Source organism: Diaphorobacter oryzae DSM 22780, assembly GCF_059568935.1.
In genome coordinates this window covers 164,719-220,555 of the sequence record NZ_JCANUL010000005.1, presented here as the reverse complement: position 1 = coordinate 220,555, position 55,837 = coordinate 164,719, and the positions used below count along the sequence as shown (strand labels likewise).

Annotated in this window: 49 protein-coding genes (1 of these 49 cut by a window edge); 19 read left to right on the top strand and 30 right to left on the bottom strand. The window is 69.6% G+C overall.

Annotation, left to right across the window (positions count from 1 at the left end):
- Positions 1–102: 102 nt before the first annotated feature.
- The gene (locus tag BP68_RS10695; RefSeq protein ID WP_496371487.1) at positions 103–465 is read right to left on the bottom strand and encodes an EF-hand domain-containing protein; all 363 of its coding nucleotides are present in this window, start codon (positions 463–465) and stop codon (positions 103–105) included.
- Between the two features lie 155 nt (positions 466–620).
- Here BP68_RS10695 and BP68_RS10690 point away from each other — a divergent pair, with 155 nt between their 5' ends.
- Positions 621–1,199, top strand: a complete 579-nt coding sequence (locus tag BP68_RS10690; protein ID WP_496371485.1) for a cob(I)yrinic acid a,c-diamide adenosyltransferase — start codon at positions 621–623, stop codon at positions 1,197–1,199.
- A 178-nt stretch (positions 1,200–1,377) separates the two neighbouring features.
- On the opposite strand, the gene BP68_RS10685 is transcribed toward BP68_RS10690, so the two are convergent.
- Complete coding sequence (locus BP68_RS10685; RefSeq protein ID WP_496371483.1) at positions 1,378–1,800, bottom strand: hotdog fold thioesterase; 423 nt, start codon at positions 1,798–1,800, stop codon at positions 1,378–1,380.
- Between the two features lie 223 nt (positions 1,801–2,023).
- On the opposite strand from BP68_RS10685, the gene BP68_RS10680 reads away from it, so the two are divergent.
- On the top strand, positions 2,024–3,181 hold the full coding sequence (locus tag BP68_RS10680; protein ID WP_496371481.1) for an ABC transporter substrate-binding protein: 1,158 nt from the start codon (positions 2,024–2,026) through the stop codon (positions 3,179–3,181).
- Positions 3,182–3,358: 177 nt separating this feature from the next.
- On the opposite strand, the gene scpC is transcribed toward BP68_RS10680, so the two are convergent.
- The gene (gene scpC, locus BP68_RS10675; protein ID WP_496371479.1) at positions 3,359–4,879 is read right to left on the bottom strand and encodes a succinyl-CoA:acetate CoA-transferase ScpC; all 1,521 of its coding nucleotides are present in this window, start codon (positions 4,877–4,879) and stop codon (positions 3,359–3,361) included.
- A 200-nt stretch (positions 4,880–5,079) separates the two neighbouring features.
- On the opposite strand from scpC, the gene BP68_RS10670 reads away from it, so the two are divergent.
- A complete protein-coding gene (locus BP68_RS10670) occupies positions 5,080–5,811 on the top strand; it encodes a zf-TFIIB domain-containing protein (RefSeq protein WP_496371477.1) in 732 nt (243 codons plus the stop codon).
- Between the two features lie 72 nt (positions 5,812–5,883).
- Here the strand turns inward: BP68_RS10670 and BP68_RS10665 are convergent, their stop codons facing one another.
- A complete protein-coding gene (locus BP68_RS10665) occupies positions 5,884–7,170 on the bottom strand; it encodes a solute carrier family 23 protein (RefSeq protein WP_496371475.1) in 1,287 nt (428 codons plus the stop codon).
- A gap of 126 nt (positions 7,171–7,296) precedes the next feature.
- Positions 7,297–9,219 (bottom strand): B12-binding domain-containing radical SAM protein, encoded by a 1,923-nt coding sequence (locus tag BP68_RS10660; RefSeq protein WP_496371473.1) that lies wholly within the window; start codon positions 9,217–9,219, stop codon positions 7,297–7,299.
- Between the two features lie 197 nt (positions 9,220–9,416).
- On the opposite strand from BP68_RS10660, the gene BP68_RS10655 reads away from it, so the two are divergent.
- On the top strand, positions 9,417–11,510 hold the full coding sequence (locus tag BP68_RS10655; protein WP_496371471.1) for a LamG-like jellyroll fold domain-containing protein: 2,094 nt from the start codon (positions 9,417–9,419) through the stop codon (positions 11,508–11,510).
- Positions 11,511–11,518: 8 nt separating this feature from the next.
- Here BP68_RS10655 and ubiM read toward each other — a convergent pair whose 3' ends face one another.
- Entirely contained in the window at positions 11,519–12,850 is a 1,332-nt protein-coding gene (gene ubiM, locus BP68_RS10650) for a 5-demethoxyubiquinol-8 5-hydroxylase UbiM (RefSeq protein ID WP_496371469.1), read from the bottom strand.
- Between the two features lie 119 nt (positions 12,851–12,969).
- Here ubiM and BP68_RS10645 point away from each other — a divergent pair, with 119 nt between their 5' ends.
- The 6 genes from BP68_RS10645 (at position 12,970) to BP68_RS10620 (ending at position 18,893) form a co-directional block, all read left to right on the top strand.
- Entirely contained in the window at positions 12,970–15,045 is a 2,076-nt protein-coding gene (locus BP68_RS10645; RefSeq protein WP_496371467.1) for an acetoacetate--CoA ligase, read from the top strand.
- 104 nt (positions 15,046–15,149) lie between these two features.
- Positions 15,150–15,773, top strand: coding sequence for a CDP-diacylglycerol--serine O-phosphatidyltransferase (gene pssA / locus BP68_RS10640; RefSeq protein WP_496371465.1), 624 nt, complete (start codon positions 15,150–15,152; stop codon positions 15,771–15,773).
- Positions 15,774–15,913: 140 nt separating this feature from the next.
- Positions 15,914–16,666: a septum site-determining protein MinC gene (gene minC / locus BP68_RS10635; protein WP_496371463.1), complete on the top strand. Its 753-nt coding sequence runs from the start codon at positions 15,914–15,916 to the stop codon at positions 16,664–16,666.
- Between the two features lie 47 nt (positions 16,667–16,713).
- Positions 16,714–17,529: a septum site-determining protein MinD gene (gene minD / locus BP68_RS10630; RefSeq protein ID WP_496371461.1), complete on the top strand. Its 816-nt coding sequence runs from the start codon at positions 16,714–16,716 to the stop codon at positions 17,527–17,529.
- Between the two features lie 4 nt (positions 17,530–17,533).
- Complete coding sequence (gene minE / locus BP68_RS10625; RefSeq protein WP_496371459.1) at positions 17,534–17,797, top strand: cell division topological specificity factor MinE; 264 nt, start codon at positions 17,534–17,536, stop codon at positions 17,795–17,797.
- A 58-nt stretch (positions 17,798–17,855) separates the two neighbouring features.
- The gene (locus tag BP68_RS10620) at positions 17,856–18,893 is read left to right on the top strand and encodes an acyltransferase family protein (RefSeq protein WP_496371457.1); all 1,038 of its coding nucleotides are present in this window, start codon (positions 17,856–17,858) and stop codon (positions 18,891–18,893) included.
- On the opposite strand, the gene BP68_RS10615 is transcribed toward BP68_RS10620, so the two are convergent.
- Complete coding sequence (locus BP68_RS10615; protein ID WP_496371455.1) at positions 18,853–19,395, bottom strand: flavin reductase family protein; 543 nt, start codon at positions 19,393–19,395, stop codon at positions 18,853–18,855. The two genes, BP68_RS10620 and BP68_RS10615, sit on opposite strands and share 41 nt — an antisense overlap.
- Before the next feature lie 101 nt (positions 19,396–19,496).
- On the opposite strand from BP68_RS10615, the gene BP68_RS10610 reads away from it, so the two are divergent.
- Entirely contained in the window at positions 19,497–20,279 is a 783-nt protein-coding gene (locus tag BP68_RS10610; RefSeq protein WP_496371453.1) for an alpha/beta fold hydrolase, read from the top strand.
- An 84-nt stretch (positions 20,280–20,363) separates the two neighbouring features.
- Here BP68_RS10610 and BP68_RS10605 read toward each other — a convergent pair whose 3' ends face one another.
- Positions 20,364–21,704: a D-amino acid dehydrogenase gene (locus tag BP68_RS10605; RefSeq protein WP_496371451.1), complete on the bottom strand. Its 1,341-nt coding sequence runs from the start codon at positions 21,702–21,704 to the stop codon at positions 20,364–20,366.
- 87 nt (positions 21,705–21,791) lie between these two features.
- Here BP68_RS10605 and BP68_RS10600 point away from each other — a divergent pair, with 87 nt between their 5' ends.
- Positions 21,792–22,703 carry a LysR family transcriptional regulator ArgP gene (locus BP68_RS10600; RefSeq protein ID WP_496371449.1) on the top strand — a complete coding sequence of 304 codons (912 nt, stop codon included), beginning with the start codon at positions 21,792–21,794 and terminating at the stop codon, positions 22,701–22,703.
- Positions 22,704–22,774: 71 nt separating this feature from the next.
- Positions 22,775–23,386 carry a TetR/AcrR family transcriptional regulator gene (locus tag BP68_RS10595; protein ID WP_496371646.1) on the top strand — a complete coding sequence of 204 codons (612 nt, stop codon included), beginning with the start codon at positions 22,775–22,777 and terminating at the stop codon, positions 23,384–23,386.
- Positions 23,387–23,469: 83 nt separating this feature from the next.
- Here BP68_RS10595 and BP68_RS10590 read toward each other — a convergent pair whose 3' ends face one another.
- The 6 genes from BP68_RS10590 to BP68_RS10565 all read right to left on the bottom strand — a co-directional run bounded on the left by BP68_RS10590 (position 23,470) and on the right by BP68_RS10565 (position 30,364).
- Positions 23,470–24,039, bottom strand: a complete 570-nt coding sequence (locus BP68_RS10590) for a midcut-by-XrtH protein (RefSeq protein WP_496371447.1) — start codon at positions 24,037–24,039, stop codon at positions 23,470–23,472.
- A gap of 62 nt (positions 24,040–24,101) precedes the next feature.
- Complete coding sequence (locus BP68_RS10585) at positions 24,102–26,582, bottom strand: IPT/TIG domain-containing protein (RefSeq protein WP_496371445.1); 2,481 nt, start codon at positions 26,580–26,582, stop codon at positions 24,102–24,104.
- Between the two features lie 224 nt (positions 26,583–26,806).
- Positions 26,807–27,844 (bottom strand): helix-turn-helix domain-containing protein, encoded by a 1,038-nt coding sequence (locus tag BP68_RS10580; protein ID WP_496371443.1) that lies wholly within the window; start codon positions 27,842–27,844, stop codon positions 26,807–26,809.
- A 125-nt stretch (positions 27,845–27,969) separates the two neighbouring features.
- Positions 27,970–28,392: a universal stress protein gene (locus BP68_RS10575; RefSeq protein ID WP_496371441.1), complete on the bottom strand. Its 423-nt coding sequence runs from the start codon at positions 28,390–28,392 to the stop codon at positions 27,970–27,972.
- Between the two features lie 113 nt (positions 28,393–28,505).
- Positions 28,506–29,351 (bottom strand): metallophosphoesterase, encoded by an 846-nt coding sequence (locus BP68_RS10570; RefSeq protein ID WP_496371439.1) that lies wholly within the window; start codon positions 29,349–29,351, stop codon positions 28,506–28,508.
- A 41-nt stretch (positions 29,352–29,392) separates the two neighbouring features.
- On the bottom strand, positions 29,393–30,364 hold the full coding sequence (locus BP68_RS10565; RefSeq protein WP_496371437.1) for a LysR family transcriptional regulator: 972 nt from the start codon (positions 30,362–30,364) through the stop codon (positions 29,393–29,395).
- A gap of 126 nt (positions 30,365–30,490) precedes the next feature.
- Here BP68_RS10565 and BP68_RS10560 point away from each other — a divergent pair, with 126 nt between their 5' ends.
- Positions 30,491–30,931, top strand: a complete 441-nt coding sequence (locus BP68_RS10560; RefSeq protein ID WP_496371435.1) for a hypothetical protein — start codon at positions 30,491–30,493, stop codon at positions 30,929–30,931.
- 169 nt (positions 30,932–31,100) lie between these two features.
- Here BP68_RS10560 and BP68_RS10555 read toward each other — a convergent pair whose 3' ends face one another.
- The 6 genes from BP68_RS10555 to BP68_RS10530 form a co-directional block, all read right to left on the bottom strand.
- Positions 31,101–32,966, bottom strand: a complete 1,866-nt coding sequence (locus tag BP68_RS10555) for a phosphoenolpyruvate carboxykinase (GTP) (RefSeq protein WP_496371433.1) — start codon at positions 32,964–32,966, stop codon at positions 31,101–31,103.
- Positions 32,967–33,310: 344 nt separating this feature from the next.
- Positions 33,311–33,472: a hypothetical protein gene (locus tag BP68_RS10550; protein WP_496371431.1), complete on the bottom strand. Its 162-nt coding sequence runs from the start codon at positions 33,470–33,472 to the stop codon at positions 33,311–33,313.
- A 105-nt stretch (positions 33,473–33,577) separates the two neighbouring features.
- Positions 33,578–34,777, bottom strand: a complete 1,200-nt coding sequence (locus BP68_RS10545) for a threonine ammonia-lyase (RefSeq protein WP_496371429.1) — start codon at positions 34,775–34,777, stop codon at positions 33,578–33,580.
- Between the two features lie 111 nt (positions 34,778–34,888).
- Complete coding sequence (locus tag BP68_RS10540; RefSeq protein WP_496371427.1) at positions 34,889–36,553, bottom strand: isovaleryl-CoA dehydrogenase; 1,665 nt, start codon at positions 36,551–36,553, stop codon at positions 34,889–34,891.
- Positions 36,554–36,719: 166 nt separating this feature from the next.
- Positions 36,720–37,397 carry a glycine zipper family protein gene (locus tag BP68_RS10535; RefSeq protein ID WP_496371425.1) on the bottom strand — a complete coding sequence of 226 codons (678 nt, stop codon included), beginning with the start codon at positions 37,395–37,397 and terminating at the stop codon, positions 36,720–36,722.
- 46 nt (positions 37,398–37,443) lie between these two features.
- Positions 37,444–38,478 carry a homocysteine S-methyltransferase family protein gene (locus tag BP68_RS10530; RefSeq protein WP_496371423.1) on the bottom strand — a complete coding sequence of 345 codons (1,035 nt, stop codon included), beginning with the start codon at positions 38,476–38,478 and terminating at the stop codon, positions 37,444–37,446.
- A gap of 161 nt (positions 38,479–38,639) precedes the next feature.
- Between BP68_RS10530 and recQ the strand changes: the two genes are divergently transcribed.
- Positions 38,640–40,496 (top strand): DNA helicase RecQ, encoded by a 1,857-nt coding sequence (gene recQ, locus BP68_RS10525; protein WP_496371421.1) that lies wholly within the window; start codon positions 38,640–38,642, stop codon positions 40,494–40,496.
- A gap of 40 nt (positions 40,497–40,536) precedes the next feature.
- Here the strand turns inward: recQ and BP68_RS10520 are convergent, their stop codons facing one another.
- Complete coding sequence (locus tag BP68_RS10520; protein ID WP_496371419.1) at positions 40,537–41,313, bottom strand: helix-turn-helix domain-containing protein; 777 nt, start codon at positions 41,311–41,313, stop codon at positions 40,537–40,539.
- A gap of 83 nt (positions 41,314–41,396) precedes the next feature.
- Between BP68_RS10520 and BP68_RS10515 the strand changes: the two genes are divergently transcribed.
- The gene (locus tag BP68_RS10515; RefSeq protein ID WP_496371417.1) at positions 41,397–41,933 is read left to right on the top strand and encodes a peroxiredoxin-like family protein; all 537 of its coding nucleotides are present in this window, start codon (positions 41,397–41,399) and stop codon (positions 41,931–41,933) included.
- A gap of 94 nt (positions 41,934–42,027) precedes the next feature.
- Positions 42,028–42,873, top strand: a complete 846-nt coding sequence (locus BP68_RS10510; RefSeq protein ID WP_496371415.1) for a hypothetical protein — start codon at positions 42,028–42,030, stop codon at positions 42,871–42,873.
- 27 nt (positions 42,874–42,900) lie between these two features.
- Here BP68_RS10510 and BP68_RS10505 read toward each other — a convergent pair whose 3' ends face one another.
- The 6 genes from BP68_RS10505 to BP68_RS10480 form a co-directional block, all read right to left on the bottom strand.
- Positions 42,901–43,593, bottom strand: a complete 693-nt coding sequence (locus BP68_RS10505; RefSeq protein ID WP_496371413.1) for an anaerobic ribonucleoside-triphosphate reductase activating protein — start codon at positions 43,591–43,593, stop codon at positions 42,901–42,903.
- Entirely contained in the window at positions 43,571–43,771 is a 201-nt protein-coding gene (gene nrdD / locus BP68_RS10500) for an anaerobic ribonucleoside-triphosphate reductase (protein ID WP_496371411.1), read from the bottom strand. The genes BP68_RS10505 and nrdD overlap by 23 nt, the downstream gene beginning before the upstream one ends.
- A gap of 50 nt (positions 43,772–43,821) precedes the next feature.
- Positions 43,822–45,879, bottom strand: a complete 2,058-nt coding sequence (locus BP68_RS10495; RefSeq protein ID WP_496371409.1) for a ribonucleoside triphosphate reductase — start codon at positions 45,877–45,879, stop codon at positions 43,822–43,824.
- 225 nt (positions 45,880–46,104) lie between these two features.
- Positions 46,105–49,446, bottom strand: a complete 3,342-nt coding sequence (locus BP68_RS10490) for a bifunctional diguanylate cyclase/phosphodiesterase (protein ID WP_496371407.1) — start codon at positions 49,444–49,446, stop codon at positions 46,105–46,107.
- Positions 49,447–49,688: 242 nt separating this feature from the next.
- Entirely contained in the window at positions 49,689–50,117 is a 429-nt protein-coding gene (locus BP68_RS10485) for a hemerythrin domain-containing protein (RefSeq protein WP_496371405.1), read from the bottom strand.
- A gap of 71 nt (positions 50,118–50,188) precedes the next feature.
- Entirely contained in the window at positions 50,189–52,495 is a 2,307-nt protein-coding gene (locus BP68_RS10480; RefSeq protein ID WP_496371403.1) for a nitric-oxide reductase large subunit, read from the bottom strand.
- A 252-nt stretch (positions 52,496–52,747) separates the two neighbouring features.
- Between BP68_RS10480 and norR the strand changes: the two genes are divergently transcribed.
- Both norR and BP68_RS10470 read left to right on the top strand, forming a co-directional pair.
- Positions 52,748–54,346, top strand: coding sequence for a nitric oxide reductase transcriptional regulator NorR (gene norR, locus BP68_RS10475; protein ID WP_496371401.1), 1,599 nt, complete (start codon positions 52,748–52,750; stop codon positions 54,344–54,346).
- A 363-nt stretch (positions 54,347–54,709) separates the two neighbouring features.
- Positions 54,710–54,961, top strand: a complete 252-nt coding sequence (locus tag BP68_RS10470) for a hypothetical protein (RefSeq protein WP_496371399.1) — start codon at positions 54,710–54,712, stop codon at positions 54,959–54,961.
- A gap of 9 nt (positions 54,962–54,970) precedes the next feature.
- Here the strand turns inward: BP68_RS10470 and BP68_RS10465 are convergent, their stop codons facing one another.
- The 3 genes in view from BP68_RS10465 to BP68_RS10455 are tightly spaced (at most 6 nt apart) and all read right to left on the bottom strand, a layout consistent with a single transcriptional unit that may run on beyond the window.
- Entirely contained in the window at positions 54,971–55,330 is a 360-nt protein-coding gene (locus BP68_RS10465; protein ID WP_496371397.1) for a hypothetical protein, read from the bottom strand.
- 6 nt (positions 55,331–55,336) lie between these two features.
- Positions 55,337–55,636, bottom strand: a complete 300-nt coding sequence (locus tag BP68_RS10460) for a hypothetical protein (RefSeq protein WP_496371395.1) — start codon at positions 55,634–55,636, stop codon at positions 55,337–55,339.
- A protein-coding gene (locus BP68_RS10455) for a DUF1010 domain-containing protein (protein WP_496371393.1) crosses the window boundary here: on the bottom strand, positions 55,633–55,837 show its 3' portion. The gene runs 107 nt beyond the window's last position; the window shows 205 of its 312 coding nt (coding positions 108–312); its start codon lies beyond the right edge, outside the window; it ends in the stop codon at positions 55,633–55,635. The genes BP68_RS10460 and BP68_RS10455 overlap by 4 nt, the downstream gene beginning before the upstream one ends.

Genomic DNA, 55,837 nt, shown 5'->3' with positions numbered 1-55,837 from the left:
GGCGGGGGGTGGTGGCGGCCCGAGAGGACGGGCCGCCTGGACCAACACGGCGTTGCGCTCAAGGTTGCGTAATCAACGCGGTGCCGTGCAGTCCATAACGGGTCAGGAACCGGTGCCGGCGTCGAACTCGGCGCGGGACAGGGCGCCGCTCTTGTCCTTGTCCAGCTCCTGGAAACGGTTGGCGACGGCGGGAAGCCGGGCCGCTTCGGCGGAACTCAGCTGGCCGTCATGGTTGGCGTCGGCGCGGTTGAAGGCATCGTTGGCCGGGGGCTTCTGGCCGCCGCCAAAGACCGCCTTCGGCTCGGCGGAGGCCGGTGCGGGCCCAGCCTGGTACTTCGGTTGTGCGGAGGGGACGGGCGAGGTTTGGGCTTGCGCCAGCGCACCACCCACGGTCAGTGCCGCGAACAGCATCACGCTGCGGGCATCGAACGCGGAACGGGTACGTCGTTGCTTGGCTTGAGGCATCGATTCGGTCTCCGAAGAAGTTGAACAGGCCTCTATTGCAGCGCAGCATGGACGGCGGGGCCAGCACTTTTGCCCGCTGTTGCCCCCCTCCACAATTGCCCGCCGTATGTAACGCACAATCGGCGCCCCGGTCCCAAATGAGGAGGAAATGCGCCATGGGTAACAGACTGACACAGATCGCCACGCGCACGGGCGACGACGGCACCACCGGCCTGGGCGACAACACGCGCGTATCCAAGGCCAGCAGCCGCCCGCACGCCATGGGCGACGTGGACGAGCTCAACTCCCACATCGGCCTGCTGCTGTGCGAGCCGCTGCCGCAGGATGTGCGCGAACTGCTGGTGGACGTGCAGCACCAGCTCTTCAACCTGGGCGGCGAGCTGTCCATCCCCGGCTTCGAGCTGCTCAAGGACGATGCGCTGCTGCAGCTGGACAACGCGCTGGCGCACTACAACGCGCAGCTGCCGCGGCTGCAGGAATTCATCCTGCCCGCGGGCACGCGCGCCGCGGCGCAGGCCCATGTGTGCCGCACGGTGGCCCGCCGCGCCGAGCGCGCGGTGGTCGCGCTGCAGGACGCCGAGCCCATGCGCCCCGCGCCGCGCCAGTACCTGAACCGCCTGTCCGACCTGTTGTTCGTGCTGGCGCGCGTACTCAACCGCATGGATGGCGGCGACGACGTGTACTGGAAGAGCGAGCGCCTGGCGCGGCAGGCCGCCGATGGTGCTACTGAATAGATAGCTGCTTGCGCTTGTCAGTAAAGCGCTGAAGGCCAACTTGACTTGAAACTGGCGCGCCCTAGGCGAGGGCAGCCGAGCAAGGGCCGCCCCGCAGCGAGGGCTGCGTCCCCCTTCCCGAAGCGCGCAGCGCGCAGAGAGAAGGGGGAAGGCGCGCAGCGCCTCAGGGGGTTGCCCCTTATTTAGGCGCCAGCATCGCCATGGTGATGCGCGACACGCAGGTCAGCTCGCCCGCGTCGTTCACCATGTCGATCTGCCACACCTGCGTGGTCTTGCCGATGTGCACGGCCCGAGCCGTGCCCGTGACCCAGCCGCTGCGCGCCGCGCGCAGGTGGTTGGCGTTGATGTCCAGGCCCACGGCCAGCCAGCCCTCGGGCGAGGCGTGGTAGGCGCCCACCGAGCCCAGCGTCTCCGCCAGCACCACGCTCACGCCGCCGTGCAGTAGGCCGAAGGGCTGGCGCGTGCGCTCGTCCACGGGCACGCGGGCGCGCAGGAAGTCGTCGCCGATCTCCAGGAACTCGATGCCCAGGTGGCTCACGGCGGTGTTGGCGCTGGACGCGGTGATCAGGGCCAGGGTGGTGGGTTTTTTCCAGAGGGACATGACGCGGGTCAGGGTTTGCAGGGGGATGGACGTTGATCCAGTTCCGGGAACGCGGGAGTTGGCGCGATTTGGGGGCTCGATGTCGGCACTTGCAACCCCGCCCCGCCCAGAATCGATCGCCAGGCTCGTCTGAGCTTATCCGTTTCCCGTGAGTGCTGCTGTCCGCCGGGGGCGACGGCATGGCGCCGCGGATCGATCCGATTCCTTGAGACCTACATTCCCCATGCAACGCCGTCAGTTCGTCCTTCATGCCGGCCGCGCCGCCGCCCTCGCGGCCGCGCCGGCCTTCGTGCGCCCCGCCCATGCACAGGAGGTGCCGGGCGTGTCCGCCAAGTCGATCACCGTGGGCTGCTCTGCGGCCCTGAGCGGACCGCTGCTGGGCTTCGGCGCCGACATCCAGCTCGGCGCCGGCGCCGCCTTCGCCCATGCCAATGCCCGTGGCGGCGTGCACGGGCGCGGCCTGCAGCTGCAGCTGGTGGACGATGCCTACGAGCCCGACCGCACGCTGGCCAACGTCAAGCAGATCCTCGGCCAGGGCAGTGCGCTGGCCCTGCTGTCGTGCGTGGGCACGCCCAACAACGCCGCCATCGTGCCCCTGGTCGAGGAGGCAGGCATTCCCTACGTGGCGCCGATCACTGGCGCCATGTCGCTGCGCAAGAACGCGCGCCACGTGTTCCACGTGCGCGCCAGCTACGCCGACGAGATGCAGCGCCTCATCCAGCGCCTGGCGGGCATGGGCCTCAAGGGCATCGGCATCGTGCACCTGGACAACGGCTACGGCCGCGAGATGCTGGAGGAAGCCACGCGCGCCCTGGCCGCGCTGAACATGAAGCCGGCCGTGCAGGTGGCCGTGGCCACCAACGGCAAGAACCTGCCCCAGGTGCTGCAGGCCGTGGCCGCCGGGCGGCCCTCGGCCGTGCTGCTGGCCACGGCGGGCACGGTGTCGGTGGAGCTGGTGCGGGGCATCAAGAAGGAGTCGCCCGGCGTGCTCATGGCGGGCCTGAGCGTGACGCTGCCCGGCGCCAGCCTGGGCCAGCTGGGCGACGACGGCAGTGGCCTGGCGCTGTCCATGATCGTGCCCGACCCGCACCGCGCCAAGCTGCAGCTGGTGCGCGACTACCAGTCCGCCATGCGCGCGCAGGGCAGCAGCGATTTCTCGCAGGGCAGCCTGGAGGCCTACGTGAACGCGCGCGTGCTCATCGAGGGCCTGGAGCGCGCGGGCAAGGACCCCACGCCCGCCCGGCTGCGCGCCGCGCTGGCCGGCATTCGCAGCCTGGACCTGGGCGGCTTCGTGGTGGACTACAGCGGCCAGGCGCCGTATGTCGGCTCGCGTTTCATCGACCTGGGCGTGCTGGGCAGCACGGGCCGCTTCATCGCTTGATCGTGACACCCCCCTGAGGCGCTTCGCGCCTTCCCCCCGCTCTCGCATCGCTGCGCGATGCGGGCAGGGGGACGCAGCCCTCGCTGCGGGGCGGTCCTTGCTCGGCTGCCCTCGCCTGGCACGCGCCAGTTTCATGCGCCGTGCCGGTGGCGCGCGGCGTCATGGCAGAGGCTGCCCTCAGGGCTTCATGCTGCCCGTGCGCAGGCAGCGCTCGTGCCAGGACAGGGCCTCGCCCAGGATGTGGGGCGTGTGCTGTGCGCCCTGGCGGCGCGCGCGGTCGAAGTAGTCCTGCAGCTGCGGGCGGAAGTCCGGGTGGGCGCACTTATCGATGATCACCTGGGCGCGCTGGCGCGGGGCCAGGCCGCGCAGGTCGGCCAGGCCCTGCTCGGTGACGATGATCTGGGTGTCGTGCTCCGTGTGGTCTACATGCGAGACCATGGGCACGATGCAGCTCACCTGGCCGCCCTTGGCCACCGAGGGCGTGACGAAGAACGACAGGTAGCCGTTGCGCGCGTAGTCGCCCGAGCCGCCGATACCGTTCATCATGGCGCTGCCCATGATGTGGGTGGAGTTGATGTTGCCGTAGATGTCGGCCTCGATCATGGCGTTCATGGCGATCACGCCCAGGCGCCGCACCAGCTCGGGGTGGTTGCTGATCTCCTGCGGGCGCAGCACGATGCGCTTGCGGTAGAAGTCGATGTTCTCGTTGAAGTCCTTCAGCGCCTCGCTGCTCAGCGAAATGGCCGTGGCCGACGCCGCCGACATCTTGCCGCGCTTGATGAGGTCCAGCATGCCGTCCTGCAGCACCTCGGTGAAGCCCAGCATCTCGTCGAACGGGCCGTCCAGCAGGCCGGCCAGCACGGCGTTGGCCACATTGCCCACGCCCGACTGCAGCGGCAGCATGTTCTTGGGCAGGCGGCCCATCTTCACCTCGTGGCCGAGGAAGTCGATGATGTGCGCCGCGATCTGGTTGGACACCGCGTCGGGCTTGGCGAACGCCGTGTCGCGGTCGCCCTGGTGCGTCTGCACCACGGCGATCACCTTGGAGGGGTCCACGCGCAGGTAGGGCTCGCCGATGCGCTCGATGGCCTGGGTCAGGTGGATGGGCTGGCGGCGCGGCGGGATGGCGGTGCCGTAGTAGATGTCGTGCATGCCCTCCATCTCGATGGGGGGCAGCGAGTTCACCTCCAGGATCACCTTGTCGGCGATCTCCAGCCAGGTCTTGTTGTTGCCCACGGCGGCCGACGGGATCAGGCGCCCGTCGGGCAGGATGCCCAGCACCTCGACCACGGCCACCTGCATGGGGCCCAGAAAGCCGAACCAGGCATGCTGGGCCACGTGGGACAGATGGATGTCCAGGTAGTTCACCTCGCCCGCGTTGATGCGGTCGCGGCAGATGGGGTCGGACTGGAACGGCAGGCGCTGGTGGATGCCGTTGACCTTGGCCAGCGCGCCGTCGAGTTCGGGGGCGGTGGAGGCGCCCGTCCACACGTTGATCTGGAACGGTCGGCCCGCCGCGTGTTCGGCCTCGATGCGGGCCGCGAGTGCCTGGGGCACCTGCTTGGGGTAGCCGGCGCCGGTAAAGCCGCTCATGCCGACATTGCTGCCTGCGGGAATCAGGGCCGCGGCTTCGGCAGCGCTCATGATCTTCTGGGCCAGACCGGGATGCTGGATACGGGAGGACGACGAGGGGGACACACAAACTCCAGACGTGAAAGCGCCTCGCGCAGGCCCATGGGGCGGCTGGTGCGAGGCGCACAAGAGACGGGCGCAAATCTTAGCAGCCGGCCCCGGTCATCCTAGGGATAACCCTCGCCTTACATCATCCTGACAGGCCTGCGCGCGCGGGCGGCGCCGCGGGGCGGGGGCGGCCGCCAGGCGGTACGATCGCCGCCACCATGCCCTTTGCACCGCGTTGCCCCTCCTGCCGCCAGCCCACCGACATCCGCCGCTTCGCCGCCAGCGGCGGGGGCACGCTGGAGCTGGACCTGTGCTTCGCCTGCCAGGGCATGTGGTTCGACCCGCAGGAGAACACGCGCCTGGCGCCCGCCGCCGTGCTGGAGCTGTTCGAGCTGCTGCACGAACACGGCGGCGACGCCCACCACCCGCTGTCCGAGCGCCTGCAGTGCCCGCGCTGCGCCAAGGCGCTGGTCAAGGGCTACGACGTGGCCCAGGGCGGGCGCTACGTCACCTACCGCTGCGCGGCGCGCCACGGGCGCTTTTCCACCTTCGGCTCGTTCATGGTGGAAAAGGGCTTCGTGCGCCACCTGTCAGCGATGGAGATCGAGGCGCTGGCCCGGCGCGTGGGCACCATCGCCTGCACGAGCTGCGGGGGCACGGTGGACATCCGCAACGACCACGCCTGCCCCTACTGCCGCTCGGCCCTGTCGCTGCTGGACCCGCAGGCCGTGGACCGGGCGCTGCAGCGCCATGCCCGTGCCGCGAAGCAGGCCGCGCCCGGGGATGCGGCCTCGCCCGAGAGCCTGGCCGATGCGCTGGTGGCGCTGGAGCGCAACCGCGCGCGCGAGGAGCGCGAGCGCCAGCGCGAACGGCTGGAGGGCGGGCGCAGCGACCAGTTCGACCTGCTGGCGGCGGGCGTGGAGCTGGTGTGGTCGCTGCTGCGGCGCTGATGCCGCGCCGCGCCCGCAAAAACGGCCTGCTGCCGCGCGGGCAACAGGCCGTGAAGTCGGGGCCGGGAGTCTTCAGCGGCCGCGGTTGAGCGCGGCGTACAGCAAGATGGCGCCGAAGGTCGCGGTGCCGATGCCGCCCAGCGCGAAGTCGCCGAACTTCAGCGTGAATTCGCCCGTGCCCAGGATCACCGTGATCGCGGCCACGATGAGGTTCTTGTTGTCCGAGAAGTCCACCCGGTTGTCCACCCAGATCTTGGCGCCGGCGATGGCGATCAGGCCGAACACCACGATGGACACGCCGCCCATCACCGGCAGCGGAATGGCCTGGATCAGCGCCCCGAACTTCGGCGAAAAGCCCAGCAGCACGGCCAGCACGGCCGCCACCAGGAACACGGCGGTGGAGTAGATGCGGGTGGCGGCCATCACGCCGATGTTCTCGGCATAGGTGGTCACGCCCGTGCCGCCGGCCGCGCCGCTGACCATGGTGGCCACGCCGTCGCCGATGAAGGCCCGGCCCATGTACTGGTCCAGGTTCTTGCCGGTCATGGCTGTCACGGCCTTGATGTGGCCCAGGTTCTCGGCCACCAGGATGATGACCACGGGCACGATGAGCAGCATGGCGTTGGCGCTGAACACGGGTGCGTGGAACTGCGGCATGCCGAACCAGGCGGCGTTCGCGATGCCCGACACGTCGATCGGCTTGCCCAGGCCCATGCCGTTGGTCAGCACGGCGTAGAGCACGCTGGCCACGATCAGGCCCACCAGGATCAGGAGGCGCTGCAGCATGCCCTTGGTGAACACCGCCACCAGCGCCACGCTGACGAAGGTCAGCGCCTGCATCCAGGCCTCGAAGTTGTTGGCCGCCATGTTCTTGACCGGAATGGACGCGAGGTTCAGCCCGATCACCGCCACCACGGCGCCGGTCACCACGGGCGGCATGAAGCGTTCGATCCAGCCCGTGCCGATCAGGTGCACCACCACGCCCACCAGCGTGTAGACCAGCCCGCAGGCGATGATGCCGCCCAGCGCCACGCCGATGTTGGCGTTGGGCCCCTTGCCCGCATAGGCCGTGGCCGCGATCACCACGCCGATGAAGGCGAACGACGAGCCCAGGTAGCTGGGCACCTTGCCGCCGGTGATGAGGAAGAAGATGAGCGTGCCGATGCCGCTCATGAACACGGCAAGGTTGGGGTCGAACCCCATGAGGATGGGCGCCAGCACCGTGGAGCCGAACATGGCGATCACGTGCTGGATGCCCATCAGCCCGGTCTGCGGCCAGGGCAGGCGCTCGTCGGGGCCGATCACCCCGCCGCCCTGCAGCACCTGCGCCGGGCGCTCATTCCATTGCAACAACCCCATTGTTCTCACTCCTTGTTTTGAAAAGTGGAGCGATGTTAGAGGGTTTGGGCCGCGCTCAGCTTCTTGTAAGCGAAATATGCCTCCAGCGCTTATGTGTCAAGCGCTAATAGCTATCAAAACAGGAGTTCACGCGCCGCGCTCGCGCAGCGCCCGGGCAATGCGGTCGCGCCGCACCGTGGTCTTGGGCACGCGGAACGGGAACCACATGCGCACGTCCTCCTCCAGCCCGATGCCGTGCATGTAGTTGTAGATGGCCTTCTTCAGGCCCGCGCCCAGCGCGTCGTGGTCGGTGCCCGTGGGGTCGGTGAAGGCCACGTCGTTCTTGGCGAAGCCGCCCGGCGGCAGCGGCGCCAGGGTGATGCCGTATTCCTCGGGGTTCTGGCCTACGGGCGAGTGCACGGTGCAGGCGAAGCGGTGGAAGAACCCGCTCTGGATGCAGCCGTTCTCGAACAGCTGGCGCACGTACTCCAGCGCATCCACCGTGTCCTGCACGGTCTGCGAGGGAAAGCCGTACATCAGGTAGGCGTGCACCAGGATGCCGGAGTCGCTGAAGGCCTTGGTCACGCGCGCCACCTGGTCCACGCTGACGCCCTTTTTCATGAGTGCCAGCAGCCGGTCGGAGGCCACCTCCAGCCCGCCCGAGATGGCGATGCAGCCCGAGTCGGCCAGCAGCTCGGCCAGCTCGGGCGTGAAGGTTTTCTCGAAGCGCACATTGCCCCACCACGAGATGCCGGTGCCGCGCGCGATCAGCTCGTGGGCCAGGGCCTTGAGGGCCTTGGGCGGCGCGGCCTCGTCGACGAAGTGAAAGCCGGTCTGCCCGGTCTCGGCCACGATGGCCTCGATGCGGTCGGCCAGTACCTGGGCGCTGGCGCCCTCGTAGCGGCCGATGTAGTCCAGCCCCACGTCGCAGAAGCTGCACTTCTTCCAGTAGCAGCCATGCGCCACGGTGAGCTTGTTCCAGCGCCCGTCGCTCCACAGGCGGTGCATGGGGTTGAGCATGTCCAGCAGCGACAGGTAGCGGGTGAGCGGCAGGCCGTCCCAGGTGGGCGTGCCGACCTCGGCGAAGGCGATGTCGGGCTCCACCAGGTTGACGTACTGCACGCCGCCGTTCTCGCCGCGCACGAAGGTGCGCACCAGGCGCTGGCGCCCGCGCTGGCCCTGCAGGTGCTCCAGCAGCGCCAGCAGCGGGCGCTCGCCCGCGTCCAGCGTCACGTAGTCGAAATAGTCGAACACGCGCGCATCGCTCAGCTCGCGCAGCTCGGTGTTCACGAAGCCGCCGCCCAGCACGGTGGCGATCTGCGGGTGCCGGGCCTTGATGGCCTGGGCGATGCGGAACGCGCCATAGACCGAGCCGGGAAACGGCACCGAGAGCAGCACCACCGTCGGCTGGTGGCGCGCGATCGCCTCGAGCGCAAGCTGCTGCAGCGCCTCGTCCACCAGCGTGGGCGCGACCGCGGCCTTGGCCAGCGCCTGGGCCAGCAAGTCGAACGTGGGCTGGCTGCCGGCGAGCTGCTCGGCGTAGCGCACGAACTCGAAGCGCTCGTCCACCGCATCGCGCAGCACGTCGGCCAGGTCGTTGAGGTACAGCGTGGCCAGGTGCTTGGCCTTGTCGGTCAGGCCCAGGGCGCCGAAGGCCCAGCCCAGCGGGTCGCCGCTGCCGTCGTCCTCGTACACGTCCAGCGCCGCGAAGCGCGGCCCTTCGGGCAGGTAGTGCCGGCTGGCGATGCGGTGCGCCAGCGTGCCGTCGCGCCCCTGCAGAAAGCCCATCACGGGGCCGATGGTGGCCAGGTAGCGGTCCTGCTGCGCCAGGAAGGACTGCACGGCCGGGCTCTGGGCCTGGGCCGGTAGCGCCCGTGCGCGCTCGGTGATCTGCGCCAGCCCGTCGCGCGAGAGCAGCCGCAGCACCAGCGCGATCGCCAGGTCCTCCTGGAACGCGGCCACGCCGCGCGAGCGCAGAAAGCCCGTGAGGTAGGCGGTGGAGGGGTAGGGCGTGTTGAGCTGCGTCATCGGCGGGATGACGGACAGCACGCGGGACAGGGCTGCGGACATGGGCAAGGGACGGGCGGAGGGCCGGATTATCCCGGCCCTCCGCGGAGCGTGCCCGTGGCGGGGCTTATGCCGGCGCGCGGCACGCCATGGGGGCGGATCGTCGGCATGTTCTCCGTTTTTTGTCGCCAAATTGTCGTCACCACGTCATTTGCGGTTCCTATAAACGCAGGTTTTGCGTTCCAACGGATAGATCCGAGATGTCTGAATTTGATGAAGTTCCCCGCCCTTCGACTGCTCCCGCGCCGCGCGGCGCCTCGGTGCTGCCGCGCCGCTCCCTGCTGCGCGGGGGGCTGGCGGCACTGCTGCCGGCCAGCGGCCTGCTGACCGCCTGCGGCGGCGGCAGTGACGACGAGGCGCCCGTGCAGCCGCCGGTCGGCCAGGGCTCGCGCTTCGCGCTGGCCGTGCTGCCCGACACCCAGTTCTATGCACGCTACGCCACGGTCGCGGAGAACAGCCAGTACAGCCGCAAGTTCGGCAGCGAACCCTTCATGGCGCAGACCTTCTGGATCGCCGCCCATGCCAAGGCGCTGAACATTCCCTTCGTGGCGCATCTGGGCGACGTGGTCGACCAGGCCGGCAAGCCCGACCAGTGGAAGGTGGCCGACCAGGCCATGCGCGTGCTGGAAACGGCCAAGCTGCCCTACGCCATGCTGGCCGGCAACCACGACGTGCTGCGCAGCCTGGACTATGTGGACCCCAGCAGCCAGGCCAGCGGCACCGAGGCCCAGCGCGAGCTGGACAAGGAGCCCTACCTGCAGTGGTTCGGCGCCAGCCGCGCGCGGCGCATGTCCACCTTCGGCGGCCGCGACGACAGCGGCTTCCATGAGTACCACATCTTCGAGGCCGAGGGCCAGAAGTTCATGGTGCTGTCGCTGTCCTGGCGCATCTCGGACGCGGGCATCGCCTGGGCCCGGCGCGTGATCCGCGAGAACCCGCGCCTGCCGGTGATTCTGGTCAACCACCAGTTGCTCAACATCGACCGCGACGGCGTCAGCCCGCTGGAAACGGCCTACGGCCAGATGCTCTGGGAGCGGCTGATCCGCGACACCGACCAGATCTTCATGACCCTCAACGGCCACCACCATGGCGCGGCCCGCCTCACCAAGGTCAACGACTTCGGCCGCAAGGTGGAGCTGATGGTGGTGGACTACCAGATGGCCTACCAGGGCGGCAACGGCCTGATGCGCCTGTACGAGTTCGACCTGACGCACAACAAGATCCATGTGCTGTCCTTCTCGCCCTGGGTGGTGCAAAAGCCCCGCGAGACGCTGACGCAGTTCGACCAGGCGGTGCTGAAGACGGCCAACGAGCAGTTCACCATCGACATCGACTTCGCCCAGCGCTTCGCGGGCTTCAACCCCGGCTTCAAGGCGGGTGAAACCCAGCGCGCCTCCATCGTCGAAGAGGCCAGCGCCATGATCCTGGCGGGCTATGTGGAGCCCGAAGTGGTGCGCCCGCGCCCCCCGGCCGACGCCGAGGACTATCCGCGCGTGGAAGGCACGGTGGCCCACTGGCGCTTTGCGGGCGGGCCCGCCGGCCAGGCGGTGGCGGCGGGGCATCTGATCGAGGACCGCGCCGGCGCCAACCCGCTGCGCCGGGCCCCGCTCAATGCCGAGACCGGCGTGCGCGCCGCGCAGCTGGAGGACATGGTCTGGTCCGACGACCGGCACCGCCTGTCCGCCGCCCCGGGCTCGGTGCGCATGCTCAACACCGACAAGAAGGTCGGCCGCCTGAGCTACTTCCTCACGGAGGCCGGGGCGCCGATGAACGGCATGGACTTCTCCTCCAGCGGCTACACCGTGGAGGCCTTCGTGAAGATCGACAAGAACTGGAGCTCCAGCCTCCACTCCTGGATGAACATCATGACCCGCGACGGCCGGCGCGACGCCGTGCCCGGCTTCGCCGGCGGTGACGGCGAATCGCCGCCGATGCTGTTCGCCGTCTCGAGCCTGCGCGAGATCCAGTGGGAGATCGTGCCCGCCCTGGGCGAAAAGCGCGCGCCGCAGGCGAGCTGGTCGGGCGAGATCATGGCCGACAGCTGGATCCACATCGCCGTGGTGGCGGACCCCCAGGCCAAGGAAAGCATCATGTACATCGAAGGTGCGCCGGTGCTGCGCAACTCCGGCGATGCCGGCGGACTGGCGCCGGTGAGCGCGGCCATGCCCTGGGTGGTGGGGGCCGGCTCATGGGACGGCGAGCGCACGGACGGCTTCTTTGGCCATATCGGCGAGGTCCGGGTCGTGGGCCGCCCGCTGGCGTCGCAGCAGTGGCTGACCGCGCGCCGCGCCTGAGGCCGCCGCTACGCCTGCAAGGGGCCCGGGATTGCCCGGGCCAGCGGGCCGCGCCCCGTGAGCTGGCCCACGATGGCGCCCTTGAGCGGCGGCAACCGACTGGCGCCGGCCAGCACGGCCTGGCGTAGCAGGCGCGGCAGCGGGCGGTCGTCGGTGTACAGGCGCACGACCGCATTCGTGCCCTGGTAGAGCGGCCAGGCATGGCGGTGATGGCCGCGGGCGTAGCGCTCCAGCACGCTGGCGGCGCCGATGTCCGCACCGCGCCCGCGCGCCTCGGTGAGCGCGCGCGTGAGGCTGTCCACGCCCGCCAGCCCCAGGTTGAAGCCGTGCGCCGTCACTGGGTGCATGCCCACGGCCGCGTCGCCCAGCAGCGCGCAGCGCGCCGCGGCGAAGCGGTGCGCATACACGGCCACCAGCGGGTAGGCGTGGCGCTCGCCCACCAGGCGCATGGCGCCCAGCCGGTTCTGGAACTGGGCCTGCACGCGCGCGGCGAAGTCCTCGGGTGACAGCGCCATGAGCGCCTGCGCCTGCGCCGCGCCGGCCGTGACGACGGCCGAGCACATGGGCGCGCCGTCGACGAGGTCGCCTGGCAGCGGCAGGATGGCCAGCGTCTGGTCGTAGCCGAAGCACTCGTGCGCCGTCTCGTGGTGCGGCAGCTCGTGGCGCAGGCGGCAGACGATGACGGTGCGGCCGAAGTCGTGCATGGCCGCGCCGATGCCCAGCTGGCGCCGCGTGGCGGAAAAGCGGCTGTCGGCCGCCACCAGCAGCGGCGCCTGCAGGCGCTGCGTCGTGGCGTCGGGGGCGCGGCCGTCGGTGTACTCCAGCTCGGCATGGGTGGGCGTGACGGCCACGCGGGTGACGCGCGCCTCGGTGACGATGTGCACGCCCGGCGTGCGCGCCGCCACCGCGTAGGCCGTGCGGCGCAGTGCGTGGTTGGGCACGATCCAGCCCAGATGCTCCACGCCGCTGCCTTCCGCGTGCAGCTGCATGGGGCTGCGCTGGCCCACGGGGCCGTCGTGCACATGGGCCTGGCGCAGCAGGCCCACCTCATGCGCCTGCAACTGCTGCCAGCTGCCGATGCGCTGCAGCGTGGCGACGCTGGGGTGGGTGAGGGCGATCTCGCGGCCGTCGGGCGCGGGGGCGGCCAGCACGGCGGCCGGCTGCTGCTCCAGCACCGTCACCTGCATGCCGGCCTGCGCCAGCGAGGCCGCCAGCGACAGCCCGGCCGGGCCGGCGCCGACGATGAGGACGTCCGCGGGCTGCTGCGCGCCGTGGCCGGATGGCCGGGGCGCGGGGAAAGGGTGAGGGCTGGTGGGTGCTGCAGGGTCGGTCGTCGCCATGGGGCGGCATTGTCCGCCGGGTGGCGGCGCAGGGGCTTGCCCTGGGTCAAGGCACGCCGCCGCGCGCCAGGGGGCCGGCCCCGGGTGACGCCGGCCGCCGCGCGCGCTACGCTGGCCGCATGGAGACCACCCGCACCGCCCCCCATGTTCCGCAGATCCGCCTGTACCAGGACTGGCTGCACGCCCAGCGCGGCCTGCGCTTTGACGACTACGACGCGCTGTGGCGCTGGTCGGTGACCGAGCTGGATGCCTTCTGGCAGAGCGTCTGGGACTATTTCGCGCTGCAGTCCCCCACGCCGCACAGCGCCGTGCTGGCCCGCAACGTGATGCCGGGCGCCCAATGGTTTCCCGGCGCCCAGGTGAACTACGCGCGCCAGGTGCTGCGCCATGTGGCTGCGGCGCACGCGGCCGGGCAGCCGGCCATCATCAGCGACAACGAGCGTGGGCAGCGGCGCACGCTGTCCTGGCCCGAGCTGCGGCGCCAGGTGGCGTCGCTGGCGCTGCACCTGCAGGCCCAGGGCGTGCAGCCGGGCGACCGCGTGGCGGCCTACCTGCCCAACATTCCCGAGACCATCGTCGCCTTCCTGGCCTGCGCCAGCATCGGCGCGGTGTGGAGCGTGTGCGCGCCCGACATGGGCACGCATGCGGTGCTGGACCGCTTCCGCCAGATCGCGCCCAAGGTGCTGTTCGCCGTGGACGGCGTGACCTACGGCGGGCGCGACCACGACCGCGGCGCGGTGCTGGCCGAGCTGCGCGCGCAACTGCCCACGCTGCGGCATGTGGTGCTGGTGGGCAATCTGGATGCTTCTGAAACAATAGCTGACTGCGCTTGCTACACAAGCGCTACGGCCCGAAATGATGCAAAAACAGAGGCCTTCGAGCCGCTGTGGCTGCCGTTCGACCACCCGCTGTGGATCGTCTACTCCAGCGGCACCACGGGGGCGCCCAAGCCCATCGTGCACGGCCATGGCGGCATGCTGCTGGTGATGCTGCAGCTGGCCGTGCTGCACAACGACATCGGCTGCAGCTACGTGCCCAACTCCTTCGGCGAGCGCTTCCACTGGTACAGCTCCACGGGCTGGGTCATGTGGAACGCGCAGATCGGCGGCCTGCTGGGGGGCACCACCTGCGTCCTGTTCGACGGCAACCCCGGCGGCAGCAAGGAGCGGCCCGACTGGACGGTGCTGTGGCGCCTGGCGGCCGAGACGGGCGTCACCTTCTTCGGCGCGGGGGCGGCGTTCTACGGCAACTGCATGAAGGCCGGCCTCACGCCCGCGCAGTGCGGCGACCTGACGGCCATCCGCGCGCTGGGCTCCACGGGCTCGCCGCTGCCCGCCGAGGTGCAGCAGTGGGGTTCGGACTTCATGGCCGCCGCGGGCGTGCCGCATGTCTGGTGGGCGAACATCTCGGGCGGCACGGACTTCGCGGGCGCTTTTTTGGGTGGCCACCGCGAGCTGCCGCAGACCCCGGGGCGCATGCAGTGCCGCATGCTGGGCGCGGCCGTCGAGGCCTGGGACGAGCAGGGCCGCCCCGTGCTGGACGCCGTGGGCGAGCTGGTCTGCACCCAGCCCATCCCGTCCATGCCCCTGTTCCTGTGGGGCGATGCGGACGGGGCGCGCTACCGCGCCAGCTATTTCGACATGTACCCGCCGGGCCATGGCCGCCGCCCCGGTGGCGGCGACCTGGGGCCCGAGGCCGGCGCCGCCTGGCGCCATGGCGACTGGATCCAGATCGGCTCGCCCGCCCAGCCCGGCTGCGTGATCTACGGCCGCAGCGACGCCACCATCAACCGCCACGGCCTGCGCATGGGCACCAGCGAGATCTACAGCGCCGTGGAGGCCCTGCCCGAGGTGCTCGACAGCCTGGTGGTGGACCTGGAATACCTGGGCAAGGGCAGCTACATGCCGCTGTTCGTGGTGCTGCGCTCCGGGGGCACGCTCGATGACGCGCTGCGCGCGCGCATCGCCGGCGCCATCCGCAGCGCCTTGAGCCCGCGCTTCGTGCCCGACGAGATCGTGCAGGTGGCCGAGGTGCCGCGCACGCTCAGCGGCAAGAAGCAGGAGCTGCCCATCAAGAAACTGCTGCTGGGCCAGCCGCTGGAGAAGGTGGTGAACCGCGACGCCATGGCCAACCCCGGCTGCCTGGGCTGGTACGTGGACTTCGCGGAGCGCCATGCTGCGAAGAATGCTATGTAAACAATAGCTAATAGCGCTTGATGGGTATGCGTAAAAGCCTGTTTTTACTGGTGTTTTCCCGGTGCCGGCTCCGCCGGGCCGGGACAGGCGTTCGATAATGGCCCATGGCTTCTCCCCACAAACGCTTTTCGATGATCCGCGAGTTCCACCTCGCGGACTGGTTCACGCTCGGCAATGCGGTGTGCGGCGTGGGGGCGCTGTTCTCGTCGATGACCTACCTGGAAACGACGGATGTGCTCCACCTCTATTTCGCCTGCGCGCTGGTGCTGGCGGCGCTGGTGTTCGACGTGCTGGACGGGCGCATCGCGCGCTGGCGGCAGAAAAGCTCGGCCATGGGGCGCGAGCTGGATTCGCTGGCCGACGTGATCTCCTTCGGCGTGGCGCCCGCCATCATCGCCTACGCCTGCGGCATGCAGGGGCTGTACGACCGCGTGGTGCTGGCCTTCTTCGTGGCCTGCGGCGTCTCGCGCCTGGCGCGCTTCAACATCACGGCCGAGGCGCTGGCCGAGGGCCCGTCGGGCAAGGTCAAGTACTTCGAGGGCACGCCCATCCCCACCTCCATCGTGCTGGTGGGCCTGCTGGCGCTGGCCGCCGCCACGGGCGCGGTGCGCGAGCAGCTGTGGCTGGGCGCGGTGGTGATCGGCGGCTTCACGCTGCACCCGCTGGTGCTGCTGTTCGCGCTGTCGGGCTCGCTAATGATCAGCCGCATCCGCATCCCGAAGTTCTAGCGCCGGGCCCCGGCGCGCGGGCCCCGAAGACACGTCCTGAAGCAGTCGGCGCAGGCGGCGCGGGGTACACTTTGCGCCTTCAAGGGGCCGGAAGACCGGCAGCAACCGGCGCGGCGCCTTTCCCCCACCCTCATCGCTTCATGGCCGTTGATACGGCGGGCCAGGCCCGCACCCATCTAGACCTCAAGAGCGCCCAGCTGCCCGTGGTGGCCATGGTGCTCAAGACTACCGACGTGTCCACCGTCGCCGCCGAGCTGGCCGCTCGCAGGGCCGACGACCCCGATTTCTTCGACAACGACCCGGTGCTGCTCGACCTGTCCGCCGTGCAGGACGAGGAGCAGCCCATCGACTTCGCCGCGCTGCTGCGGACCCTGCGCTCCCACCGCACCCAGCCCGTGGCCGTGCGCGGCGGCAGCAGCGCGCAGATGGCGGCGGCCCATGCGGCCGGCCTGATCGCCGCCCCCGAGGCGCCGCCGGCGCGCGTGCCGCCCCGCGAGAGCGCCGCGCGCGAGGTGGTCCGCGAGGTCGTGCGCGAGGTGGAGGTGCCCGTGCAGGCGCCCGCGCCCGGCACGGTGGTGGTGGACAAGCCGCTGCGCTCGGGCCAGCAGGTCTACGCCCGCGGCTCGGACCTGGTGGTCATGGCGGTGGTCAGCTTCGGCGCCGAGGTGATCGCCGACGGCAACATCCACGTCTATGCGCCGCTGCGCGGCCGCGCCATCGCCGGCGCGCGCGGCGACACCAGCGCCCGGATCTTCAGCACCTGCATGGAGCCGCAGCTGGTCTCCGTGGCAGGCATCTACCGCACCACCGAGACCGAACTGCCCGACAACGTGCGCGGCAAGCCGGCCCAGGTGCGGCTGGACGGGGAGAAGCTGCTCATCGAGCCGCTCTGAACCGCCTATCCCACTCCACAGACAACCATCCAAGGACCTCTCAGAACATGGCCAAAATCGTCGTCGTGACCTCCGGCAAGGGGGGCGTGGGCAAGACCACCACCAGTGCCGCTTTTGCGTCGGGCCTGGCGCTCGCCGGCCACAAGACCGCCGTGATCGACTTCGACGTCGGCCTGCGCAACCTGGACCTCATCATGGGCTGCGAACGCCGCGTGGTGTACGACCTGATCAACGTGATCCAGGGCGAGGCCAACCTCAACCAGGCCCTCATCAAGGACAAGCAGTGCGACAACCTGTTCGTGCTGGCCGCCAGCCAGACGCGCGACAAGGAAGCGCTCACGCAGGACGGCGTGGAGAAGGTGCTCAAGGACCTGGCCGACATGGGCTTCGACTACATCGTCTGCGACTCGCCCGCCGGCATCGAGAGCGGCGCGCTCATGGCCATGCACTTCGCCGACGAGGCGCTGCTGGTGACCAACCCCGAGGTGTCGTCCGTGCGCGACTCCGACCGCATCCTGGGCATGCTTAGCAGCAAGACCAAGCGCGCCATCGACGGCGGCGAGCCCATCAAGGAGCACCTGCTGATCACGCGCTACAACCCCCACCGCGTGGAGGACGGCCAGATGCTGAGCCTGGAGGACATCCAGGACATCCTGCGCATCAAGCTCATCGGCGTGATTCCCGAGTCCGAGAGCGTGCTGCAGGCCTCCAACCAGGGCCTGCCGGCCATTCACCTGGCGGGCACCGACGTGTCCGAGGCCTACAAGGACGTGGTGGCGCGCTTCCTGGGCGAGGACAAGCCCCTGCGCTTTATTGAAGCGCAGAAGCCCGGCTTTTTCAAGCGCATCTTTGGCGGGAGGTAAGCCCATGTCCCTGTTGTCTTTCCTGCTCGGGGAAAAGAAGAAGACGGCCTCGGTGGCCAAGGAGCGCCTGCAGATCATCCTGGCCCACGAGCGCAGCGGCCGCAACGCCAGCCAGCCCGACTACCTGCCCGCGCTGCAGCGCGAACTGCTGGCGGTGATCTCCAAATACGTCTCGATCGATGCCCAGGACATCAAGGTGAACCTGGAGCGCCAGGAGAACCTGGAGGTGCTGGAGGTCAAGATCGAGCTGCCCGAGGCGGCACGCTGACCACGTGACACGGAAGACGGAGGCACCTGCCGAGGCGCAGACCCTGCGCAACGTCCAGATGTTGCGGGCGGTGGGGGCCGTCATGGTGTTCTTCCATCACGCCAGCGCGCAGTACGAGGCGATGGGTGGCGTATCCGAGTGGCTCAAGGTCTTCAGCGCCCGCATGGGCTTTGCGGGCGTCGATGTATTTTTTGTGATCAGCGGCTTTGTGGCCGCCCTGACCACATTCAACAAACCCAGCACGCTTCCGCAGGCCTGGACGTTCCTGAGTCGCCGGCTGCTGCGTATCTATCTGGGCTATTGGCCCTTCTTCGGTCTCATGCTGCTGATGCTCTGGAAGTACATGCCGCAGGCGCTGGAGGGGATGGACATGGCCCGATCGTTCTTCCTGACCGGCATTGAGTTGCCGCGGCTCGTGTTGAACGTGAGTTGGTCCCTGACCTGCGAACTGGTCTTCTACCTGCTGGTGACGCTGTCGTTTGCCGTGCCGGTGCGTGTGCGCATCGCGGTGGTGTATGCAACCTTGGGGGCGCTGGTGCTGTGGATGCTGGCCCGCATGGGCCAGCCGTTTGCCATCGTGCCCATGTTTCTGGCGGAATTCCTGGCCGGTGTGCTGCTGTATGTGCACCGTGATCGCTTGCGCAGTCGCTGGTGGATCGCTCTGTGCCTTGTGATTGTCTTGGTGGGCTTCGGCAGCGGCTATCGCATGCGCGCCACCGACGGCTCCTGGCGCATCTTCACCTTCGGCATCGGCGCCGTCGCGCTGGTGATGCTGGCCGTGTTGCTGGAGCAGGCGCGGCTGTGGTCGGCCGGGCGGGTGATGGTGGCACTCGGGGACGCGTCCTACACCTTGTATCTGGTCCATGTGCCCCTGCTGATAGGGTTCTATTTCTGGGGGCTTCGGGACTATTTGGCCGCGCAGCCTGCGTTGTGGCGCGAGCTGGGCTTTGGCCTGTTCGTCGTGGCCTGCCTGGGGCTGAGTTGGCTGCTGTACCGTGCGCTGGAGCTGCCCGTGTACCGGTGGGCCACGCGCTGGGGCGCTGGCTCTGCGCGGCTCAGTATGGCGAGCGCGCCCGTCCGAGAGGATGCTCGGTAAAGAACATGCCCCCGTGGTAGAGCAGGGGCGAGGCGCCGCCCAGGTGGCTGCAATGCTCCACCTGGCCCACGAAGATCGTGTGGTCGCCCTCCACGTACTGGCTGCGGTTGAAGCACTCGAACACCGCCGCCGCGCCCTCGAGCACCGGCGCGCCGTTCAGGCCGGGGTGGTGGGCCACGCCGGCCCAGCGGTCGATGCCGCGCCGGGCGAAGCGCTCGGCCAGCTCGCGCTGCTCCACCGTCAGCACATTGATCGCATAGTGCGATCCCGTGGAGAACGCGCGCAGCGACGAGGCCTTGTGCGCCAGGCTCCACAGCACCAGCGGCGGCTCCAGCGACACCGAGTTGAACGAGTTGGCCGTCATGCCGATCAGCGCGCCGTCGGCGCCGCGCGCGGTGACGATGGTCACGCCCGTGGCGAACATGCCCAGCGCGTCGCGGAATTCGCGCGGGGAAAAGGCGGGCGGGCGGGCGGCGGGAGGTCGGGGCAGGGAACTGTTCACTGGGACACGGCGTGCGGTGCGCCGGAGCGGGCGGTGGGGACTATTATCGTCATGCGGGCCCAATCCTGCCGGGGTGCCACGGGGCGCCCCCATGTCCAGCCATGTCTCTGCTACCCACCTTCTCCCTTCTGGGCTCCGGCCCCACCGTGCTGCTGCTGCACGACGCCGATGGCGACCACCTGAGCTTCGCGCCTCAGGTCGAGGCCCTGGCCGCCGCCGGCTACCGCGCCGTGGCCTGGGACATGCCGGGCTACGGCCGCAGCGCGCCGGTGGAGCCCTACGCCTTCAAGGGCCTGGCCCAGCGCGGCCTGCAGCTGCTCGATGCGCTGCGCTGCGGCGAGGCGACGCTGGTCGGCCATGGCTTCGGGGCCATGCTGGCACTGGAGCTGGCGCTGCGCGCCCCGATGCGGGTGCGGCGGCTGGTGCTGTGCGCGGGCGGCCCGGCGCTGGACGAGGCCGCCACCGTCGCCTGGGTGGCGCCGCGGCTGGCGGCGCTTGACCAGGGGCTGGACATGGCGCAGATCGCCGAGCGCCTGGTGCCGCGCGATGCCGGCGCCGGCGCACTGCCCGAGGGGTTGCAGCTGGCGCGCCACGCCATGGGCCGGGTGCATGCCGCCACCTACCGTCGCGCGCTGCAGGCCCTGCCGCAGTTCGCGCGCCGTGCGCCGGAACTGGCCCGGCTGCAGGTGCCCACGCTGCTGATTGGAGGTGCGCAGGACCGCTGCACCCCGCCCGAGGCCCTGCTGGCCCTGGCCCATGTGCTGCCCGATGCGCGCGCCGTGCTGCTGCCCGGCGTGGGCCATTGGCCGCAGCTGGAGGACCCGGAGGGCTTCGAGGGCGCGCTGCTGGACTTTCTGGCGGGCCCGCCGCGCGTGCTGCACTGAATCGTAGTCAAAACGGGCGCTTGCGCCCGTGTATCAAGCGTGGATAGCTATCGAAAAGTGAGTGGTGGCTCAACGCAGCGCGGCTCAGGCCAGGCGCGGCGTGCCATGGGCGGGGGCCTCGGCGCGCTCGCCAAGGAAGCCGAAGTCCATGGCGGGCCGTTCGCCGCTGATGAGCTCGGCCATGGCCTTGCCCGAGCCCGCGCCATGCGTCCAGCCCAGCGTGCCGTGGCCGGCGTTCACCCACAGGCGCTCCACCGGCGTGCGGCCGATGAAGGGGATGTTGGTGGGCGTGGCCGGGCGCAGGCCCGTCCAGTACTGCGGGTTGCCGCCTTCCTCCGGCGTGCGCGTGTCGCAGACGCCGGGCAGGATCTCGGCGATGCGGCGCGACAGCATGTGGCAGCGTGCGCGCGCCAGGGGGCTGTCCAGCGACAGGTCGTAGCCGCCCAGCTCGATGGTGCCGGCCACGCGCAGGAAGTCGCCCAGGCGGCTCATGGCGATCTTCTTGCCGTCGTCGATGGTGGAGACCATGGGCGCGCCCTCGGGCTTGAGCAGCGGGAAGGTGGCGCTGTAGCCCTTGCCGGGGTAGATGGGCAGGTCCACGCCCACGGTGCGCAGCAGCGGCGCGCTGTAGCTGCCGCAGGCGACGACCACCGCGTCGGCCTTCAGTGTCAGGTCTTTCGGGCCGGTGTCGCTGTAGGGGCGGGCGCGAACAGCTACTGATTCGATAGCGTTGCCGCTGCGGTTCAGGCCCGTCACGTCGTGGTCGTAGAGAAAGCGCACGCCGCGTTCGGCGCAGCGGCGTGCCAGCTGCTGGGTGAAGGTGCGCGCGTCGCCGCTCTCGTCGGTGCTGGTGTAGGTGCCGCCGGTGATGCGGTCGCCGTAGGCGCGGAAGGCCGGCTCGATGGCCAGCAGCTCGTCGCGGCTCACGATGCGGCGCTGCACGCCGAAGCGGCGCATCAGCTCCACCGCATGGGCGGCGTCGTCAAAGGATTTCTGGTCGGTGTAGAAGTGGGCGATGCCGCGCTCCAGCCGGTGGTATTCGATGCCCGTGCTGCGCACCAGGTCCTTGAGCGCGGAGTGGCTGTAGGCGCCCAGCGCCACGATCTGCTGCACGTTGCGCGCGAAGGCCGTGTCGTTGCACTGCGCCAGGAACTTCAGGCACCAGCGCCACTGGTCCCAGTCGAACTGCGGGCGAAACAGCAGCGGCGCCTCCTTGTCGAACATCCACTTCAGCGCCTTCCACGGCGCCTCGCGGTTGGCCCAGGGCTCGCAGTAGCTGACCGAGATCTGCGCCGCGTTGGCGAAGCTGGTCTCCAGCGCCGCGTCGGGCTGGCGGTCGACCACGGTGACCTCATGCCCGCGCTCGCGCAGATGCCAGGCGGTGGAAATGCCGATGATGCCGGCGCCCAAGACGATGGTGTTCATGGCGCGGAGTGTGCGTCCAGCCCCGTGGAAATAAAAGCCTGATTAAACTTCATCCAAAATCATCAGATTGGCTAATAATTCAGAGGCATGAGCACCTTTGATCCCGCCGCACTGGAATGCCTGGCCGCCATCGTCGAGGAGGGGGGCTTTGAGCGCGCCGCCCGGCGCCTGAACATCACCCAGTCCGCCGTGTCGCAGCGCCTGCGCGCGCTGGAGGCGCAGGTGGGCTCGGTGCTCATCGTGCGCAGCCGCCCGCTCAAGCCTACCAGCGCCGGCCAACTGCTGCTCAAGCACACCAAGCAGCTGCGCCTGCTGCGCGCCGACCTGGAGCGCGACCTGCAGGACCTGGCCCCCAGTGCGCGCGGCACGGGCCGCGAGGAGGAGCGCATCGCCATCGCCATCAACGCCGACAGCATCGCCACCTGGGCGCTGGACGCGCTGAGCGAGCTGGTGCGCCAGCGCCTGCCGCTGGAGATCATTGCCGACGATCAGGACTTCACCCAGGAATGGCTGCGCTCGGGCCAGGTGCTGGGCTGCGTGACCACGCTCAAGAACGCGCTGCGCGGCTGCCGCGTGGTGCCGCTGGGCGCCATGCGGTACATCGCCGTGGCCTCGCCCGAGCTGGCCCGGCGCCAGCTGCCCCAGGGGCTGACGGCGCACAACTTCCGCGACGTGTCCTTCGTCTCCTTCAACCGCAAGGACGACATGCAGGCCGAGTTCATCACGCGCACCTTCGGCCTCAAGCGCGTGTCGCTCAGCCGCGTGTTCGTGCCCAGCTCCGAGGGCCAGGTGCGCGCCGTGGCCGCGGGCTGGGGCGTGAGCGTGGTGCCCGAGCTGCTGGCCCGCCCCTGGCTGGCGCAGGGCCGGCTGGTGGACCTGGCGCCGGGCCACACGCTGCCGATCCAGCTGTACTGGCATTCGTGGAACCTGGAGTCCGAGGTGCTCGACGCCCTGGCCCAGGCCCTCACCGGGGCGGCCGCGCAGGCCCTGTCGGCCTGATAGCGGGCCCGCGTGCGGGGCCTTTGGGGTTATGCGGGGCGGGGTGCGCAAGTCTGGCTAACATGCGTCAGATGAACACGCTGCAGCAGCCCCGTCCCTCCTTCAAGGCGCAGATGCACCGCGCGCGCGAGGACGCCATCGTCGAAGCCGCAAGCCGGCTGCTGGGCGAAAAGGGCTTCGAGACCATGACCGTGGACGAAGTCGCCGCGGCCGTGGGCATTGCCAAGGCCAGCCTCTACAAGCACTTTGCCGGCAAGGACGACCTGTGCGCGGCCGCCATGGTGCACGTGGTGGAGCGCCTGCAGCGCTTCCTGGCGGAACTGCCCGCCGACTGGCCGGCCCTGCAGCGCCTGCAGGCGCTGCTGCGCTGGTCACTGGAGCTGCAGCTCGGCGACGAAACGCCGCTGCTGCCCGGCCGCAGCTCGGCGCTGGCCCAGGCGCTGCGCAGCTGCGACGCCTACCACGCCTCCATGCAGGAGGTGGCCGCACGCATCCTGGGCTGGATCGCCGAGGCCCAGGCCGCCGGCCAGCTGCGGCGCGACCTGCCGGCCGACGTGGTGCTGTGCGCGCTGCTGGCGCGCTCCGCCGACCCGATGCTCGACATGCTGCGCGAGCGCGGCTACGGCGATGCCCAGATCATCGACTGGGCCATGGACGCCTGCCTGGGCGGCTTGGCCGGCTAATACCGCGCGCGCTGCGGGGGGCTTGCGCGCACTCCGGCATCCACGATCCGGCAGCTTCTCAGCAACAGCGCCGGCCGTGGCCGTCAATGGGGCCGGCCTACCTCGATCTGGCAGGACGCCAGCGGCGCCAGCGTGCGGCCCGTGGTGCAGCGGGTGTCGCCGAGCGGCCCGGTGATGCGGTGCGTGGCCGTGACGGTGATGGCCGTGATGCGCAGCGGCCGGTCGGTGACGTTGCGCACCTCGTAGGCGTGCATGTAGTCCGCGAAGGGCCGCTCGAAGTCCGGGTGGTCGGGCAGGCTGATCGTGCCGCCTGCGGGGTTGTCGAGCAGCAACGCGCTCACGGGCTGGGCCAGCGCCTGTCCGACCCAGGGCGTGCTCAGCAATGCCGCGCTGGCCAGCAGACCCAGTGCCACGGCGCGCGCAGCGCCCGGGCCCCGCAGCCAGCGGCGCGACCCCAGGGCGAGCAGCAGCGCCAGCGCGGCCAGGCCCCATTGCGACAGCGTGGGCACGGACTGCGTGGCGGCCAGCGCCGGGGCGAAGGCGATGGCCCCCACGGGTGCGCCGGCCTGGGCCCAGGCGCCGGGCGGGCATGCGGCGGCGGCGCCAGCCAGCAGGACGACAAGAGTACGGGCGGGGGAAAGAAGTCGGGTCATGGCAGTTCTGGTGAGAGAGTGAAAAATGGGTGGAACGCTTATCCTTGAAGCGCTGATAGCTATTAAAAACGTAGCATTCTTCGAATAAAGACCCAACCGCAGAGCGCCGTCAGCGCGGCCAGCAGCGCCAGCGCGGGCCCGCCCAGTGCGGGAATGGCCTGGGTGCCGCCGGGCGCGGCGGCCAGCAGCACGGGCAGGCCGGGGTCGGTGATCCGGCCGGGCAGGCCGTCGCTGTCGCCGGCGCCGCCGTCGGTCAGGGTGAAGGTGACGCTCAGGCGGTCGGCGGAGAACGCGGCGCCGGGCAGCCGGTACCAGTGCGGCTGGGCGCAGGCGGCGCCGCTGCAGTCCAGGCCGTCGGGGCTGGGGCCGTACTTCAGGTAGACGGCGCCCTGCGGCACCGGCTGGGTGTAGTGCACGGTCACGCTGGCGCTATGCGTGCCGCCGGCCAGGGTGAGCGCAAGCGGCACGAAGGCCGTGCCGGCACCCCGGGGCAGGGGCGCGGGCAAGGTGGGTTCGAAGGCCGCCGCGTCGATGCGCCAGCCGTTGGCGGCGTCCGTCTGCACCGTGCCCTGGCCCGCGCCCATCGCGGCCCAGGGCGCGCTGCACTGGCCCGAGTCGCTGCCGCCGTGCTCGCCCGCGCAGGCCCAGGTGTAGGCGCCGTTCGCCGATTGCACGGCGCCCGGTTGCCCGGCGCCGCACAGGCCGGCCGTGGGCGTGGTGATGCGGGGCTGGCCCGCGGCCGCGCCGCATGCGCCGTCGGTCCGGGTCACGTAGGTGATGGCGTCTGCGCGCATGGCGGTGCCGCCCGCGGTGGTGACGGCCACGGCGACGCTGCCCGCGGCGTGCGCGGGCGCGGTGGCGGTGATCTGCGTGTCGCTGTCTACGCTGAAACTGGCCGCGGCCACGCCGCCGAAGTGGACGGCGGTGGCGCTGGCGAGGCCCGTGCCGCCGAGCGTCACGCGCGTGCCGCCCGCCGTGGCGGCGGTGGCGGGGCCGACGGCGGTGAGGGCGGGCGGGCCCGCGTAGCGCAGGGCGTCGGCCAGCACATGGACCCCGCCCAGGGTGTGGACCTGTACAGGCACGGGGCCTGGGGTGTGGGCGGGCGCGGTGGCGTGGATCTGTCCGTCGTTCACCACCGCGAAGCCGGAGGCGGGCTCGCCGCCGAACGTCACGCCCGTGGCCGTGGCCAGGTGCCTGCCGCTGATCGTGACCGGGCCACCGCTGGCCGCGATGAAGCCGGGGCTTACGCCCTCTACCTGCGGCGGCACCAGGTATTGGAAGCCGCTGGCCGTCGCGCTGCCGCCCGCCGTCTCCACGGTGATGGCGACGGTGCCCGGCGCGCCGCCCGGCAGGGGGGAGGCGGGGGCCCTGGCCTCGATCAGCGCGTCGTTCACGACGGTGAACTGGCTCGCGGGGCTGCCGCCGAAGCGCACCGCCGTGGCGTGGGTGAAATGGCTGCCGGTGATCGCGACCTGGGTTCCGCCCCCGGCGGGGCCGTGGCCGGGGGCGAAGCCGGTGGCGATGGGGGCGGCGATGTAGGTATAGGGGCTGGTCGCCGTTCCGTAGGGGGTTGTCACCACCATCGTCGCGGTGCCCGGCGGGTGGTACGGCGGCTCCACGATGAGCCGGGCGCCGTCGTTCGGGTCGGGCGTGAAGCTGGCTGCCCGGCCGTTAAAGCGCACGGCCGTCACGCCATAAAAGTGGCTGCCCGTGACCACCACCTGGTTGCCGCCGTCGGCCGGGCCCTGGGGAGGGCTCACGCCGGCGATCACGGGTGCGGGATGGTCGGCGTAGGTGAACCGGGCGCCGCTGGCGCTGCCGTAGGTGCCCTGCACGGACACGTCCACGCTGCCCACGCCCGGCGGCGCGATGGCGGTGAGCTGCACGTTGTTCTGCTTGGTGAAACTGGCCGGCGTGCCGCCGAAGCGCACGGAATCCACGTAGAACAGGTTGCGCCCGGTGATGACCACGGAGGTGCCCCCGGCCGTGGGCCCCAGCGGCGGCGACAGGGCGCTGATGGCGGGGGGATAGGCGGTGTCGCCGCTCACGCGCATGCTCAGGGTGGTATGGCCGGTGCTCCAGGTGGTGCCGCCGTCGCTGCTGCGCACACCCAGCGAGCCCTGGCGGGTGTCGTCGATGTGGTAGCTGCCCTGGCGCGGCTCGGGCAGGCCGAACATCACCCACAGTTCGGAGTCCGCGGGCGCGTCGAACTGCCCCCTGAAGACCCACCAGCCAGCGCCCGCCATGTTGGCCGTGAAGTCGGCGCATGGGCCGGCCGGCGCCGCGGTGCTGCCTGCGCACAGCCGCATGGCGAGGGGGGTGGGGGAGTCGAAGGCGCTGCCGGCGCTGACCACCACCTCGGTCACGCGGAACGCCTCGCCGCGGATGGCGATGCGGTTGCCCAGCCAGCTGGTGCCGCTGATGCTCTGCGCCCCGCCCCGGTACATGTTGTCGTGCAGCGCGTAGGCCAGGGCTGGGCCGCAGGCCAGCAGCGCAAAGGTCGCCAGCAGCAGTGCGGCCAGCCGGGAGGCAAAGGTTTTCATGGAGATGTGCCAGGGGGTGGAGCGGGCGGCTCTACCGGTTTTCACATGAAAACAGGCTGTAGCGCTTATGCATCAAGCGCTGATAGCTCTCTTTATAGTAGCAATTATGGGATGGAGGCGCCCCGCGGTCGATCTTGCGGGCGCAGGGCGCCACAGGCTTGACCGGCTGTTCGTGTGGTTCTTGACTGAGCGTTTCGCAGCCCTGCCGTGCGCCCGGCGGGTGGCTACAGCCCGCGCACCCAGTCCGCGTATTCGGCCGAGGTGCCGTGGGCGTGGGGCTGTGTGCCTGCGGCTTGGGCGGCGGCCATGGCGCGCGCGTCGCTCGGCGTGAAACCGAAGGCGGCGCGGAAGGCGCGGCTGAAATGTGCCTCGCTCGAAAAGCCGGTGTGGGCGGCGATGTCGGCCACGCGCAGGCGCTGGTTGGCCGGGTTGGTGAGCGCGTGGAAGGCGCGCTGCAGCCGGCGCTGCTGCACGTAGTGGGCCACGCCCCCCAGCGGCTCGAACAGGCGGTACAGCAGGCTGCGCGATATGCCGAAGGTGCTGCACAGCACGTCGGGGCCGAGCGGCGCGCCGAGGTTGCGCGCGATGTGCCGCTGGATGCGTTCCAGCGTCACGCCGAGCAGCGCGTCCCGCGCCTGGTCGTGCGTGCGCAGGCTCGGGCGCAGGCAGGCGGCCAGCATCTGCATGGTGGCATGCACCACCGAGGGCGCGTCCGCGAGCGCGATGGCCGGCAGCCGCCGCTGCAGCGAGGCCAGGTGGTCGCCCAGCAGGCCGCCCAGGGGATGGCCCGCGCGCAGCACGGTGCCGTGCAGGTCGTGGTGCGGGCCGCCGAAGGCCGCGTCGGCCAGCGCGCGCGGCACGATGAGCGAGAGCACATGCGACGGCTGCGCGAAGGTGCGCAGCGTGCGGTCGAGCGTGAACACGGTGACGTCGCCCGGGCGCACCTCCATCTCGTCGCCGTCGTCGTGCTGGCCGACGAAGCCGCCGCTGCGGTACCACTGCACCAGGTAATGGTCGAGCCCGTCGCGCGCTGCGCGGGGGCGCGTGCGCGCGAACTGCTGGGCGCCGAAGTGGAGGTCCCCGACCAGCAGGTTGCCCAGGTGCGCGGCATTGACCGATGCCTGGAAGCTGCCCAGCGTCTCGCGGGCCAGCGGGCTCACGTCGAAGATGACGGAAATGCTGTCGCGCCAGGCCTCGAAGCGTTCCTCGCCCGCCGCCTGAGCGGTGGCGAAGTCCGTGGTGGGCAGCGGGGCGGAGGACATGGTGGCGCGAGTATGGGGCGGGAATGTTGCACGGCGACCGGCGGCGGGCCGCCGGCGCGCCCCGGAGGGCGGAAACAAATGCGCCACCCGAAGGTGGCGCTCAGTGACGAAGGTGCAGGGGCGCCTCAGCGCACCAGCAGCACCGGCACCTGGCAGTTGGCCAGCACCTGCGTGCTGACCGAGCCCATCACCAGCTTGCCCAGGGAGCCGTGGCCGTGCGTGCCCATGACGATCAGGTCGTACTTGCCGGATTCGGCCACCTTGGCGATGGTTTCGCCGGCCGGGCCCACCTTGGTCAGGGTCTTGAGCTGCACGCCGTGGCGCCCCATGAACTTCACCACGGGGGACAGCACCTTTTCGCCTTCTTCGGCGTGGTACTTGTCGACCACTTCCTTGCCCAGCGCGGCACGGGCGCGAGGAGGCAGTTGCGGCTGCACCGTCACGGCGGTGTAGGCGTGCGTGCTGCCCAGCATTTCGTCGTGCGCGGCCAGGTAGGCCAGCATTTTCTTGGTGTAGGTGCTGCCGTCGACAGCGAGCAGGATGTTCATGTGAAGTACTCCGGAAACGGGATGTCAGACTAATTTGCGCTTGCGCCTGTTGTCTTGACCTGAGTCATATTTTTTATGCTGCGCGCCAATGAAGGGCCATGCGCCCGCGCGCATCATACGGCGAGCACGCAGTGCGGCTGGAATGACGCCTGCTCTCCCTTGCGGGCATAGCCCAGCGGATTGGCCACCACGCGGCAGCTCCAGGGCGTGCCGTCGCCACGCGTGCCGCGCACCAGGTAGTCGCTGGGCGCATGCAGGTGGCCGTGCAGCCACAGGCTGGCGTGGGGCAGGCAGTCGTCCAGCGCATTGCAAAAGCCTGCCGTGCCGGGCACCAGGCCGTAGCGCGGGTCCGCGCTGAGCAGGCTGGGGGCGAAGTGGGTGATGGCGACCGTGGTGCCGGCGAAGGGCTGCGCCAGGGCTTCGCGCAGCCAGGCCTGGCACAGCAGCGCCTGCTCGCGCACGGCCTCGGCCAGAAAGGGCGCGCCGTGGCGCGTGCCACCGGTCTTGGACAGGTAGAAGTTGGCGGCGCGAAAGGCCTTTTCGCGCATGCGCAGGCGCGGGCCCAGTTCGGCGACGGCGCCGTGGTCCGCCAGGGCGTCGAAGTCGCTCCACAGCGTCGTGCCCACCAGGCGCACGCCCTGCAGCACCACGCTGGTCCGCTCCAGCCAGATCAGCCCCAGGCGGTCGCAGGTGCGGCGCAGGCGCTCGTGCGCGGCGTCGAAGTCCTGCATGTCGTACTCGTGGTTGCCTGGCACGTAGACCACGGGCGTGGGCCAGCCCGCGTACTGCGGCAGCGGCGAGAAGCGGGCCAGGCCGAAGTCCTCGTCCGTGAGCCGCGAGCCCGGCTGGTACGAGCCGATGTCCCCGGCCAGGACCAGTACATCGGCCCCGGGCGCTGGGCTGGGTGTGAAATGGGGGTGGGCTTCCAGGTGCAGGTCGGACAGCAGTTGCAGCTTCATGGGAATGTCGTGGATCGCGGTGCGGTGGCGCGTGGTAGCGGTCAGCCCTGGCGCGTGATCGGGGCCGGCGTGTTGCGCGCTGCCCGCGCAATGGTGTCGCGCAGCCAGCGGTGGGCGGGGTCGTGGACGCGCCGGCGGTGCCACAGCGCGTCCACGTGCACGGCGGGCAGCGTCATGGGCAGCGGGCGCCAGATGAGTTCGTTTTGCAGGCTGGCCACGCCCACGAAGTGCCGGGGCAGCACGGTGAGCAGGTCGGTGGTGGCCACCACGCGGCCGGCGGTGAAGAACTGGTTCACGGTGAGCACGATGCGCCGCTCGCGTCCCAGCGCGGTGAGCGCCTCGTCAATGAAGCCATAGGGCTTGCCGGAGAAGCTCACCAGCAGGTGGCGCGCGGCGCAGTACAGGTCCAGTGTGAGCGGCGCGCCCGCCAGCGGATGGCCCGCGCGCATCACGCACACGTACTGGCCTTCGTAGAGGCGCGTGCTTTCATGGGCCACCACGTTGTCGGATTGGGCGCGGGCCGTGAGGTCGGCCAGTACGGCGGGGAAATAGCCCACGGCCAGGTCGGCGCTTTCGTCGTCCAGCAGGCGGCGCGGGTCGCGCGTGGTGAGCGGCACCACGCGCAGCGAGATGCCGGGCGCCTCGCGCTCGACGATCTCGATGAGCGGCGGGATCAGCGTGGCGCCCGTGGCATCGGCCATGGCGAGCACGAAGGTGGTCTGGGCCGATGCCGGGTCGAAGCTGCCGGGCGCCAGCGACGCCTGCAACTGCGCCAGCGCCTGGCGCACGGCGGGCCACAGCGCCAGGGCGCGCGGCGTGGGCTCCACGCCATGGCCGCGGCGCGTGACCAGTTCGTCGCCCACGGCCTCGCGCAGGCGGCGCAGCGCGTTGCTCACGGCCGGCTGGGTGATGGCCAGCTTCTCGGCCGCGCGGGTGAGGTTGCGCTCCGCCATGACCTCGTCGAAGACGCGCAACAGATTCAGATCCAGCGTGCGGAAGTTCAGCGGCTGCATGCGCGAATCATCACACAGATGAATGTCGGTAATTCAACATATAAATTGGACGAAAACCAGGGTAAACCCTAGTATTCACCCATCGCCCGGCAATTTCGCCACAAGCGGCATCAAAGGGTTCACATCATGACGAAATTTGTACACATCGACTTCCACCCCGAACACCATGGCATCGCCCGCATTCAGGGCGCCGTGAATCACCTGCGGCAGATCGTGGCCCGCGAGGGCGGCGCCCGCGGCGCCACCTCCCTGCTGCTGGCGGCGCTGGTGGCGGCCCTGCTTGTCGTCGCCAACCAGATGATGGATGCCTGGGGCGACGGCCACCTGCTGGCCGGCTGGATGGTGCTGTGGGTGATCGCCTTTGCTGGCATGGCCCTGCTGGCTGCGCCGGTGCGTGCCGCCGTGGCGGCCCTGCGCAATGCGGCCAAGGTCTGGTCCGAGGCACGCCAGCGTGAGGCCGAGGACGAAAAGACCTGGAACGCCGCGCTGCGCGACGCGCGCATCATGGCCGACCTGAGCCGCGCCATGAACGGCATCGCTGTCGACGACATCCGCCGCTACAGCTGATCCGGCAGACGCAATCCCATTTCAGGGCACCTTCGTGTGCCTTTTTTCATGGCCGTCAGGGTGCGGGGCGGCACTGGCGGCCGCCGGGCCAAAAAAAAGCCCCGCACCACATGCGTGGGGCGGGGCCTTGGGCTTGCGGGGCAGCCCGGGGCCGCCGGCTTTCGTGGCCTCAGACGGCCAGGCGCTTTTCCAGCTGGGCCTTGGTGGCCAGCAGTTCCTGGGGCAGGTGGTAGGCGAGCTTGTCGAAATGCTCGGTGTGCAGCTTCAGTTCGTCCTGCCAGGCGGCCTTGTCGATGCTGGTCACGTTCTGGAACTGCTCGGCGCTAAACTCCAGGCCGTTCCAGTTGATTTCGGCGTATTGCGGGGCGATGCCGAAGGCGGTTTCCTGGCCCGTGGCCTGGCCTTCGATGCGGTCGATCATCCACTTCAGGACGCGCATGTTCTCGCCGTAGCCGGGCCAGACGAACTTGCCTTCGGCATTCTTGCGGAACCAGTTGGTGGTGAAGATCTTTGGCAGGACCGCGCCCTGGCCTTCGATCTTGGCGCCCAGCGTCAGCCAGTGCTGGAAGTAGTCGCTCATGTTGTAGCCCATGAAGGGCAGCATGGCGAACGGGTCGCGGCGCACCACGCCCTGGGCGCCGAAGGCGGCGGCCGTGGTCTCGGAGCCCATGGTGGCTGCCATGTAGACGCCCTCGGTCCAGTTGCGGGCCTCGGTCACCAGGGGCACGGTGGTGGAGCGGCGGCCGCCGAAGATGAGGGCGTCGATCTTCACGCCCTTGGGGTCGTCCCAGGCCTCGTCCAGGGCCGGGTTGTTGGTGGCGGCCACGGTGAAGCGGGCGTTGGGGTGGGCGGCCTTGGCGCCGGTTTCCTTGGCGATCTGGGGCGTCCAGTCCTTGCCCTGCCAGTCGATCAGGTGCTCGGGCAGCTTGCCCGTGTCCTTTTCCATGCCTTCCCACCACACGTCGCCGTCATCGGTCAGCGCGACGTTCGTGAAGATCACGTCCTTGTCCAGGCTGGCCATGCAGTTGGGGTTGGTGTGGTAGTTCGTGCCCGGGGCCACGCCGAAGTAGCCGGCCTCGGGGTTGATGGCGCGCAGCGAACCGTCGGCCTGGGGCTTGATCCAGGCGATGTCGTCGCCGATGGTCGTGACCTTCCAGCCCTCGAAGGCCTTGGGCGGCACCAGCATCGAGAAGTTGGTCTTGCCGCAGGCGCTGGGGAAGGCAGCGGCCACGTGGTACTTCTTGCCCGCGGGGTTGGTCACGCCCAGGATCAGCATGTGCTCGGCCAGCCAGCCCTGGTCGCGGCCCATGGTGGAGGCGATGCGCAGCGCGAAGCACTTCTTGCCCAGCAGGGCGTTGCCGCCGTAGCCCGAGCCGTAGGACCAGATCTCGCGCGTCTCGGGGTAGTGGACGATGTACTTGGTCTTGTTGCAGGGCCAGCTGGTCTGGTCCTTCTCACCGGCGGCCAGGGGCGCGCCCACGGTGTGCATGCAGGGCACGAAGTCGCCGTCGGTGCCGATCACGTCGTACACGGCCTTGCCCATGCGCGTCATGATCTTCATGTTCACGGCCACATAGGCGCTGTCGGACAGCTCCACGCCCACGTGGGCGATGGGCGAGCCCAGCGGGCCCATGCTGAACGGCACCACGTACATGGTGCGGCCGGCCATGCAGCCGTCGAACAGCGGCTGCAGCGTGGCGCGCATCTCGGCCGGGGCCATCCAGTTGTTGGTCGGGCCGGCGTCTTCCTTCTTGGCGGAGCAGATGTAGGTGCGGTCTTCCACGCGTGCCACGTCCGACGGGTCGGACCAGGCCAGGTAGCTGCCCGGGCGCTTGGCCGGGTTCAGCTTCTTGAAGGTGCCGGCGTCGACGAGTTGCTGGCACAGCTGCTCGTACTCTTGCTGCGAGCCGTCGCACCAGTGGATCTTGGCGGGCTTGCACAGGGCGGCCATTTCGGCGACCCAGGCGATCAGCTTGGCGTTCTTGACATATGCGGGCGCCTGAATATTCAGGCCTGGCATCGTGGGTGCGTTCATCGGGAGCTTCTTTGGAAGTTGAAAAACAGTCTTTTCAAAGGAAGCGAACCGGGTCACGACGCACAGGCCGGCGCCGAGGGGGGCTGAGCGCTGCCTTTGAAAAAACGGCTGGGGACTCAGTCGGCTGGCGGATGCGAGGGCGCCGCAGGACGGGGCACGCATGCGCGGGCCGGCTGGGGTGACGATTTTATGAACATGCCCCGGATTTGTCTGTCGGACAGGGGGTAAATCCATGCAAAAGACGCATGGGGTTATGCGTGAAATGGAGGGGCCGCCCCGAGCCGCGACCCAGAACGACAAAGCCCCGCGATGCGGGGCCTTTGTCGTGGGAAAGCGGGGTGGCGTCAGGCCATGGAGACGGCGATGAAGGCCAGCAGGAACATCATGGCCGCGCCCACGGCGGGGATCACCACCGGGATCAGGTGCACCACGGACTCCGCGGCGTCGGTGGCGCTGGCGGCTTCGACATCCGCGGCGTTGGGGGCGATGGGGTGGTCGTGGGCCATGGCGGGCGTCTCCTCTGTGTGGTCTGGTGCCTGGTTCGCCCGCAGTGTAGCGGCATCGCGCCGCCGGGGGGCACGGGCCTTACCCGTAGCCGTCGCCGGCGGCCGTCAGCGCAGCTCGGCCTCCATCTGGGCCGCGCGCAGCTGGTCTAGCACCTGCTGGATATGGGCCTTGCCGCGGGTCTGCAGCACCAGTTCGATCTCCACGTTCTGCGCGGCCAGCATGGTGAAGGCGCGCTGGTGGTGCACCTCTTCGATGTTTGCGCCCGCTTCGGCCACGGTGGCCGTGATGCGGGCCAGCACGCCGGGCACGTCGCGCGCGCTGACCATGATGCGCGCCAGCCGGCCCGAGCGCACCATGCCCCGCTCGATGATGGCCGCCAGCAGCAGCGGGTCGATGTTGCCGCCGGACAGCACCAGCCCCACCTTCTTGCCGCGAAAGCGCTCGGGGTAGCGCAGCAGCGCGGCCAGGCCGACGGCGCCCGCGCCCTCGACCAGGGTCTTCTCGATCTCCAGCAGCATCAGCACGGCCTGCTCGATATCGCCCTCCTGCACCAGCAGCAGGTCGTCCGCCAGGCGGGCGATCACCTCGCGCGTCATCTCGCCCGGCTGGCCCACGGCGATGCCCTCGGCGATGGTGGAAGTGCCCTGCTCGTGCCGCGTGCCCTGGATGGCGTTCACCATGGCCGGAAAGCGCACGGTCTGCACGCCCACGATCTCCAGGCTGGGCTTGAGGGCGCGCGCCGCCGTGGCAATGCCGGCCAGCAGGCCGCCGCCGCCCACGGCGATCACCAGCGCCTCCAGGTCCGGCTGCTCGGCCAGCATCTCCAGCGCCAGCGTGCCTTGGCCGGCGGCCACGGCCTCGTCGTCGTAGGGATGCACGAAGACCAGGCCCTGCTGGTCGGCCAGCGCATAGGCATGCTGGCGCGCCTCCTCCAGCGTGTCGCCGTGCAGCACCACCTCGGCGCCGAAGCCGCGCGTGCGCTCCACCTTCACGCCGGGCGTGAAGCGCGGCATGACGATCACCGCCCGCAGCCCCAGGCGCTGCGCGTGGTAGGCCACGCCCTGGGCGTGGTTGCCGGCGCTCATGGCCACCACGCCGTGGGCGCGTTCCTCAGGCGTGAGCAGGCTCAGCTTGTTGCAGGCGCCGCGCTCCTTGAACGAGGCGGTGAACTGCAGGTTCTCGAACTTGAGGAACACCTGCGCGCCCACGATCTGCGAGAGCGTGCGCGACTCCACGCAGGGCGTGTCGAGCACCTGGCCGCGCAGCCGCTCGGCGGCGTCCTGGATGTCTTGAAGGGAAAGCATGGGACATTGTGGCGCAGGCGCCATTTCGTTGTGGTTTGATACAAATAATGCAGCTTATAGCGCTTTGTGGACGGGTGATATAGGCCATTTCGGCCTTGAATTCCCATGGCATTAACCGGGAAACGTGCGCGCCAGAATGGCATCCACGTCGAGGCCGCGCGTGTCGATGGCGCCGGCCACGCGCCCGCCACCGGCGCCGTCACCCAGCCGCGTGGCAATGAAGGCGTCGGCCACGGCGGCGGGCGCGCGTTCGCGCAGCAGGCAGGCCTGGGCCAGCAGCACCAGCTGCTGCGCCAGCACGCGGCCCAGGGCCTCCAGCTCGTGCGGGGGCTGGCGCAGCAGGCGCTCCAGGCCCTGCAGGGCGGCCAGCAGGCGGGCATCGCCGGCTGCGACCGGGGCCAGGCTCTGCAGCAGCGCGGCCACGGCCTCGGGCTCGCGGGCCATGGCGCGCAGCACGTCCAGGCACATCACGTTGCCCGAGCCCTCCCAGATGGAGTTGACCGGCGCCTCGCGGAACAGGCGGGCCATCACGCCGTCCTCCACATAGCCGTTGCCGCCGAAGACCTCCATGGCCTCGCCCGTCAGTTCCACGGCGCGCTTGCAGACCCAGAACTTGGCGGCCGGCGTCACCACGCGCTTCCAGGCGCGCTGGGCCGGGTCGTCCTCGCCCCCATGCTCGTAGGCCTGGGCCAGGCGCATGGCCAGCTGCAGCGCGGCCTCGCTCTCCAGCGCCAGGTCGGCCAGCACGGCGCGCATCAGCGGCTGCTCTGCCAAGGACCGGCCGAAGGCGTGGCGCCGGCGCGCGTAATGAATGGCCTGCACCGTGGCCTGGCGCAGCATGGCGGCGCTGCCCACCACGCAGTTGAGCCGCGTATGGCTGGCCATTTCGATGATGGTGGGGATGCCGCGGCCTTCCCCGCCCATCAGGACGCCCCAGGCGTCCTGGAACTCCACCTCGCTGCTGGCGTTGCTGCGGTTGCCCACCTTGTCCTTGAGGCGCTGCACGCGCACGGCATTGCGGCTGCCGTCCGGGCGCCAGCGTGGCACGTAGAAGCAGGCGAACGGCCCATTGGCGCCCACGCGCGCCGTCACCAGGTGGGCGTCGCACTGGGGCGCCGAGAAGAACCACTTGTGCCCGCGCAGCAGGTATTCGCCGCCGCGCCCGCCCGCGGCCAGGGCGGTGGCCACGGTGGTGTTGGCGCGCACGTCCGATCCGCCCTGCTTTTCCGTCATGCCCATGCCCAGCCAGATGCTGGCCTTGTCCTGCGCGGGCAGGTCGCGCGGGTCGTAGGCGTGGCTGTAGAGCCGGTCCTGGAGCTGCGCCCACAGCGCGGGCTCGCGCTGCAGCAGCGGTATGGCGGCCTGCGTCATCGTCGCCGGGCACAGCGTGCCCTGCTCCACCTGGCCGTGCAGGTAAAAGCCCGCGGCCCAGGCGGTCCAGCGGCCCGCGCGCGCGTCCGCGAAGGGCAGGCTCACGAGCCCTTGCGCGCGGTACAGCGCCATCAGCTGGTGCCAGGCCGGGTGAAATTCGATGGCGTCGATGCGCTGCCCGCGCGCGTCGAAGGCGTGCAGCAGCGGCGTGTGGCGGTTGGCCTGCTCGGCCAGCGCATAGGTTTCGGCGCTGCCCAGCCGCTGTGCATAGCGGTCGAGCCAGGGCCGGGCCCAGCCGGCGCCGGCGCGCGCCAGCGCCTCGCACAGGGCCGGGTCGGTGGCCAGCGGGTCGTGGCCGCTCAGCTCGGGAAACTGGTTGAAGACCTGGTGGGTGGTCCAGTCCATGGTGCGTGGCCTCCGTGTCGTCGTGCGGGGACCAGTCTAGGAGCCGCGCGCGGGCAGGGGGAGGGGGTTCCCACGGACGGGGCGCGGGGGGATGGCGGTTTTTAGGTCAAAACACCATTTTGCGCCTGTCCATCAAGCGCCAATAGCTATTAAAACAGTAGCAACATCACCGCAGCACGCGGCAGTTGCCGAACTCGCAGCGGATGGCCAGCGCGTCGCCGTCGCGACAGGGCACGCTGTAGCTCTCGAAGCCCGGCCCCTTGGCCACCAGGGTCGCCACGGGTTGCGGGTGGCAGGCCTGGTCGAGCGCCAGGCGTTCGGCGCTGAAGGCATCGGCGCCCGTGGGCCGCGCGGGCGGTGCCGGTTGCCAGGGCGCGGGCGCCTGCCAGACGGGGGAGGCCTGCGGCCCGGCCCCGGCCAGCGGGCCGGCACGGTGGCCCCGGCCGGCCATGCACTGCGCAACCCACTGGCTGCGCCGCTCCAGCGCCTGCAGCCCCTGCGAGCCGCCCACCAGCGCGCCGCCGGTGATGGCCCAGTCGCGCACGCCGGTGTCGCTGCGCCCCAGCCCCCAGGCCAGAAAGGCCGCCACCAGCGCGCCCTGGACCACGGCGTCCAGCGTTTCGCGCAGCACGCCGATCTGCTGCGCATGGGCGCGGCAGGCCTGCAGGTCGGCGTCGTAGCGGGCGCGGCTGTCGGCTTCGGCCGCCGAGTCGGCTGCCGTGGCGGCCGCCATGGGGACCGGTGGGGGCGGCGTGGCGCAGCCGGTGATGGCCAGGCTGGCGGCCAGGCACAGGGCCCGCGCGGCGGCGCCGGGGCGGGTGGATGGGGGGTGGGTGCGTCGCATGTCGCCGGGTCCTTTCAGTCGTTGGCGGGGCGCATGCGGCGGGGGCTCAGGCCGGTGCGTGCGGGAACAGCCGGCGCGTGCCCACCGGCGCCACGGCGCGGGCGATGGCGCCGATGTGGTCGGGCGTGGTGCCGCAGCAGCCGCCGACGATGTTCACCAGGCCCTCGGCGGCGAATTCGTGCACCAGGCGGCTGGTGACGTCGGGCGTTTCGTCGAAGCCGGTGTCGCTCATCGGGTTGGGCAGGCCGGCGTTGGGGTAGCAGCTGATGAAGGTGTCCGGCGCGGCCTTGGCCAGCTCCTGGATGTAGGGGCGCATCAGCGTGGCGCCCAGGGCGCAGTTCAGGCCCACGGACAGCGGGTTGGCGTGGCGCACGCTGTGCCAGAAGGCGGTGACGGTCTGGCCGCTCAGGATGCGGCCCGAGGCGTCGGTGACCGTGCCGCTGATCATGATGGGCAGGCATTCGCCGGTCTGCTCGAAGGCCTCGTCCACGGCGAACAGCGCGGCCTTGGCGTTGAGCGTGTCGAAGATGGTCTCGACCAGGATCACGTCGGCGCCGCCCGCGATCAGCGCCAGCGTCTGCTCCAGGTAGGCGGCGCGCAGCTGCTCGAAGTTGATGTTGCGCGCGCCGGGGTCGTTCACGTCGGGGCTGATGCTGGCGGTCTTGGGCGTGGGGCCCAGGGCGCCGGCGACGAAGCGCGGCTTGTCCGGCGTGGAGAACTTGTCGCAGGCGGCGCGCGCGAGCTTGGCGCTCTCCAGGTTCATCTCGTAGGCAAGGTCGGCCATGCCGTAGTCGTCCTGCGCGATGGTGGTGGCGCCGAAGGTGTTGGTCTCGATCAGGTCGGCGCCGGCGGCGAGGTAGCCCTCGTGGATGTCGCGGATCACGTCGGGCTGCGTCAGGCTCAGCAGCTCGTTGTTGCCCTTCACGTCGCGCGCAAAGTCCTTGAAGCGCTCGCCCCGGTACTGCGCCTCGGTCAGCTTGAAGCGCTGGATCATGGTGCCCATGGCGCCGTCGAGGATGGCGATGCGCTGTTCCAGGATGGCGGGCAGTTGCTGGGCGCGGGTGTAGTGGGGCAGGGTCATGGCGCGATTGTAGGAAGCCGGCGCTGTCCGCGGGGCGGGCGCACAATAGCGGGCTTTGCGCCGCGGCCCGCAGGCATGGGTGGCGGCGCGATATATGCCAAAAATGCCATTGGCGCTTATCTGGTAAGCGCTGACAGCTATCGAAAAGAGAGTATCCCGGTTTGTCCCCCGCGCATTTCGTCCTGCACGACGTCTTCGGCTACGAGCAGTTCCGTGGCCCGCAGCAGGCCATCATCGACCATGTGATCGGCGGCGGAGACGCGCTCGTGCTCATGCCCACGGGCGGCGGCAAGAGCCTGTGCTACCAGGTGCCGGCCATCGTGCGGCGCGATGCGGGGCAGGGCGTCACCGTGGTGGTGTCGCCGCTGATCGCGCTGATGCACGACCAGGTGGGTGCGCTGCACGAGGCGGGGGTGGATGCGGCCTTCCTCAACTCCACGCTGGACTGGCAGCAGACGCTGGACGTGGAGCGGCGCCTGGCGCGCGGCGAGATCACGCTGCTGTACGCCGCGCCCGAGCGCGTGACCACCGAGCGCTTCCTGGGCCTGCTGGACGACCTGTACGCGCGCGGCCAGCTGGGCCTGTTCGCCATCGACGAGGCGCACTGCGTGAGCCAGTGGGGCCACGACTTCCGCCCCGAGTACCGGCAGCTGTCCATTCTGCACGAGCGCTACGCCAGCGTGCCGCGCATCGCCCTCACGGCCACGGCCGACGCGCTCACGCGCGCCGACATCGTGGAAGGGCTGCGGCTGCAGGAGGCGCGGCAGTTCGTCAGCAGCTTCGACCGGCCCAACATCCGCTACCGCATCGAGGAGAAGAAGGAGCCGCTGGCGCAGCTCATGCGCTTCATCGACCGCGAGCACCTGGGCGACGCCGGCGTGGTTTATTGCCAGTCGCGCAAGCGCGTCGAGGAAATGGCCCAGGCGCTGCAGGACGGCGGCATCAACGCGCTGCCCTACCACGCGGGCCTGCCGGCGGACATGCGCCAGGCGCACCAGGACCGCTTCCTGCGCGAGGACGGCATCGTCATGGTGGCCACCATCGCCTTCGGCATGGGCATCGACAAGCCCGACGTGCGCTTTGTCGCCCATGTGGACATGCCCAAGAACATCGAGGGCTACTACCAGGAGACGGGCCGCGCCGGCCGCGACGGCCTGCCCGCCGACGCCTGGATGGCCTACGGCCTGCAGGACGTGGTGAACCAGCGCCGCATGATCGACGAGGGCGAGGCGGCCGAGGAATTCAAGGCCGTGCTGCGCGGCAAGCTCGACGCGCTGCTGGCCCTGGCCGAGGCCACCGACTGCCGCCGCGTGCGGCTGCTGGCGTACTTCGGCGAATCCTCCGAGCCCTGCGGCAACTGCGACAACTGCCTGAACCCCCCGGCGGTGTGGGACGGCACGGACGCCGCGCGCAAGCTGCTGTCCACCATCTACCGCGTGCACCAGTCCAGCGGCATCAGCTTCGGCACCGGGCACATCATGGACATCGTGCGCGGCAAGGACACGGACAAGGTCAAGCAGTTCGGCCACGAGAAGCTCTCCACCTTCGGCGTGGGCCACGAGTATTCCGAGGCGCAGCTGCGCGGCGTGCTGCGCCAGCTGCTCGCCACCGGCGCCGTGGGCCTGCACAAGGTGCTGCTGGAGAGCGGCCACAGCTTCGACACGCTGGTGCTGACCGAAGGCTCGCGCCCCGTGCTGCGCGGCGAGCAGTCCGTGCAGCTGCGCGAGGCCACGGCCGCCGCCGGGCCCCGGAAGTCGCGGCGCGCGGGCACCGCGTCGATCGCCGCCGCCAACCTGGGGCAGGACGCGCAGGTGCGCTTCATCAACCTCAAGGCCTGGCGCGCCGAGGTGGCGCGCGAGCACAACCTGCCGGCCTACGTGATCTTCCACGACGCGACCCTGGCCGCCATCGCCGAGCGCGCCCCGGCCACGCTGGACGACCTGCAGGGCATCAGCGGCATGGGGGCCAAGAAGCTGGAGGCCTACGGCGCCGAGGTGCTGCGGGTGTGCGCGCCGTGAGTGCGCGCATGGCGCGCGCGCAGGCCCACCCGCGCCGCGCTCAGGCGCCCACCGCACTGTCCGGCCTGGCCTTCAGCGCCCCGGGGGCACGCCCGTAGGCACGCGCAAAGGCGCGCGAGAACCCTTCCGCGCTGCTGAACCCGACCCTGCGCGCAACCGTCTTCACCGAATGGCCGGCCTGCAGGTGCTTGCACGCGAGCGTCAGGCGCCAGGCGGACAGATAGCCCATGGGCGTGGTGCCCACCACCCGGCGGAAGGTGGTCATGAACTGGGTGCGCGACATCGCCGCGCTGTCCGCCAGCCGCTCCACGGTCCACGCCCGCGCGGGATGGTCGTGCATGGACACCAGGGCGCGGTGCAGCTGGGGATGGGCCAGCGCCGCAAACAGGCCGGGCTGGCGTTCCCCCGCTTCGATGACCTGGCGCAGCATCATCAGCACCATGACCTCGGCCAGCCGGTCCAGCGCCGCCACCCGGCCGCAGCGGTTGTCCTCCACCTCCGACAGAAAGGCCTGCGCGGTGGCGCGCAGCGCGGGCGCGTCCTGGAGCAGCACCGCCACCTCCCCGGGAATCGCCGCCATCAGCGGGTTTGCGGCGTTGTCGAAGGCGATGGCCACCACGGCGCGCGGACGGGGGGCCGGCGGCTGCGCCGGGGCCATGCGCAAAACGATGCGCTCGCCCTCTCCGGGACCGGCGTACAGCCACAGGCTGGGCCTTGCCTCCGCCTGCTCGGGCGCCACGACCGCTGCGCGCAGCGGGAAGGACGCCAGGAACGCCGCCAGACGGTCCAGCTTGCGGGGGTGCGAACTCTCGGGCATTTTTTCCGAATTTTCCATGACCTGAAGTGTGGAACATTGCAGCCTCACCGCGCAAGTCGCGCCATCACCGAAGGAACAAGACCATGCCCATGCCACGCCAGCAAGTCCCGGCCCTGGAAGTCCCCACCCTGGCCGGAGTGCCATTCCGCCTGGCGGACGAACGCCCGCAGCGGCTCACGCTGATCAGCGTCTACCGCGGCCTGCATTGCCCGATCTGCGCCACCTCCCTGAAGGAGCTGGAGCGGTTCACCCCCGCGTTCGCGGAGCGCGGCGTAACCACCATCGCCCTGAGCACGGACACCCAGGAGAGGGCGCAGGCCATGGCCGAGAAGATCGATGCCGCCAAGCTGCGCATCGGATACGGGCTGCCGCTGGAGACCGCGCGCCAATGGGGGCTCTACCTCTCGGCCGGCCGTGGCAAGACCTCCATCGGCATCGAGGAGCCGGCCCTGTTCGCCGAACCCGGCGTCTTTCTGGTCCGGCCCGACAACTCGCTCTACTACCTGTCCGTGCAGTCCATGCCGTTCGTGCGCCCCAGCTTTGCCGGGATGGTCCAGGCCCTCGACTTCATGATCCAGAACGACTACCCGGCGCGCGGCGAATACGCTGGCGCGATCTGACGCACACATGCGGTCGGCGCACGGTTGAAAACAAATTGACACATCGGCTATAACCGGCGGGCCTCGCTGGGAGGTTTTCAAGGAGAAGAAGCGGATGTTCAAGAAAATAATCACCGTGGCCGCATTGCTGGGCGCCGGTCTGGCCCAGGCCTTCGCCCCGCAGTCGGGCACCTGGGTCGTGGCCTCGGAGCTCAATGGCAAGCCGGGCCGGGGTTTCGGCATTGACGTGCAGAACGCCACCATGGTCATGCAGATGTATGCGTACGAAAGCAGCGGCCAGCCGACGTTCTACCTGGCGGTCGGCGAGGTGGTGGACAACAAGGTGAGCGCGGCCCTGAACCAGTACGCCGGCGGCCGTTACTTCGGCAGCGGTGACCGCTCCGGCACCCCGGCGGGCAGCCCGGGCCAGGTGAACATTCGCTTCACCTCGGGCACCACGGGCTTCATCCAGTTTCCCAACGAGGGCGAGGTGGCGATCGCGCGCTTCAACTTCGGCTACGGCGCCGTCCCCGAAAGCCTGCGCGGCTTCTGGACCATGAACTCCATCGGCTCCGAGGGCCTGCAGTCCGATCTGGTGGAGCTCACCCGCAACCTGGGCGCCACCAGCAACGGCAATGGCATGATGGCCAACGCCAGCGAGACCTTTGGCTGCGAGCACCAGCTGCGCGGCAATCTGGCCGGCAACGTGCTGTGCGTCAAGACCACCACCGGCGGACAGCTGCTGCGCGTCTATGTGCTGGGCTATAGCGTGAACGAGGGCGAGGGCTATTCGCAGGCCTCGGCCAACAGCGCTCAGCAGATGCTGCAGGTGCGCCGCCTCACCACGCCCAAGGGCGTGGGCACGGGCCTGTTCTACAAGGAGGCCGAGGCCGGCACTGGCGACGCGGCCGTCCTGCGCCTGCACATGGAGCAGGTCTCTCAGTTCGGCCTGCCGCAGTAAGCCGAACCCGCCGCCGCGCGCAGGCCGTCAGGCCGCGCGCAGCGTGGTGGCCAGGGGCCATGGCCCGCGGGGCGGCATGTCGCGCCAGGGCACCGCGCCGGCGGACCGGCATTCCTGCAGCACCCATTGGCGCACGCCCGCCCGGGCCAGTGCGTGGCCCAGGGCCTGGAGCTCGTCCGGGCCGAACAGGCCGGCATGCCAAGTGGTGCGGCATTCCAGCGCCACCCCGGCGGCCAGCGCCAGCCGCAGCGACTCCCAGGCCTTCGCCCCGCCGCCCGGCACGCCCGTGAGGGCGTCATAGCCCGTGGGCAGCGCCTTGATGTCCAGCCCCACCCAGTCGAGCAGCGGCAGCGCCGCCTGCAGGCGCTCGGGGTACATGCCCGCGGTGTGCAGGCCGGTGGCAAAGCCCATGGCGCGCACGCGCGCCAGGGCGTCGGGCAGGGCGGCCTGCAGCGTGGGCTCGCCGCCCGAGAACACCACGCCGTCCAGCAGGCCGCGCCGCGCATGCAGCAGGCGTTCCACGTCGGCCCAGGTGTGGGCTGTGGGCGCACCGGCGTCAAGCAGTGCGGTGTTGTGGCAGTAGCCGCAGCGCCAGGGGCAGCCCTGGCAGAACACCACGGCGGCCAGTTTGCCGGGAAAGTCGATGGTGGTGAGCGGCGTCAGGCCGCCCACGCGCAGCCTGGTTGCCGGCAGGGCCTCAGCAGTGGTAGCTGCAGCCACGTGCGGGCTCGGCGAAGAACTGGCGCTCGTGGTGCTCGCCCTGCTTGCCGGTGTTGAAGCTGGCCACGGGGCGGTGGTAGCCCATGACGCGGGTCCAGACCTCGCAGGGCTGGCGCTCGGCGTCGGTGAGCTGGACGGCGGCCAGGGCGGTTTGTTCGGTGGTGGAGAAATGGCTCATGGTGAACTCCTTTGGGGTTGAAATGCTTCTGTTTTGATAGCTTGTTGCGCTTATCCATCAAGCGCTGGCGGCTGATTTGGCTTCAAGCCGCAAGGCGCGCGCTTGGCGGCCAGGCGTTCCTCGTCGCAGCGCGGGCAGAACGGGTGCTCGCCCGCCAGATAGCCATGCGTGGGGCAGATGGAAAACGTGGGCGTGACGGTGATGTAGGGTAGGCGAAAGTGGGTCAGCGCGCGCCGCACCAGGTCGCGGCAGGCCGCGCTGCTGCTGATGCGCTCGCCCATGTACAGGTGCAGCACGGTGCCGCCGGTGTATTTGCCCTGCAGCTGCTCCTGGCGCTGCAGCGCCTCGAACGGGTCGTCGGTGAAGCCCACGGGCAGCTGCGACGAGTTGGTGTAGTACGGCTGCTGCTCGGTGCCCGCCTGCAGGATGGCGGGCCAGCGCTTCCGGTCTTCCTTGGCGAAGCGGTAGGTCGTGCCTTCGGCGGGCGTGGCCTCCAGGTTGTAGAGGTGGCCGGTTTCCTCCTGGAAGGCCGTCATGCGCTCGCGCACATGGTCCAGCAGGCGCAGGGCGAACTGGTGGCCCCAGTCGCTGGTGATGTCGTGCGCGTCCTGCGTGAAGTTGCGCACCATCTCGTTGATGCCGTTCACGCCCAGCGTGGAGAAGTGGTTGCGCAGCGTGCCCAGGTAGCGCTTGGTGTAGGGGAACAGGCCCTGGTCCATGAGGCGCTGAATCAGCTTGCGCTTGGTCTCCAGGCTTTGCTTGCCGAGTTCGAGCAGGCGGTCGAGTGCTTTGAGCAGCCCCGCCTCGTCGCCCGCATGCAGGTAGCCCAGGCGCGCGCAGTTGATGGTGACCACGCCCAGGCTGCCGGTCTGCTCGGCGCTGCCGAACAGGCCGTTGCCGCGCTTGAGCAGTTCGCGCAGGTCGAGCTGCAGGCGGCAGCACATGGAGCGCACCATGTTCGGCTCCAGCTCGGAGTTGATGAAGTTCTGAAAGTAGGGCAGGCCGTACTTGGCCGTCATCTCGAACAGCAGTTGCGCGTTCTCGCTCTCCCAGGGGAAGTCGCGGGTGATGTTGTACGTGGGGATGGGGAAGGTGAACACCCGGCCCTTGGCGTCGCCCGTGGTCATCACGTCGATGTAGGCGCGGTTGATCAGGTCCATCTCGGCCTGCAGCTCGCCATAGGCAAACGGCATCTCCACGCCGCCGATCACCGGCACCTGCTCGCGCAGGTCCTCGGGGCAGGTCCAGTCGAAGGTGAGGTTGGTGAACGGCGTCTGCGTGCCCCAGCGCGACGGCACGTTGAGGTTGTAGACCAGTTCCTGGATGCATTGGCGCACCTGCGCGTAGTCCATGCCGTCCTGGCGCACGAAGGGCGCCATGTAGGTGTCGAACGACGAGAACGCCTGCGCGCCGGCCCATTCGTTCTGCAGCGTGCCCAGAAAGTTCACGATCTGCCCCACGGCCGAACTCATGTGCCGGGGCGGCCCGGCCTCCACCTTGCCGGGCACGCCGTTCAGCCCCTCGTGCAAGAGCGTGCGCAGCGACCAGCCCGCGCAGTAGCCGCTGAGCATGTCCAGGTCGTGGATGTGCATGTCGCCATGGCGGTGCGCCTCGCCGATTGCGGGCGTGTAGACATGCGACAGCCAGTAGTTGGCCGTGACCTTGCCCGCCACGTTCAGGATCAGCCCGCCCAGCGAATAGCCCTGGTTGGCGTTGGCGTTCACGCGCCAGTCGGCGCGCGTCAGGTATTCGTTGATGGAGCTTTCCACATCCACCAGCGTCTGCCGGTCGGCGCGCAACGTGGCATGGCGCTGGCGGTAGGCCATGTAGGCGCGGGCCGTGGCCAGGTGGTTGGCGGCGATCAGGGTCTGCTCCACCACGTCCTGGATCTGCTCGATGGCCGGCGCCTCGCCGCGAAAGCGGTGCACCAGCACCTTGGTGGCCTGGGCGGCGAGCAGCTGCGCCTCGTCCTCGCCGAACTCGCCCGTGGCGCCGCCGGCGCGCGCGATGGCCGAACGGATGCGCTGGGCGTCGAACGCGGCGCGTGCGCCGTCGCGCTGGATCACCTCGCGCGGCAGGGTGGCAATGGGGGAGGATGGTGGCGTCATGGTGGCCCTCAAAACACTACATATAGTGTTCACCATACTCATCAAACACTATAGGTAGTTTGATGCGGCACAAACCGGGGCGTTTGCGCCGGGCGCCGCCCCGTGCCTGAGAAGTTTGGAGTGTTTTAGGGCCTTTGCGTTTGATGGGTAAGCGTCAGTAGCTATTGAAACAATAGCATCAATCCTGCGCCGCGGCCCGCCCTGCCGGCGGGGCGGCGGGCCGCGTCAGGTCGGGCATTCCTGCGCCGCGTTGCGCAGCGCAAACGCCTCGAAGGCCTCGGGCTCCAGCGGCCGGCTGTACCAGTAGCCCTGCATCTCGTCGCAGCCGAAGGCCTGCAGCAGGGCCGCCTGCTCCGGCGTTTCCACGCCCTCGGCGATGGTGGTCATGCGCAGGCTGTGCGCCATCTTGATGATGGCCGTCACGATGGCCTGGTCGCTGGCCTGGTCCGCCAGCTCCCGCACGAAGGACTGGTCGATCTTCAGCTTGTCGATCGCATAGCGCTTGAGGTAGCTCATGGAGGAATAGCCGGTGCCGAAGTCGTCCAGCGCCACGCGGAAGCCCTCGGCGTGCAGGCGCCGGATGGTGGCCTCGGCCAGCGCGGGGTTCTTCAGGGCCACGGCCTCGGTCAGCTCCACCTCGATGCGGCGGGGCGGCACGTCCACCCGCCGCAGGATCTGCAGCAGCTCCTCGACCAGCCGGGGCCGGGCGAACTGCGCCGCCGAGACGTTGACCGCCACCACCAGCGGCGGGAGGCCGGCCGCGTCCCACAGGCGCAGCTGCTTGGCGGCCTGCTCCACCACCCAGAAGTCGATGGCCCCGATGGCCCCGCTTTGCTCGGCGATGGGAATGAACTCGGCCGGCGACACCAGCCCCCACCGCGGGTGGCGCCAGCGCAGCAGCGCCTCGGCGCCCACCAGCGCGCCGGTGGGCAGCGCGCGCTGCGGCTGGTAGACCAGGAACAGCTCGCCGTTGTGCGCCGCGTCCTTGAGGCCCGCGGCCAGCTCCAGCGAGCGCTGCGTGTGGGCCTGCATCTCCGGGGCGAAGAAGCGCAGGCCGTTGCGCCCGTCCTGCTTGACGCGGTACATGGCGATCTCCGCCGCCGAGGCCAGGGCGCTGGCGGTCTGCGCGTCGTCCGGATAGACCGCGACGCCCGCCGATGCGCTGAGCGACACCGGATGGCCTTGCACGGTCAGGGTGGTCTGCAGCAGCGTCAGGGCGTCGCGGGCCATGAGCGCGACGGCGGCCTGGTCGGCCCGGGGCACGATGGCCACGAAGGCGTCCCCGGAATAGCGCGCCAGGCCGGCCTGCGGGCCCAGGCTGGCGCGCAGGCGGTTGGCCATTTCCACCAGCAGCTCGTCGCCCGCCGCGTGGCCCAGCGTCTCGTTGATCATCTTGAAGTTGTCCAGGTCGAACCACAGCAGGGAGAGCCGCCCGTGGTCCGCGTCGGCCTGGCCGATGGCCAGGGCCAGCTGCTCGTCGAACGCCTTCTTGTTGAACAGGCCCGTCAGGGTGTCGAAGTTGGACAGGGCGCGGATGCGCTCCTCGGCCTCGCGGCGCAGGGTGATGTCCTCCTTGTGGGCGACGTAGTGCGTCACCTCGCCGAAGACGTCGCGGATGGGGTAGAGCGAGGCCTTCTCGGTGTAGATCTGGCCGTTCTTGCGGCGGTTGATCAGTTCGCCCTGCCAGGGCAGGCCCTGGGGCAGACGGCTCCACATCTCCTCGTAGACTGCGCGCGGCGTCAGACCCGACTGCAGCACCCGGGGGTTGCGCCCCAGCACTTCCGGCGCGCTGTAGCCGCTGACCTCGGTGAACGCCTTGTTGACGTACAGCATGCTGGCGTCGATGTCGGTGATGATCACCGGGTAGGGGCTCTGGTCCAGAGCCTCGGACAGCCGGTGGATCATGGCCTCCTGCCGGCGCTGGCGCGTGTGCTTCCAGACGGCGTCGGCCAGCACCTGCAGCGCCTGCACGTCCTGCTCGCTGTAGTCCTGGGCCTTGTTGCCCACGCCCAGCAGCATCCGCACCCTGCCGCCTTCCATCACGGGCAGGCTGACCAGGCGGTGCAGGGTGGCCGGCTCGGCCGTGTGCAGCGCCGCGGCGCCCTGGTTCAGGACCACGGGGCGGCGCTCGTGCAGTGCCTGCGTCCACAGGCCGGCCTGGCCCGCCGCCTCGCCGCCGCGCAGGGTGCGTGCCGAGCAGACCGCCACCTTGGCGCTGCTCTGCTCGTCGTTCACGAAGTGCAGCACCGCCACGGTGCTGCCGGTGAGCTGCTCGGCATGCTTCACGCCGCGGCGCAGGAAGTCGGCCTCCAGCTCATGGCCGTCGTGTTGCTGCAGGTCCAGCAGGGCGGTGTTCAGGCGGGACTCGAACTGGGCGCGCTGCTCGTTGTGCACCGTGGCGGTGATGTCGCGCGACAGCACCAGGTAGGTGTCCTCGCCGCCCTTGGTGGCGGGCTTGCGGCTCACCGCCAGCTCGAAATGGTGCTCGCCCGAGGGCAGCATCAGGCTGATGCGCTGGCCGCGGGCCGCGCCGTCGCGCTCGGCCTCGGCCAGGGCCTCGAAGCAGCGGGCCGAGGCCTCGGGGGGCATGATCTCGTCCATCCGCTTGCCCAGCATCTCATGGGCCGGCACCACCAGCTTGGCGGATTCATGGGTGTGGATCGCCAGGTGCACGCCCTGGCGGTTCACCTCGAACAGCAGGTCGGGCAGCATGTCCAGCGTGGTGCGCTGGCGGGCCTCGGAGGCCTGCAGGCGCAGGTAGGGCGTGTGCACGGTCTCCACGAACAGCCCGCGGTACAGGAAGCCGTAGGCGATGACCTTGTAAACATGGCCGGCGACGTTGTACACGTCGGTGACATTGGCGTAGAGCGTGAAGCAGAACTCGCTCATGGCCATGGTGAACGACGCCAGCGCCAGGCGCACCAGGCCGAACTCGCGGTCCTGGCGCAGATGGGTGAGAAAGCCCAGGCCGGCCAGCACATAGAGCATGCACAGGCCGTACTCGAAGGAGACCTTGAACTCCGTGAGCCCCTGGCCGGCAATGAAGGTGCGGGGCACCCAGTCCGGGTGCACGAGAAACACGTAATGCATCGCCCCCACCACCAGCAGCACGCACAGCAGCCCGCCGTAGCGCGAGCGCCGGCCCAGCCAGGTGTTCCAGCGCTGGGGCCAGAAGGCGGCCCACAGCAGGGCCAGGGCCGCCAGCAGCCGGGCGCCGAGCCAGAAGTTGATGGCCTTCTCCGGCCCGCTGGGCGTGACGAAGTCCGGCATCCCGGCGTAGGACAGGCTGTGGGTCATGTCCAGCAGGGCCACGCCCAGCAGGCCCAGCCCCAGGACCAGGGCCCGCCCGTTGGGCTGGTACTTCTGCGTGGCCCAGGCAATGCTGAACACCATGGCCGCCATGGCGATGGCCAGCATTTCCATGATGGTGTGCAGCGGTGGATAGCCCGCCAGGCCGCGCGCGGCGTCCGGGGCGGGAAAGGTCTGCATCAGCCACAGGCCGGCCAGCAGGCCCACAAGCCAGTAGGCGGACTCGCGAAACTCCCGGCGGTGGGTGGGATGCATCATGGCGTGAGGTCAATGGCGGTTGGGTGCGGGTGGCCGCGGCGGCGAACACGTTGGCCAGGGGGGAATGTACAAAATCGTTACGTCACTCCGGCGGCGCCCTCCGCGCCGGCGCGGGTCAAAAAAAAGCCGGCGCGAGGCCGGCTGAAAAGCAAGGTGCCCCTAAGGCCTTGCCGATGGAAATGATTCAGGGCTCCAGCGCTTTGTGGGTAAGCGCTAGTAGCTATAAAAATTATAGCAATATTTCAATGCAGGGCCAGCGCCTCCTCGGCCTCGATGCGGGGATAGAAGTCGCGGTTCTCGCGCTGCATGCGCTCGTACACGCGGCGCAGCACGGTGTTGGCGTCGGTGCGAAAGCCCTCGGCGTCGGCGCCCACCCGGTCGGCCGTGTTCCAGCGCCGGGCGAAGTCCATGTAGGCCGTGGCGATGGCGCCCATCTCGCGCTGGAACTGCTCGCCCAGGCGCGCCAGCTCCGGGTCGGCGCCGTTGCGCAGCGCGGGGTAGAGCAGGCGGTCCTCGACGGCCAGGTGCAGCTTGATGGTGGAGCTGATGGCCACGATGCCGCGCGCAATCGCGGCGGCGTTGCGCTCCACACCGCCATGGGTCAGCCGGCGCAGCGCGTCGATCTGGGCCAGGATGTCCTGGTGCTCATGCTTGAAACGGTCGATGTTCATGGCGGGTACTGGCGAAGAGAGGTTGAGGGGGCGACGCATGGCGCACCGTGCGGCGCGCCATGCGCGGGCCGTCAGCGGTTTGCTCCCGCCAGGGCTCCGGCGCGCGGGGCGGCCGGTGCCTGGGGGCTGAACAGCACGCCGCTCACCACCTGCCAGGTCACGCACAGGCCGCCGGTGATGAACACCAGGTCGCCGAAGGTGCGCACCCAGCGCAGGGTCTCCAGGAAGGGCTGCTGCAGGAACTCCTCGCTGCGGGCGTACCACAGGCCGTGGGTCACGCTGGCGTGGAACTGGAACAGGCCGATGGGCAACAGGCTGGTGGCGATCATCAGCACCAGGCCGGCGTTGAGCCACCAGAAGCCCGTCTTCATCAGGCGTTCGTTGAACTGCATCTGCGGACGCACGTAGCGCAGCACCAGCAGCGTGAAGCCCAGGGCCAGGAAGCCATACACCCCGAACAGCGCGGCGTGGGCATGCACCGGCGTGGTGTTCAGGCCCTGGATGTAGTACAGCGAGATCGGCGGGTTGATCATGAAGCCGAACACCCCGGCGCCCAGCATGTTCCAGAAGGCCACGGCCACGAAACACATCAGCGGCCACCTCAGGTTCTTCATCCAGGCGGCCTTGTGCTGCAGGCGCCAGTGTTCCCAGGCCTCATGGCCCAGCACCACCAGCGGCACCACTTCCAGCGCGCTGAACGAGGCGCCCACGGCCATCACCGGCGTGGTCGTGCCCGAGAAGTACAGGTGGTGGAAGGTGCCGGGTACGCCGCCCAGCATGAACAGCGAGGCCGAGGCCAGGCTGGCGGCCGTGGCCATGCGGTAGGACACCAGGCCCAGCGTGGAGAAGATGAAGGCCAGCGCCGTGGTGGCGAAGACCTCGAAGAAGCCCTCCACCCACAGGTGCACCACCCACCAGCGCCAGTACTCCATCACCGAGATGTGGGTGCGCTCGCCGTAGAACAGGCCGGTGCCGTAGAACAGGCCGATGCACACCACCGAGCAGGTCAGCAGCGCCAGCAGGTTCTTGTCCTGGCCGTTGGGGGCCAGCAGGGCGGGGAAGATGGCGCGCGCCATCAGCACCAGCCAGAAGGCGATGCCGCCGAACTTGAGGATCTGCCACAGGCGGCCCAGATCCACGTACTCGTAGCCCTGGTGGCCCAGCCAGAAGCTCCACTCGGGCGGCATGATCTGGGCGATGGCGAAGTAGTTGCCGATGAACGAGCCCACGCAGACCACCACCAGCGCCCAGAACAGCACGTCCACGCCCAGCTTCTGGAACTTGGGGTCCTTGCCGCCGTTGATCACCGGCGCCAGGAACAGGCCGGCCGCCAGGAAGCCCGTGGCGATCCAGAACAGGGCCGCCTGCAGGTGCCAGGTGCGCACCAGCGAATAGGGCAGCCACTGCGAGAGGTTGACGCCGTAGAACTGCTGGCCCTCCACCGTGTAGTGCGCGGTGATGCCGCCCAGGAAGATCTGTGCCGTGAACAGCGCCACCACCAGGAACAGGTACTTGCCCAGCGCGCGCTGCGACGGGGTGAGCGCCACGCGGCTCAGAGGGTCGTGCGCGGGCGGGGTGGGGTCTGCCTCGTCATGCTTGCGCAGGAAGGCCCAGCCCCACACGAGAAAGCCCACGCCGGCCATCATCACCACCACGCTCATGATCGACCACACCAGGTTCTCGCCCGTGGGCACGTTGCCGATCAGCGGCTCGTGCGGCCAGTTGTTGGTGTAGGTGGCGCCGGTGCCGCCGTTGTCAGCGGGGCGCTCGGTCGAGGCGGCCCAGGCGGTCCAGAAGAAGAAGCCCGCCATCTGCGCGCGCCGCTCGGCGCTGGGCAGGGTGTTCTCCTTCATGGCGTAGCTCTCGCGCGTCTTTTGCAGCGCGGGGGCGTTGCCGAACAGCTGGTCGTAGTGCTGCGCCGTCAGCGCGATGGCCTCGGCGCGCAGCGGCGAGATGACCATCCGGTCCTGGGCCGCGTCGTAGGTGTTGGTGCGGTACTCGGTTTTGAGCCGGTCGCGCAGCACGGCCTGCTGGCCCACGTCCAGGTCGGCAAAGGCCTTGCCGTGGTCCTTCTGCGCCGCCAGCTCCAGCCAGGCCGTCAGCTCGCGGTGCAGCCAGTCGGCCGTCCAGTCGGGTGCCTGGTAGGCGCCGTGGCCCAGGATGGAGCCCAGCTGCATGCCGCCCACCGACTGCCAGGCGGTCTGGCCGTCCAGAATGCCGTCCTTGGTGTAGAGCGGCTTGTCGCTGCCCTGCACCAGCACCTGCCCCGGAATCGGCGGGGCCGTGCGGTACACCTCCGCGCCGTAATAGCCCAGCAGGCTGAAGGTGACGATCAACACGCCGATCAGCGTGTACCAATACTTGGCGTACTTACCCATGGCGGGCCTCCATCGTTGTGTTTGTCAGGCGGTGCGGCGGTGCAGGGGGCTGGCCGGGCCGGGCCCGGTGCACCGAAGGGGGGCGGTTGTGGCGATGCATGGTCGATACAGGTCGCGGTAAAGAGATGCCTGCTCTTTCGCAATCCGCGGGCCAGCACCGGCGGCGTTGCAAATCAAGGGTTTACACCATGCTGGGTACAATCAACCGCATTGAATTTGGGTGAAAAATACCTTTAAAGGGTTTTTATGACCATGAGCGATGCCGCGCCCCTGCCGCCCTCGCCCGCCGCGCTGGCCCTGTGCGTCGACCTGGGCAGCGAACTGCCCCAGGCCGTGCGGCTGCAGCGCCTGGTGGACCTGCTGCGCACCCAGTTCGGCTGCGGCGCCGTGGCCCTGCTGCGGCTGGAGGAAGAGCGCCTGCGCCCCGTGGCCGTGACCGGCCTGGTGGGCGACGCGCTGGGCCGGCGCTTTGCCGTGGGCCAGCACCCGCGGCTGGCGGCCATCCTGGCGCGGCGCGAGGTGACCTGCTTCGAGCACGACAGCCAGCTGCCCGACCCCTACGACGGCCTGCTCGACACCCTGGTGGGCGAGCCCCTGCCCGTGCACGACTGCATGGGCGTGGCCCTGCACGTGGACAGCCGGCCCTGGGGCGTGCTCACGCTGGATGCGCTGGCCACCGGCACCTTCGGCCCGGCGGCGCGCCAGCGGCTGGCGCAATGCCTGCCCCTGGTCGAGGCCGTGGTGCGCGTGGCCCGGCTGGAGCAGGAGCTGCGCACGCTGCGCATGGCCGCCACGGGCCCGGTGGAGGGCGACTCCGCCCTGGCCCCGCGCGAGCGCGGCGGCGCCGGCGAGCTGGAGATCGTGGGCGAAAGCCCCGCCCTGCAGCGCCTGCTGCACGAGCTGGGCGTGGTCGCAGCGTCCGAGCTGCCCGTGCTGCTGCTGGGCGAAACCGGCGTGGGCAAGGAGCTGTTCGCGCGCCTGCTGCACCACCAGTCGCCCCGGCGCTCCAAGCCCCTGGTGCACGTCAACTGTGCGGCCCTGCCCGAATCGCTGGCCGAGAGCGAACTCTTCGGCCATGTGCGCGGCGCCTTCTCGGGCGCCGTCAGCGACCGGCCCGGCCGCTTCGAGGCCGCCGAGGGCGGCACCCTGTTCCTGGACGAAGTGGGCGAGCTGCCCCTGTCCGTGCAGGCCAAGCTGCTGCGCACGCTGCAAAACGGCGAGATCCAGCGCCTGGGCGCCGACCGCCCGCGCCGCGTTCATGTCCGCGTGATCGCCGCCACCAACCGCAACCTGCGCGAGCAGGTCGTCAGCGGGGCCTTTCGCGCCGACCTGTACCACCGCCTGTCGGTCTACCCCGTGCCCATCCCGCCGCTGCGCGAGCGCGGCAGCGACGTGCTGGTGCTGGCCGGGCGCTTTCTGGAACTCAACCGCGCCCGCCTGGGCCTGCGCAGCCTGCGCCTGTCGCCCGACGCCCAGGCCGCGCTGCGCCGCTACCGCTGGCCCGGCAACGTGCGCGAGCTGGAGCACGTCATCAGCCGCGCCGCCCTCAAGGCCCTGAGCCGCGGCGTGGACCGCAACGAAATCGTCACGCTGGGCGCCGGCCTGCTGGACCTGGACGCGCTGGACACACCGGCCGCCGAGGGCAGCGCCGCGCCCGCCGCCCCCGCCGTGGTGGCACCCGCGGCCGGCCCCGCCGGCACGCTGCGCGACGCCATGGACGCCTGCCAGCGCCAGGCCGTCACGGCCGCCCTGGCCGCCCACGCCGGCAACTGGGCCCAGGCCGCCCGCGCGCTGGACGTGGACGCCAGCAACCTGCACAAGCTGGCGAGGCGGTTGGGGCTCAAGGGCTGAAAGCGGGGGCGGCGCCCGTTGGGCGCAGAGAGGGATTGCGGCGTCAAGCGCGGAGCGCCGCCAGCCCTGTGGACCCATCTGTTACGCCAGGGAATACATGGAAAAATGGCCTTCAAGGCCTTTGTAACAAGCGCAAGTAGCTATTAATAAGATAGCAATCTTGTCCCGCAACAGCCCGCCGGGGCTGCATCGCGCATGCCACACCATTGGCGACGCGGTGGCGCAGATTCCATGACGGCACGGGACATACACGGTCCCACTGCAGATGCCGGATATACGACTGCAGGTGCTCTACCCCAAGGCACCTAATCGGTCAGTTCCTTGCTGTTCAGGGCGAGTCCATATACGGATGGCGAAGACTTCATGGCATTATTCGAACGCTTGCTTGTGCCGCGCGCTGAGCCACTCGATATCAACGGGGCCATTAAAGCCAACAACTGCATCAACGGAACAGTGTGGGCAAATGGCGGTCTGCAATTTATCTTCGCCATCGCACCAATCTGTGATATCGCTCGGCGGAAATTGGCTAAAGCAGTAGAAGCACACAGCAACCTCACTGGAAAGCAGTGCTTGCCGATTGAATGTGCAATCACAGGTACGACCCATAATTCCTAACACCTGAGTTCAGCTGCCGCCGTAGGCGGTCGGCAGCGACGAATCGTTAGCCAGAGCATGCCAGCCTGTAGCAACGCCATTGATGGCGACTACAACAAAACTTGTAAATGCTCTGTCTGCGATTCGGATTTCTCCTTGTCCAATATGCGAGGCAATAAAAGAAGGTGCCTCAGCAACGGAAATGAACGTGCCGAGTTTGCGATGTACCTCGATTACGACCTCATGCGCTGATATGTATGTAGAAAGAAGCGCAGACAGCATAGTTAACCGAGCATCTTTTTCATCTGAAATCAGTGTCCACTCTCGTGCAGCATGCTCGATCGGTGGAAAGTGCTTGCGAACAAGCTCGTGAACACGACGTGGGTTCATCCTTGGCTACGGATACCAGACGATCGACGAACCCTCAGCGAGAGCGCCTTCGTAGTGCTTCTGAAAGACCTGCATTTGAGGTTCGTTCAGGACCTCAACGGCGATTGGTTTGCCTTGCCCGACTTCCAAGTCCGTGAACCCGAACTTCTCCAGTTCGCGGACTGCTTCCTCGTGCTGGGTCTCGTCTCCCATGTGGGCCATGAAGAGGATGAACTTGTGCACGCTTCCGACTTCGGGGCTATGCCACTCGAACGCGCTGGCTCCGGTGTATTTGCCCGTTCCGCCATAAAGAACCACGGTAGTCATAAAGACACCCAACGGCCAAAGTAAGCGGCCCGCCGTAGGCGGGTCCGCTTGACTGCAGAGTTAGACCCGAAGGCCAGAAGGGAGCGCCCAGCGATGAAGAAAGGCGCGGCCCACGAAAAAGCGCTGCGCCACGGAAGCGGCGCAGCGCTTGCAAAACGATAGCTGCTGGCGCCCGGCTGGCAAGCGCTAGCGGCCAAAAAG

Bases quoted from the DNA above. Each gene is read 5' to 3' on its own strand.
- BP68_RS10670 (WP_496371477.1), top strand. From the start codon at position 5,080: ATGCCCTTTGCACCGCGTTGCCCCTCCTGCCGCCAGCCCACCGACATC.
- BP68_RS10575 (WP_496371441.1), bottom strand. From the start codon at position 28,392: ATGAACATCCTGCTCGCTGTCGACGGCAGCACCTACACCAAGAAAATG.
- BP68_RS10465 (WP_496371397.1), bottom strand. From the start codon at position 55,330: ATGAACCCACGTCGTGTTCACGAGCTTGTTCGCAAGCACTTTCCACCG.
- BP68_RS10510 (WP_496371415.1), top strand. From the start codon at position 42,028: ATGTTCAAGAAAATAATCACCGTGGCCGCATTGCTGGGCGCCGGTCTG.
- norR (WP_496371401.1), top strand. From the start codon at position 52,748: ATGAGCGATGCCGCGCCCCTGCCGCCCTCGCCCGCCGCGCTGGCCCTG.
- BP68_RS10595 (WP_496371646.1), top strand. From the start codon at position 22,775: ATGAACACGCTGCAGCAGCCCCGTCCCTCCTTCAAGGCGCAGATGCAC.
- BP68_RS10545 (WP_496371429.1), bottom strand. From the start codon at position 34,777: ATGCTTTCCCTTCAAGACATCCAGGACGCCGCCGAGCGGCTGCGCGGC.
- BP68_RS10555 (WP_496371433.1), bottom strand. From the start codon at position 32,966: ATGAACGCACCCACGATGCCAGGCCTGAATATTCAGGCGCCCGCATAT.
- BP68_RS10610 (WP_496371453.1), top strand. From the start codon at position 19,497: ATGTCTCTGCTACCCACCTTCTCCCTTCTGGGCTCCGGCCCCACCGTG.
- BP68_RS10660 (WP_496371473.1), bottom strand. From the start codon at position 9,219: ATGTCCGCAGCCCTGTCCCGCGTGCTGTCCGTCATCCCGCCGATGACG.
- BP68_RS10520 (WP_496371419.1), bottom strand. From the start codon at position 41,313: ATGCCCGAGAGTTCGCACCCCCGCAAGCTGGACCGTCTGGCGGCGTTC.
- BP68_RS10535 (WP_496371425.1), bottom strand. From the start codon at position 37,397: ATGCGACGCACCCACCCCCCATCCACCCGCCCCGGCGCCGCCGCGCGG.
- BP68_RS10655 (WP_496371471.1), top strand. From the start codon at position 9,417: ATGTCTGAATTTGATGAAGTTCCCCGCCCTTCGACTGCTCCCGCGCCG.
- BP68_RS10600 (WP_496371449.1), top strand. From the start codon at position 21,792: ATGAGCACCTTTGATCCCGCCGCACTGGAATGCCTGGCCGCCATCGTC.
- ubiM (WP_496371469.1), bottom strand. From the start codon at position 12,850: ATGGCGACGACCGACCCTGCAGCACCCACCAGCCCTCACCCTTTCCCC.
- minD (WP_496371461.1), top strand. From the start codon at position 16,714: ATGGCCAAAATCGTCGTCGTGACCTCCGGCAAGGGGGGCGTGGGCAAG.
- BP68_RS10680 (WP_496371481.1), top strand. From the start codon at position 2,024: ATGCAACGCCGTCAGTTCGTCCTTCATGCCGGCCGCGCCGCCGCCCTC.
- BP68_RS10690 (WP_496371485.1), top strand. From the start codon at position 621: ATGGGTAACAGACTGACACAGATCGCCACGCGCACGGGCGACGACGGC.
- BP68_RS10515 (WP_496371417.1), top strand. From the start codon at position 41,397: ATGCCCATGCCACGCCAGCAAGTCCCGGCCCTGGAAGTCCCCACCCTG.
- BP68_RS10550 (WP_496371431.1), bottom strand. From the start codon at position 33,472: ATGGCCCACGACCACCCCATCGCCCCCAACGCCGCGGATGTCGAAGCC.
- BP68_RS10460 (WP_496371395.1), bottom strand. From the start codon at position 55,636: ATGACTACCGTGGTTCTTTATGGCGGAACGGGCAAATACACCGGAGCC.
- BP68_RS10585 (WP_496371445.1), bottom strand. From the start codon at position 26,582: ATGAAAACCTTTGCCTCCCGGCTGGCCGCACTGCTGCTGGCGACCTTT.
- BP68_RS10560 (WP_496371435.1), top strand. From the start codon at position 30,491: ATGACGAAATTTGTACACATCGACTTCCACCCCGAACACCATGGCATC.
- BP68_RS10540 (WP_496371427.1), bottom strand. From the start codon at position 36,553: ATGGACTGGACCACCCACCAGGTCTTCAACCAGTTTCCCGAGCTGAGC.
- BP68_RS10470 (WP_496371399.1), top strand. From the start codon at position 54,710: ATGGCATTATTCGAACGCTTGCTTGTGCCGCGCGCTGAGCCACTCGAT.
- minE (WP_496371459.1), top strand. From the start codon at position 17,534: ATGTCCCTGTTGTCTTTCCTGCTCGGGGAAAAGAAGAAGACGGCCTCG.
- BP68_RS10495 (WP_496371409.1), bottom strand. From the start codon at position 45,879: ATGACGCCACCATCCTCCCCCATTGCCACCCTGCCGCGCGAGGTGATC.
- BP68_RS10580 (WP_496371443.1), bottom strand. From the start codon at position 27,844: ATGTCCTCCGCCCCGCTGCCCACCACGGACTTCGCCACCGCTCAGGCG.
- pssA (WP_496371465.1), top strand. From the start codon at position 15,150: ATGGCTTCTCCCCACAAACGCTTTTCGATGATCCGCGAGTTCCACCTC.
- BP68_RS10605 (WP_496371451.1), bottom strand. From the start codon at position 21,704: ATGAACACCATCGTCTTGGGCGCCGGCATCATCGGCATTTCCACCGCC.
- BP68_RS10685 (WP_496371483.1), bottom strand. From the start codon at position 1,800: ATGTCCCTCTGGAAAAAACCCACCACCCTGGCCCTGATCACCGCGTCC.
- BP68_RS10695 (WP_496371487.1), bottom strand. From the start codon at position 465: ATGCCTCAAGCCAAGCAACGACGTACCCGTTCCGCGTTCGATGCCCGC.
- BP68_RS10565 (WP_496371437.1), bottom strand. From the start codon at position 30,364: ATGCAGCCGCTGAACTTCCGCACGCTGGATCTGAATCTGTTGCGCGTC.
- BP68_RS10490 (WP_496371407.1), bottom strand. From the start codon at position 49,446: ATGATGCATCCCACCCACCGCCGGGAGTTTCGCGAGTCCGCCTACTGG.
- BP68_RS10485 (WP_496371405.1), bottom strand. From the start codon at position 50,117: ATGAACATCGACCGTTTCAAGCATGAGCACCAGGACATCCTGGCCCAG.
- BP68_RS10620 (WP_496371457.1), top strand. From the start codon at position 17,856: ATGTTGCGGGCGGTGGGGGCCGTCATGGTGTTCTTCCATCACGCCAGC.
- nrdD (WP_496371411.1), bottom strand. From the start codon at position 43,771: ATGAGCCATTTCTCCACCACCGAACAAACCGCCCTGGCCGCCGTCCAG.
- BP68_RS10665 (WP_496371475.1), bottom strand. From the start codon at position 7,170: ATGGGGTTGTTGCAATGGAATGAGCGCCCGGCGCAGGTGCTGCAGGGC.
- BP68_RS10530 (WP_496371423.1), bottom strand. From the start codon at position 38,478: ATGACCCTGCCCCACTACACCCGCGCCCAGCAACTGCCCGCCATCCTG.
- BP68_RS10570 (WP_496371439.1), bottom strand. From the start codon at position 29,351: ATGAAGCTGCAACTGCTGTCCGACCTGCACCTGGAAGCCCACCCCCAT.
- BP68_RS10645 (WP_496371467.1), top strand. From the start codon at position 12,970: ATGGAGACCACCCGCACCGCCCCCCATGTTCCGCAGATCCGCCTGTAC.
- minC (WP_496371463.1), top strand. From the start codon at position 15,914: ATGGCCGTTGATACGGCGGGCCAGGCCCGCACCCATCTAGACCTCAAG.
- BP68_RS10590 (WP_496371447.1), bottom strand. From the start codon at position 24,039: ATGACCCGACTTCTTTCCCCCGCCCGTACTCTTGTCGTCCTGCTGGCT.
- BP68_RS10480 (WP_496371403.1), bottom strand. From the start codon at position 52,495: ATGGGTAAGTACGCCAAGTATTGGTACACGCTGATCGGCGTGTTGATC.